The following is a 43,850-nucleotide window of genomic DNA, read 5'->3' on the forward strand; positions in this document are numbered from 1 at the left end:
GGTAGGCTGCTACAGCGGCACCTTTCGACGCGTTGCCACTTCGCTCCGCTCGTTGCTTCGCATGCGCGAAGCCTGTCTCCCTCCGGTCGGCTGTTGCCAAAGCAAACTCGGCGCGTGAATAATTCAGGATAGGCCAAACATTCGAGGGATCGAATAATTTTTCGGTGCGTCGGAGGGTTAAATGATTCTGCCGATATCCTCTGCCGCGAAGCCGCTTTAGGTTGAATGCCAATCCATCGGGTGGCCCCTTCGCCCGGCATTGCTCCAAACGGCGGGAAGTCCCGCTCCAAAAAAAAAACCGAATCCGGCATGTGCGGATTCGGTTTTTGTTTCGTTACGGGGCGTTATTTCTGCCAGGCGGAGATCACCGGGAGGCATTGGGTGGGCGTGACGGTGCTGGATGGCGGCGTGGGAATGTTTTGGCAATAGCCGGTAATGATATCCGAGTTTCCGGCTTTCTTAATGCTGCCGTTGATGATGACTTGCCCGACAATCTCGCCGTTGGCGGTGTGCCTTAGTCCGCCGGTTTTCGCATACATCAGGCCCGTGATCGTTCCGCTGGAGGTCACTTGGATGTCTCCGTCGCGGCTGGCCACGGAAAAGGCATAGGTGGTTGGGTTGATGTCGATTTGCCCGGACAGGTTGATGTCGCCGGTCGCGATGACCGATCCGTTGATCGTGGCATGGGCCGAGATGTGGAAGTCGCCCTCGACCCACATGATGCCGCCGACCGGGTTGAGGTCCGTCGTCCAGGTGCCCCCCCCGTGTACCTCGTTGTTTTTCAGTGCTTGCTGATAGTAGGGGGTGAGGTCGATGTCCGGGATTTCAACCGTGGGAACGGTCTTCGGCGTATAGATTCCCCCGGTAACTGTCGTTTTATTCTTGGTGGTGACCGAGGGGGCGGTGGCCGAGCCGCCGACGATGATGTTGTTGCTCAGGTCAATCGAGGTGGAAGAGCTTAGGTTGATGACGGGATCGGTGTTTCCTGTCACGTCCATGGCGCCGTTCGAGTGGAATTTGGCGAGGCCATCGGTGCTGGTGCTGGAGATCGAGCCGCAGCCGGAAAAGTCGAAGGTTCCGCCGCAGAGAATGGCATAGTTGAATCCTTCCATGTCGGAATAGTCGGTTTCTTCGCTGGTGCCGCTCCCGGCATAAAGGTCTTCCACGACGACCTCCGCCTCGGAGGATACGGAGCCGCATTTCCCGACCGAATTCACGATGACATAGCGGTTGCTGATCGAGGTGAGGGTCAACGCGAAGCTACCGTCGTCATAATCGTTTTCGACGCTGGATAGGGAAGAGGAAAGCGAGCTGCCTTCCGTGGACGACAAGGAAAACGCCGATTCATCGGAGCTTTTGCTGAAGTCGGAGGAGAGGATGGAGTAGGCATAATCGACTCCACCTTCGGCGTAGGCAAGCGCCTTGATCTTGTTGGTTTGGCGCCGTGCATCGAAGAGGCGCTGCTCGCCGATCTTCGTCAAGACGCCAACCAGCATGCCGAGTATGGCGATGATGAACATCACCGTGAGAAGAGCATAGCCTTTGCGGTTATTTTTCGTTTTCATGGGTTTCTCCTAGTTCCTACATGCCACTGTTTCTCGGGGTTATTTCCGTTTTGAGGGATGACGTTACCCGCCTTTGTTGTCCCTTGGTCAAGGTGACGTCCTTGTAGATTTCCAGATCGACGACGAGCGCCGAGCGCAACGGATCGCCGTCCACGCTGATTTCAAAAATTCCGTAATCGGGGCCCTTCGTGAAGATGCCGCCGATATTGACCAGCTGCATTGCGCCTTCCCAGTCGATCGTAACGTCCTTGAGCTTGGGGGTGGACTGCCCGTCCGAGCTCGATTCCATCAGGGCTTGGAACTGGATATAGCGCTTCCAGGTGCCCGGGACGATGCATTGCGAAGTGAAGGCGGAGAGGCTCTCCCAGTCGTCGGCATCCAGCATGTCCGGCTGGCTGCCGCAACGAACCTTGATGGCCAACGTCGAATCGCCGGGGACATCCGCGTTCCAGCTGATGTCTCCGTAGACCGGGGAGGTGATCCGCGTATCGAATATTTGGGAAACATAGGTGCCCTCGATCGGGTAGCTGGCCTCGATGGATGCAAGGCCAATGATCCCTTTCATTTCCATGATGTCGCTGGCCGGCAAATCGCTCCAGGTCATGTCCTTGGCGGTGGCGGTCGTTTCGTTGGTGACCACCATGCAGGTCGATGCGAGGCTGCCGAGGACGTCTTCCCAGATGGCCGGGTGGCAACGATCGGTGCTGTTGGCGATGCGGTAGGAGACCAGATAGTTTTTTTCCTTGTCGATCGCGAAATCGACCCAGTCCGATTCAAACGTTTCGCCCGGCCCGACGATCGGGCTTGAGACCTGGCCGTCGAATTTAACGGAGGATATGGTTGCTTCGTTAAAGTCGAGGCTGGCATTGGTGGTGGAGGCGGTTTCGCCGATATAGACGTTGGTGACGCGGAAGTTGCCCGTTTGCGCCGCTTGGAATTTGAGGCGGCACTGGCGGCCGTTATAGGCGAACCAGTTGCCGTTGTCGGTGAGCTCCGCGCCCTTCTGCATGACGCGCACCACCCAGTTTTTCATCAAGCCTGCCGTCGGCGAGCTGGGGACCAAGGTGCCTGTTTGGTCGGAAGCCTTCCACGTATCGTCCATTCCGGCCAGTTCAACCACGAAATCGGTCGGCGTGAGCGTTTCGTCGAAGACAACGCGGGTGTCCTCGCTTTGGTATCCTTCCGCTCCGAAGTTCGTCTCTTCCCAGCGGTCGTTTTCCATGGTCAACGTGAAGCTGTTGCCGATCGAGGTGGCCGGGAAGTACAACTGGTGGTTCCCCTTCCACGACCCGGTGGAAACATATTGGTCTACCGCTGAAACGCCGGTTTCGGCGGTGACCGGAAGCTGGGCTTCGGCCTCGCGGGCGCTCGCCGAGCTCGATATCGTCAACTGGTCGATGCCGATGTGATAGCCCGAGCTTTTGGCGTTCTTTCCGACCACCTCGAAGCAGATATCGTGTTCGCCCGGGTCGAGCAGCATGTAGCCGAGGCTCGCCTGGTCGCGTGTGATGGTGGACGAATAGGCGTCGAAACGACCTGCCGTGGGGGAGATCTCCCAGTCCAGCAGGTTCTCGAACAAAACCTTCGAGGTCGCGTTTTCCGCGTTGTAGGTGCCGGCCGCGCTGCCGTTGTCGACCACCGATTCGAGCTGGGCTTGGCGCTCGGCGTCGGTCAGGCTGTCGTCGCGGGGGCTGAAGGTGGTTTTCACCAGTTTATCCGGATCGCCGGGGCGAATATGGTAAATCACGGTCTTGGTCCATATGATCTTGCCGTCCTCGTCGCGGTCCAGGATCTGGCCGTCGGTTACATCTGCCATGGGGAAGCTGATGGCTTGGTAAGGGCCTCCGCTGTCGGGGTAGTAATGCATGTTGTCGAGCGAGGACAGGCGAAGGTCTTTCTTCAGTTGTTCCATTGCCAGCATGACATCGATATCCAGATCGTTTTGGACGTCGCCCTCGTTCACGTTTTTTAGGGCGAAGAGATAACCGGTCATGGCCATGCCCAAGGCCAGGATCAGCAACGTGATCGAGGCCATCATTTCAACGAGCGTATATCCGCTGGAGCGTGCGTTGTTCATTCTTTTACCACTCACGAGGCCGAGTCCGCCGTTACGCCGCTGCCCACCGAGGACTCCTCGGAGAGGTAGTCGGCCACATAGGTGCGTATGGTTTCGTTTCTTCCCTCAAATCCCAGGGTCTTGCGATCTCGGATCTCCACCATCACGACCAGTTCGGCCAGATTGTCTTTGCCCGTCGATAAAATTTCGGTCGATCTCCTGTAGTTGCCCGAGGTGTTCGGATAGCCGCTCGGATCCACCAAAACGTCTTCCTCCGAAAAATTGCTCAGTTCGGCGAATCCGTAGGTGCGGATCAACTCGATCCGGTTTTTGGCAATGTTGGCTGCCACATAGTGCGCCCGCGCCATGTCGGACATCTGCCGGTGCGCGACCATCAGCTGGGCGCCGCCGCCAATGAATAGCGCAAATACCGACAAAGCCATCAGCGTTTCGACAATCGATGAACCGGCGCAACGCTTGCGGTTCCGGCGACTGCGGCTGCCTGCCCATTGGCTTTTAAAATGTCCGTTTTTTGTCATGTCCTAGCTCGTACCTACTTTTTCCATCTTTTTACGCATGATAAAACAAAGCATGAAGCATGCCCTGCTTGCGATTATGTTCGATTTTTCCAATTTCGGCCGAAATCGGCCATTTCCCGGCGATGCAACGGGAACGCCGGCGTTCGGAGATTCGCATCGCTGAGACGGAATGGCGGGATTTCACAATGTTGAACACGATGCATCCTGTTTTCGCGCGGTGGTCGCCGCTGAAATTCGCTCCTGAAACCGCATGACCCCGGCTCGCGGGCCCTGCGCGTCGAATACTTCCCGCATTCGCCGTGCCGGCCGCGCGAAACCCGACAATAAGCATCATGATTTGCCGGAAGTCCGGCGGGGCGGGTTTGTGCGCGTTTGGTCTTGTGGGGGGCTTGCGCTTTCCATATCTTCTGTCTTTTGTTTATCAACTCGGGAAAGGGCTGTTCATGAACATCGTAGTATGCATTAAGCAGGTGCCCGATTCAGACAAAGTTACGATTGATCGCGAGACCAATCGGCTGAATCGCGCAGGGGTTCCATCCATTATTAATCCGTTCGACGAAAACGCGCTCGAAATGGCGTTGCAACTCAAGGAGCTGCACGGCGGAAAGGTCACCGTGATCTCCATGGGGCCGCCTCAGGCCGAGGAAGCGCTGCGTACGGCGCTTTCGCACGGGGCCGACGAAGCGGTGCTGATTTCCGACCGCAAGTTCGGCGGCGCCGACACGTGGGCGACGTCCTACACCATCAGCCTCGCCATCAAGAAGCTCGAGGGCGTCGATTTGGTGCTCTTCGGCAAGCAGGCCATCGACGGCGATACCGCCCAGGTCGGCCCGGGCGTGGCCCACTTCCTCGATATCCCGATGCTGACCTACGCCAAGGCGGTCGAGGTTACGGGAGAGACCTTCAAGGTCAACAAGGTGACCGAAGACGGCTATGAAATCTGGGATGTCGACAAACCCTGCGCCCTCACGGTCGTAAAGGAAGCAAACAATCTGCGCATGCCGTCGCTCAAGAAAAAGATGGCCGCCAAGAAGGCCGTGATTCCCTGCTGGGGCGTCGAAGAACTCCAGCCCGACGAAGACAAGATCGGCTTGGCGGGATCGCCCACCAAGGTGAGCAAGGTCTTTGCGCCGCCGGTCAAATTGAACAAGGAAATCCTCTCGGGGGAACCGTCCGAAATGATCACCGAACTCATCGGAAAACTGAAGGGACAGCACGTACTATGAGCACAACAAAAGAACTTTGGGTATTTGCAGAGCAACGCGAAGGCAAAATCGCCGGCGTGGTGCAGGAACTCCTCAGCCAAGGACAGCTCCTCTACGAAAAGTCCGGCTTCACCCTTTGCGCGGTGCTGCCTTCCGCCAACGGCGCGGACTTCTGCCAGGAACTCTACAACTTCGGCGCCAAGAAGGTTTACACCATCGACGACCCGAAACTGGCCGATTACCAGAACGACTACTATTCCCGCGCGATCGCCCAGCTGATCAACGAGAAGAAGCCGGAAATCGTCCTCTACGGCGCAACCACCATCGGCCGTAGCCTCGCCCCGACCGTCGCCGTCATGGTCGATGCCGGCCTTACGGCCGACTGCACCGAGCTGGATTTCGATGTCGAGGCCGGCAACCTGCTGCAGACCCGTCCGGCGTTCGGCGGCAACATCATGGCCACCATCATCTGCCCGAATCACCGTCCGCAGATGTCGACCGTCCGCTCCAATGTCTTCAAGAAAAACAAGATTTCGGATAGCGAAACGGGCGAGCAGGTTGCTTACAGCGTCGATCTCTCGGGGGTTCCGGAGCGCATGCGCCGGCTTGAAACGGTGCACGAAGCCGATTCCAACAGCATCGACCTCAACGCCGCGCAGTTCATCGTATCCGGCGGACGCGGGGTCGGGAAGCCCGAGAACTTCAAGATCATCTACGACCTCGCCGCCGAAATGGGCGCGGCCGTCGGCGCCTCGCGCGCTACGGTGGACGCAGGCTGGATCTCGCACCACCATCAGGTGGGCCAGACCGGAAAGACGGTCTGCCCGGTCGTTTACATCGCCTGCGGCATTTCCGGCGCCATTCAGCATCTTGCCGGCATGCAGAGTTCCGACATGATCATCGCGATCAATAAGGATCCCGATGCGCCGATCTTCGATGTTGCCGACTTTGGCCTCATCGGCGACCTGCACGAAATCGTGCCGGAATTCCAGAAACAGATCGCCGCCGCCAAGGCCTCGTAGAGAATCTGGTCTCTGGAATTGAATCAAGTACCCCCGCAACGCCCCTGATCCGGGACCCTTGCGGGGGTTCTTTTTTTTCTGCGGGCCGTTCGGGGCGTTCGTTCGAGCCAAGCCATCCTCCCCGGGCGATCGATCGGCGGCGGGTTCCGGATTCCGCAAGGCTGCTCGGAAGGCCGGATGCGGGCTTTTTGGGGCGACGCAGTCCGGGGAGCGAGGTCTTTTGTGGGAAAACAGCATTGTTTTTTTTGCGGAAATACCATCTAATGCGAATTTGTCGAGGTGCAATTTATTGCTTAAGGACCCGGCCCCGAGCGGCTGGCACATGAGAAGGGATCCAATGTCTAAGAAAGCTCCTAAACGTTTTTTTGCGAGTCATGCCAAATCGAGCGCCGCGCTGGTGAGTCTCGGTATTCACGCCGTACTGATTGTTGTTGCACTCTCCTTTGTTGCGGTAACCGTGTATCAAAAGGAGGACCAAACCTTTGAGCAGGTAAAGGTTAAGCGTCCCAACGTAAAGCTCAAGAAGCTGCAGGTGCCGGTCAAGATCCAGAAAAAGCAGACGCAGAAGCCCAAGCTGCGCCAGCGCATTGTGGTCAAGCAAGCCGTGAAAATGCCCGACATCAAGATGCCCGAGATTACCGGGGTCAAGGGCGGCATGGGCGCGGCGGGCGCCGGCGACGGCGGTGGAAGCGGCATCGGCTTCAGCATGCCCGAAATCGACTTTTTCGGAGCCAAGGGCAAAGGGGACAAGGTTGTCTTCATCGTCCACTTTGGCCCGGCCACCATTGGTAACAATCCCTATACCCGCATGACGGGCTACACGATCCGCAAACGTCTTGAGGATTTGATCAACGAGCTGCCCGGGGTGACCCTGTTCAATGTCGCCGCCTACTGGATGCGGGATACCATCGCTTTGTCGCCGGAAATGATGTTGGCGACGCCCGAAAACAAGCAAAAGGTCATGGACTGGATGGCGCCGGTCAATCCCTTGGAAGGGAACTATAGCCACTGCTTTGTTTGGGGCGGGGCCAATGGCAAGGTGGTCGCGGCGCGAAAGAAATATCCCCAACGGGTCGAAGGCCTGCCGTTCTATTCGCCCAAGTGGGCCTATCCCTACGAAGTCCCCGGTGCAATCAACAACAAGTATCTGGGCGCGGGAAAAACCTACGAGCACTGGAACCGCGGCGTGACCTGGGCGTTGCAGACCCAGAAGCCCGACACCATCTTCATCCTGACCACCAACTACATCGATGCCTGGGGCGGTGGTGCAAAGGGTAATCCTGCGAAGGTTGCCGCCTCCTACAAGAAAATGATCCAGGATGTCTATGGTCCGGATCGAAACCGTTGGCCCTCGCTCAACGTGGTGGTTCTGGAGTATGGCAACCAAGACCCCAACAATATCTTGAACAATCAGTATGGTCCCATCATCAAGGCCTTCAGAGGCGATGGCTCCATCATCCACGACATTTCCAAATACATGACGGACGAAGAGAAAGACAAGTACCGGGCTTACAAGAGCCAGTACAGTAAATAGTCGTTCGTTCCTGCCGTTGGCTGTTTGATCCCGAGTCTTGCGCCGACGGTTCTTCCGTCGGCGGCCAATCTCTCTTTTCGCGGTTGCTTTCGGAAGGTTGGGGGGCTTCATAAAAAACGGCAGAATCCGGATGCAATGAAGTGTCGCCGTGCGGGAGCGTTTCCCGGCTGAACGGTAATTGAGTCCCGCCTGCGTTCCGGCCTGCCCCTCCTCCCTGTGTCATCGTTGGCGGTTGGCCACGAAGCCATGAGATTTATCTTGAAACACCGATGGCCGATGCGCATATTCACCCGATCTTCAGGGCAGGGTGAAATTCCCGACCGGCGGTGATAGTCCGCGAGTTTTTCCGAGGTTCGGAACGACAGGATGCAGTGAAATTCTGCAACCGACAGTAAAGTCTGGATGAAAGAAGATTATGCGATGCTTTGTAATTGCGAATTGCCTTGGAGAATCACGGTCTTCAAGGCTTTTTTAGTGTTACAGGAGCAACTATGAGTGAAATGACTTTCGACCCAATCAAGGACGTCCTGGAGGCGTTGCGCAACGGTGAGATCATCCTGGTTACGGATGATGAGGAACGGGAGAATGAAGGCGATTTGATCTGTTCCGCCGAATTATGTACGCCGGAGCATGTTAATTTCATGATCACCCATGCCCGCGGGTTGGTTTGCATGCCGATCACCCGGGAACGTGCGGCCCATCTGGGACTGACCCGCATGAACGTCTCCCACGAGGGCGATGTGTTCCAGACGGCGTTCACCATCTCGGTCGATGCCGCCGGAAGTACGACGGGAATCAGCGCCCAGGAGCGTGCCGGAACCATCCGCACCATTGTGGATGAAAATACCCGCCCCGAAGACCTGCTCTGCCCCGGTCATGTGTTCCCGCTCATCGCGATGCCCGGCGGCGTGTTGGATCGGGCCGGCCACACGGAGGCGACGGTTGATCTGATGGCCGCGGCCGGGTTGCAGCCTGCGGGGGTGATTTGCGAAATCACAAACGATGATGGAACCATGGCCCGCATGCCGGAACTGGTCGAGTTCGCGCGAAAACACAAGCTGAAGATGACCTCCGTCGCCGAGGTCACCAAATACCGCTACACCCATGAAAAACTGGTCCGCATGGAGCGCGAGATCAACATGCCGACCGATGCCGGCGACTTCCGCCTGAAACTCTACAGCTCCAAGGTCGATAACAAGGACCACTTGGCGCTGGTCTGCGGCGATGCCTCGTCCGGAAAAATCCCGATGGTGCGCGTACATAGCGAATGCCTGACCGGCGATGTATTCCACTCCGCCCGCTGCGATTGCGGCGCCCAGCTGCATGCCGCCATGCACGACGTCCAGGAATATGGCTACGGTGCGATCGTCTACATGCGTCAAGAGGGCCGCGGCATTGGGCTGGCCAAAAAGCTGCACGCTTACGAGCTGCAGGAAAACGGCATGGATACCGTCGAGGCCAACGAACATCTCGGTTTCGATGCCGACCTCCGCGACTACGGCGTCGGTGCGCAAATCCTGGCCGACCTGGGGATGACCAAGATTCGCCTGCTCACCAACAACCCCTCCAAGATCAGCGGGTTGGACAAGTATGGCATCGAGGTGGTGGAGCGCATCCCGCTCGTGTTGAAGCCGGGGAAGCACAACGATTTTTATCTGGCCACCAAGCGCGACAAGATGGGGCACCTGATTTAGGGATAGCACGAGATTCCAATTCCGAAACAAATTCCAAATCGGATTTGTTTCGGATTTAGAGATTCGGATTTGGAATTTTCAACCGGAGTTTGACTATGGGAAAAGGTATTTCAAAATCTATTGATCCGATCGACGGCATCGGTGCGCGCCAGCTGCTCGGCCAGCTCGATGCGTCGGGCATGCGCTTCGGTATCGTCGTGGCACGATTCAACCACGAGTTGACCGACGAACTTGCGCGGAGTGCCTACCAATGCTTGGAAAAGCATGGCGCCAAGCCCCAAACCATCGATGTGGTGCGGGTGCCGGGGGCCTACGAAATTCCGGTCGTCGCGGAAAAGATGGCGGCCGGCAAGCGCTACGATGCGCTGATTGTTCTCGGGGTGGTGGTCGAAGGCGAAACCCAGCACGCGCAGATGATCATCGATACCACCGGACAGAGCATGCTCGACATCGCATGCCGGCACCAAATTCCCGTTATTAACGAAATCGTCGGCGTCCGCACTTGGGCGCAGGCCGAGGCGCGTTGCCTCGGCGGCGAAAACACCCGCGGCTGGTACGCCGCCGAGGCGGCCATCGAAACCGCCCGTGTATGCAAGCAACTTGGATAAATCAAATGCAGAATAAAAAACCGAATGGACGTCGCCAAACGCGCGAGTGGATCATGCAATTCCTGTTTCAGCTCGACTTCAATCCGGAGCCGATCGACATCGCCCTCGCGGATTTTTGGGAGGAGCGGGAGCCGAGCGCAAAGGAAAAGACCTATGCCGAGGAAATCATCAAGGGCGTGGTGCAGCGGAAGGACGAACTCGATGCGCGCCTTTCGGAATATGCCAACCGCTGGAATTCCGACCGCATGGGTGCCGTCGACCGCACGGTGATGCGCGTCGCCCTGTTCGAAATGCTTCACCGCGAAGACGTGCCGCCCGTGGTTTCGATCAACGAGGCCGTCCACTTTGCCAAGGATTTCAGCAGTTTCCAGTCGGGCCGTTTCGTCAACGGCGTGCTGGACCGGATCCGCAAGGATATCGACCGTCCGGCCCGCACCACCTACAAGCCGCGGGGGAATGAGTAATGGCCGGATGGCTCGGGGCCCTCAAGAAGACCCGGAACCTGCTTGGCAAGGTCTTCTCGGCCAAGACCAATCTCGAGGAGATGGAGGTCGACGAGATCGAGGAAATTCTGTTGCGTTCCGATGTCCCGGTGCGCCTGACGATGGCGATCGTCGATGAGCTCGAATCGCCTTCCCGCAAGGCGTCCCGCAAGGAGCGGCTTGGCGCCATGCTCCTCAAGGAGCTTGGCGAAGCCAAGACCTTCGAATGGGAAGCGGAACCCAAGCCGCATGTGATCCTGCTGCTCGGCGTCAATGGCTCGGGGAAAACCACGACCGCCGCCAAGCTGGCAACCCGCGCCCTGGGCCGGGGGCTCAAGCCGATGCTCTGCGGTTCCGATACCTTCCGCGCCGCTGGCTCCTCCCAGCTCAAGCTCTGGAGCGAACGGGTCGGCTGCGACTTCGTTGGCGGCGAGATGGGGCACGATGCCGCGGGAGTCGCCTTCAACGCCGTCGATTCCGCCCTCGAAAAATCGTGCGATGTCGTGCTGGTCGATACCGCCGGGCGCATGCACACCAAGACGCCGCTGATGGACGAGCTGCCCAAGATGTGCCGCGCCATGAACAAACGGCTGCCCGGCGCGCCGCACGAGGTCTGGATGGTGCTCGACGCCTCGCTGGGCCAAAACGCCATTATCCAGGCCAAGCAGTTCAACGAAGTCGTTGCGCTCACGGGCATCGTCGTCACCAAGCTCGATGGCTCCTCCAAGGCGGGCTTCCTCTTTTCCGTGCGCGCCGAACTCAACGTGCCGATCCTGTTCGCGGGCCTCGGCGAGGGCGAAGCCGACCTCGTCCCCTTCAACGCAAACGAATTCGTGGACGCCCTTTTCGATGACAATGGGGAATCCACAGATTCCACGGATTAGGGGATTCGGGTGACGGACGAGCAGACCAAAGCGATGATCGGTGCCGCCATTACCTATTTGATGGCCTCTTCAAGGTCGCGGGCATGGCTGATTAACTTCGGTGCAAGCGTCTCGAATTTAAAAGGGTTGTAAACCAATCCCCAAAATCGGTGAACTCTGTGGATGATATACAATACATGATGCGGGCGATCGAGCTGGCGAAGAGGGGCGAGGGGCTGACGCGCCCCAATCCGCCGGTCGGTGCGGTGCTGGTGCTCGAAGACTATATCGTGGCCGAAGGGTGGCACCGGATGGCGGGCGCCGACCACGCCGAACGCGACTGCCTGAACCAGTTGCCGCCGATCGCCACCAACCTCAAAACCGCAACGCTCTACGTTACGCTCGAGCCCTGCTCGACCCATGGCCGCACGCCGCCCTGCACCGACCTCATCCTGGCAAAAGGGATCGGGCGCGTGGTGGTTTCGGTCGTTGACCTGAATCCGGCGCATGCCGGGCGCGGGCTTAAGATTTTGGAAGACGCCGGGGTCGAGGTGGTTGCCGGGGTGTGCGAAGCCGAGGGGCGCGAGCTGATCGCCCCGTTCGAAAAATACATCGTTTCCGGCATGCCCTATGTGACGCTCAAGCTGGCTTCGACGCTCGACGGCAAGATCGCCGACCGGCAGGGCGATTCCAAATGGATCACGGGGGCCGAGGCCCGCGAGCGGGTGCAGGCGATGCGCCGCCGGTCCGACGCCATCATGGTCGGGGCCGGAACCGTCCGTGCCGACGACCCGTCGCTGCTGCCGCGCCCGGCCGAGGGCCGGAAGCCCTGGCGCGTGGTGATCGGCTCGGACATTCCGGCGGATGCCAAGGTGCTGACGGATGAAGCGGCGGAGCAAACCCTGGTGCGCGCGGGCCCGCTCAAGCAGGTTCTCGAAGAACTGGCGCAACGGCACGATGTGATGCATGTGCTCTGCGAAGGCGGCGGACAGCTCGCCGCCGCCCTGATTGAAGAGGGGCTCGTCGATGAATTCGCCTTTTTCATCGCCCCGAAGCTGATGGGGGCCGACGGCCTTCCCAACTTTGCCCAAACGGGCGGCCTGATCGACGGCGTGAAGAATTTGAAGTTTCTTTCGGTGGAACCGGTGGGGAACGATATACTGATTAAAGCGAAAATGGAGAAGTAGTTATGTTTACTGGCATTGTTCAACGACTCGGCAACATCATCGACATCAAAATGGATGGAACGGCGGGGCGCATCACGATGGTGCCGAACCGCCCCTTCGACCGCCCGATCCATCTGGGCGACAGCATCGCGGTGAACGGCACCTGCCTGACCGTGGCGGCAATCGAGGGCGACAAACTGATGTTCGATGTCCTGGGCGAAACCTTCGATAAAACGAACCTCGGCGACAAGACCCCGGGCGATCTGGTCAACCTCGAGCAGGCGTTGGCGCTGGGCGACACGCTGGGCGGCCACATCGTTACGGGCCACGTCGACAACACCGGCACCGTGGCAAAGATCGAGCAGGTCAGCCGCGACTGGAAGTTCACCATCGAAACCTCGCGCGACATGCTGATGCTGATGGTCTACAAGGGATCCATCGCCATCGACGGCATCTCGCTGACGGTCGCCGAGCTGACCGATAACGGTTTCATCGTCCACATCATCCCGCACACGATCCAGGAAACCGACATGTCGGAATTCAAGGTTGGCACCAAGGTGAACCTCGAAGCCGATATCCTCGGCAAGCACGTCCAGCGCATCCTCGAATTCGGCGGCGGGCAGGACTATCGCCTGAATCTGAACGGATAGTTTTTTATTGGCCGGAATGATGCTTCAGTAGGCCCTTTGGACTTGGTTGGGAACGTACCGTGAATCGTAGGCACTATATCTATGCAGGACTGGCGATGGCGTCGGCCCCCGTTTGGGCGGCGACGCCGCGCCGGAAGCAGATCTTTCTGGTGATCGACGACGCGGGGTTGGCGCTGGGCGAGACGAAGCAGTTTCTCGATATCCCCATTCCGATGGCGATCGCGGTGCTGCCGCACCAGAAGCAGACGCCGGAGGTTTGCAAGGCGATCAAGCAGGACCGGGAAAAGGAAATCCTTCTTCATCAACCGATGGAGGCCTACAACAAGGAGAAGAATCCCGGAAAGGGCGCGATCTATAATACGACGCGCTCCGTCGATGTGCGCCGGATTCTGGATGCCAACCTCAAGTCGGTCAACGGGGCGGTGGGCATGAACAACCACATGGGATCGCGCGTGACCGAAAATCCGGAGCTGATGCGCGAGGTGTTGCGCTATTGCAAGGGTAGCGGCCTTTTCTTTCTGGATAGCAAAACCGCCTACAATTCGCTGGTTCCGAGCCTGGCCCCCCGGGAGGGGATGCACGTCGAGTCCCGCCACGTCTTTCTGGACATCCAGCACGACCGCGCCTATGTCCGCCGGATGTGGGGCAACGCCGTTTCGCACGCCAAGGAACATGGCTACGTGGTCGTGATCGGCCATATCTGGAGCAAAGAAACCGCCGCCGCCATTCGCGATAGCTATGAGACGCTCCAGAACCAGGGCTACTCCTTTCACAAGCTCTCGGAATTGTATGAATAGGGGCGCCGCGTTCCACTGATCTCTTGGTTCCCCTGGCCCGTTGAATACAAACCGATCCGCCGGGGGCGCCCGAAACCCGAAATAAACAGAATGGAATGGATTTCATGATTTCCGACCAACAGATAATCGATTTGATAAAGCAGCAAGTGGTTCCATCCGTAGGGTGTACCGAGCCCGTCGCCTGCGCGCTGGCTTGCGCCAAGGCCGCCGAGATCCTGGGGGGGCAACCCGAATGGATCGAAGTTTTCGTGAGCGGCAACATCTACAAAAACGGGATGGGCGTTGGCATTCCGGGGACCGGGATGACCGGGTTGCCGGTTGCGGCCGCGCTCGGCGGCATTTGCGGTAAATCGGAATACGGGCTGGAAGTCCTCAAGGAGGTCAACGACCGGTCGCTCGCCCTGGCCAAAGCGATGCTGGGTGAACGCCGGGTTGCCATCAAGGTGAAGGAGGAGTGCCCCGACAACTTGTATGTCGAGGCGCTCTGCCGCAAGGGGACGGATGAAGTGCGCGTGGAAATCGTCCACCAACATTCCAACATCGTCTTGGTGGAGAAGAACGGGGCGGTGCTTTTCCGTAAAGAGATCCTTCCGGAAGAGAACGTCGAAGAAAAGCCGGTCCCCGATCTTTCCGTTGCGCGTATTCTGGAGTTTGCCACCACCGCACCCATGGAGCGTCTGGAGTTTGTCTTGGAAGGGGCCCAAATGAACTCCGCCATTTCCCAATTCGGGCTAAGCCAGGAGCATGGTCTGCAGATTGGCAAAAAAATGAAGGAGCAAATCGAAAGCGGACTTTTGTCGGACGATCTCCTTTCGTATTCGTTGATGCTGACCGCCGCCGCCTCGGATGCGCGAATGGCGGGCTGTACCCATCCGGTGATGACCAACTCCGGTAGCGGCAACCAAGGCATCACCGTCACCATGCCGGTGGTGGCGGCCGCCGAAAAACTCGGGTCGTCCCGCGAACAACTGGTGCGCGCCCTGGTCATTTCCAATTTGATCTCGATCCACATCCATTCCTTCCTTGGGCATCTTTCGGCGTTGTGCGGGATTTGCCTGGCCGGAACCGGGGCCGCCTGCGGCATCACCTATCTGATGGGCGGCGGGATCACGGAACTCGAATTCGCCATTAAGAACATGGCCGGGAATATTACCGGAATGGTGTGCGATGGCGCCAAGCTGGGGTGTTCGCTCAAGGTGTCCTCCGGGGTTACGGCCGCCATTCAGGCCGCGCTGCTCGCCGTTGGCGGAATCCACATCGGCAATGACGGCATCGTGGAGGAGGATATTGAAAAGACCATCCGCAACATCGGGGTGATCGGATGCGAGGGCATGCTCGAGACGGACCGCGTGATCCTCAAAACCATGCTTTGCAAGTGATCCGGGAAGGGCGGAGGTGCCGAATGAAAGTCCCATCCATCGAAAATAGATCCGTGTTGGTAACCGGCTGCTCATCGGGCATTGGGCGGGCGACGGCGGAGATGTTGCGCTCGGCCGGCTGGCGGGTTTTCCCGACGGCGCGCGCGGCGGCCGATCTGGACGCGCTGCGCCAAGCCGGGTTCGACGCCATTGAGCTGGATGTCGCCTCCAGCGAATCGATCGCCACCGCCGTGGAGCGGGTCTTGGCCGAAAACGGCGGAAAGCTGGGCGCGGTGGTCAACAACGCCGGATTTGGAATGCCGGGCGCGATCCAGGATTTGACGCGTGCGGCCATGCGCGATCAATTCGAGGTGAATGTCTTTGGCCTGCAGGAACTGACCAACACGCTGGTCCCGGTTTTCCGCAAACAGGGCTATGGCCGCATCGTGAACATCAGTTCGGTGGTCGGCCGCTTGGCGCTGCCGTTCATGGGGATCTATTCCGCCTCCAAGTTTGCGCTCGAGGCCATCAGCGATGCCCAGCGCGTGGAGTTGTCGCTCGATCCGATTTCGGTTTCGTTGATCGAGCCGGGCCCGATCCGCACGAAGTTTTCCTCCAATTGTGCCGGGCAGGGGGAGGAGAAGCTCGATACGGGCGCGTCGAAGTTCGGTTCCGCCTACCGCCGGTATTTCGAGCGGCGCCGCAACGGCGGCATGGCCGAGGATCGCTTTCGTCTGCCTCCCGAGGCCGTGGCGAAAAAGATCCGCCATGCGCTCGAATCGCCGCGCCCGAAGATCCGCTATCTGGTCACGATCCCCGCATACCTCGGCGCCTTCGCGGCCCGCTTCCTTCCGGCGGGGTGGATCGACCGCCTGATGGTCGGCCACGTGAAAAAGCGCTTTGGCTAGGCTTGGTTTCGCTGCGTTCCCATCTATAATTCTCCTGTCCAATGGAGGTGTTCCGATGAAACGCTCGATTTTCGTCTGTCTGGTTTGCTGTGCGGTTTTGTCGGGCTGTTCGTCGGTATCGGTTCGGCGGGATTACGATTCTTCCGTCGATTTTTCCGCGCTCAAGACCGTTGCCTGGCAGCATGCCGGGCAACCGCTAACGGGAAACCCGCGGATCGACAACGATTTGATCGATGACCGCATCCGGGCGGCCGTGGCCCGCGAGCTCGCCAAGAAGGGGTTCGTTTGGGTCGATCAGGCCGAGGCCGACTTTCTGGTTGCCTATTTCCTGGCGTACAAGCAACGCGGCGGATTTAGCTCCATCAGTTTCGGGGTCGGCGGGGGCAGCTACGGCCGCTATGGAGGCGCGGGCTACAACCCCCGCGTGTCCGATCCCGAAGAAGGGGTCTTGACCATCGACATCCTCAACCCCGCCACCAACAAGAACTATTGGCGCGGTGTGGGCCGTCGCAATTCCTTCGAAGGCAACACCCCCAAAAAGACCACCAAAATCGTTAATTCCGCCGTCGCCGATATCCTGGCGATATTCCCGCCGAAAGAGTAGAGCGCCGCCCCGATTACCGTTTGCGGTTGTCGGAAATGTGCTGGAGCATCTGTTCGCCGCGGGCTTTGTCGATCTGCGCCAGGGCGTTGGCCTCGCGCTCGGCATCGGACCACTTCCGGAGTTTGAAGTAGGAATAGCAGAGCATGTAGCGTGCGTCGGCATACTGCGGGTCGAGCTGGAGTGCGCCGCGGTAGGCATTGGCCGCCTCGTTGTATTGGCCGAGCTTGAAATAGGCGTAGCCCATGTTGTAGTGGGCATCCTTCTGGTTGGGCGCGGCCTGGATCGACTGCTCGAACGACCGGATGGCCGCATTGAAATTTTCGGCGGTCAGCAGTTTGATCCCGTCGGCATAATGGCGCCGGGCCGCCACCGGATCCGATCCGGAAGGCGTCGCTGCGCGCGGCGCGCTCAAGCGGGCAATGGCCTGGCTTGCCGCGTCGACATGGCTCCCGTTTTCGCCGGCCTGGCCGAGATAGTGGTTGTACCAGCGCACCGCCTCGTTCTTGTCGCCCAGCGTTTGCTCGTAGATGACCGCGAGGTTGAAGGCCGCCGGGGCATAGTCCGGGTAGGCCGACAACACGGACTCGAGCTGCTTGATCGCGTTGCCGGAGTTGCGTTGCAGTTCCGTCAATGCGAGCGCGGTCCGGCCTGCGGCGCTCTGCGGATTCACCTTGACCGAAGCCGTGATCGCACGCGAAGCGCCGGTCCAATCCTGCTTCTGGGCCGCAATCAGGCCCATCATGGCCAGCGCGGTATGGTTGAGCGGGTCTTTGCCGAGCACGTTGTTGAGGGCCATTTCGGCGTCGTCGAACCGCTGTGCGTGGAAGAGGGCGATGCCCAGGTTCAGGTTGGCGGACGTAATGGTGTCGGCCAAAACGCACGATTCGTTGAAGGCGTCGGCGGCATCCTCGACCTTGCCGAGATCCCAGAGGATCAGGCCCAGCTGGTTCCAGGCGGCCGACTTGTTCTCGTTGCCGGACGTTTTTTTGATCGCCTTTTCCAGCAGGGTCTGGGCCTTGACCAGTTCGCCCGATTTCCAGGCCGCCATTGCTTTGCCGTATTCCTTCTCGCCCGATTTTTCGCCACAGCCAATAAATACCAGCAGCAGGACTGCGAGGCCGCCTGCCGTTCCTAAAACGTTCTTGTTTTTCATTGTTCCGATAATCCCTTGACCCACACTTGTCGCGTGCGCGGTCCGTCAAATTCGCAAAAATAGATACTCTGCCATGTGCCGAGTTGCGGCCGGCCGCCGGAAACGATCACCTGCGCCGACGATCCCATCATGCTCGCCTTCACATGGGCCGCGGTATTGCCCTCGAAATGCCGGTAGCCACCGCTCCATGGAACGACCCGGTCGAGGACCAGCTCCATGTCGGCCGTAACGTCCGGGTCCGCATTCTCGTTAATCGTAATCCCCGCCGTCGTATGCGGGATGAAGATGGTTGCAACGCCCTCCGTAAGCCCCATCTCGGCAATGGCTTCCGCAATCTGGCGGTCCATCTTGATAAAATCCGTTCGGGAGCTCGTCTGTAGGCTGAATTTCTTCATGGGCCAGTACCATATCCGAACCCCGGATATTTTGAAGCGGAAAGTTCCCCCCCGGCGGGAAAAATCGGGGCGGAGGGTTGGATTGCTTGCATCCGGGCTTCCATTCGGAGCGCCGGGCGGGTTTAATCGCGGCTCCTAAATAAGGATTTACCGACTTGGATATTCTTTCAGACCATATTTTATCGTTGGCCATCATGGTTTTCCTGCTGTTCTCCTCGGCGTTTTTTTCCGGAACGGAAACGGCCCTTTTTTCATTGAGCCGCGAACAGGTGAAGGATCTGCGGGCGCACGGGCACCGGGTGGAGCGGCTGCTGGCTTTGCTGACCGAAAACCCGTCGGGCCTGTTGATTGCCATCCTCTTCGGCAATCTGGTGGTGAACATCCTTTTCTTTTGCATGAGCTCCGTTTTTGCGCTGGATGTCGCCGCGCGTTATGGCGACTGGTGGCAGGCCGTCGTGGGCTTCGTCGTGCTCGGCGTGGTGATTCTGGCCGGGGAAATCGTTCCCAAGGCGATCGGGATCACGTTTCCCCGCAAGGTCGTAAGGGTGGGGTCCGCCCCCTTGTTGGGCTGGTTCCATTTTCTGGGGCCGGTGCGGCTGGTCCTGGAGCTAATCACCAAGCAGATGGAGCCCGCCGAGGCGCACGACGAAAAGCTCGATGCCGACGAACTCAAAATGCTCATCGACGCCACCCGGCACGATCCGACGTTCGGCCTGCAGGAAAAGGCGATTGTCGAGGATATCGTCAATTTGCCCGAGATCCGGGTGCGGGAACTGATGGTGCCGCGCGTCCAGCAGATGTTCCGCCGGGCCGATGCCCCGGCGGGCGAGGCGCTGGCCGAAGCCGCGATGCAGGAAATCGAGTTGATCCCCATCTACGAGGGGGACGAGGACAACATTGTCGGGGTGGTCGATGTCCGGGATCTGTTCGTGAACGACGATCCCAATCGGGCGCTGGCCTTTTTTGCCAATCCGGTCTCTTTTGTGCCGGAGGCCAAGCGCGCCGACGAAATGTTGCGCGAGTTCCTGTCGGGCGGCCACCGCATGGTCTGCGTGGTCGATGAATACGGCGGGCTTGCCGGAACCGTGGTGCTCGAGGATCTGCTGGAAGAGGTCGTCGGCGAATTCCATGTCTTGGATGTTCCCGCCATCGAACAGCTCGGCGAATCGAAGTACCGGTTGCCCGGCAACCTTGGAATCCGCGAGTGGCGCAGTCTGTTCGTCGGGTTTTTGCCCGACGAAGCCACGCGCGACCTGGCGCTCGATACGCTGAGCGGACTGGTGGTTTCCCTGCTCAAGCGGATGCCTTCGCCGGGCGATGTCGCCAAGCTGGGCAACCTGCGCTTTACGGTCGAGCAGGTCCGCTCGCGCCGGATCGAATCCGTCGTGCTCGACCTTTCGACCAACGGAGAGGGAGGCGCCGCATGACCACCCTTTTCATCATTCTCGCCGGGTTCCTCTTTTCCGCCCTTTTTTCGGGGGTCGAAACCGGAAGCTACATGATCAACCGCATCCGCCTGCGCCAGCGCGAGCGCGAGCGCAACCCGTCGGCCCTGCTGCTCTCCAAGCTGCTGCGGAACCCCCATATCTTCATTTTCACGGTCTTGATCGGCAACAACATCGCGGTCTTCCTGCTTTCCAAGGAAGTGACCGATGCCTACCTCGCCGGGGGAATGGCGTCGGGCGGCCGCCTGTTCGGTTTCATTCCGTGGAACGCCGAAACCGCCGCGACCCTGACGCTGATGTTCCCGCTCTTCCTGTTTGCCGAGGTCGGTCCGAAAAACCTCTTCCGCAAAAAGGCCGATTCGCTGATGTATCGCCTTTCCGGGTTGCTTCGGGCCCTCGTTTGGCTCTTCTATCCCTTCACCTGGCCGCTGAAGGAACTCTTCCGCATCCTGACGCACGGGCTCGAAAAGGATCCCGGCCGCGATCTCCACCGCCTCTCCTCCGACGCATTGCGCGAATATTTTTCCACGAGCGAGAAAGAGGGGGTCATCTCGTCGGATCAAAGCCGTATGGTGGACAATGTGACCTCGATGCACGAAGTCCCCGTCAGCATGATGATGATCCCGTTCAAGAAAGTGCCGACGTTGCCCGGCCACGCCACGGTTGCGGACTTCAAGCAGCTCGTTTCGGGCCGCGATACCAGCCAAGCCATTCTGATGGACAAGCATTCCGCCATCGGTTTGGTTTCGCTGTTCACCGTGGTCAACCGCAAGCTCGGGGACGGGGATCGGCTGCGGCCCTTCGCCGAGGACGTGCTGAAATTGCAGGAAAACCGCAATCTGAAGTCGGTGTTCTACCGCTTGCGCCGCAACCACCACCACTGTGCCGTCGTCGTCGATGCGCACGGCCATCCCGTCGGCTTCGTCCAGCTCGAAGACATCGCCCGCTACATCGCCATGAAATAGCGCCGCCGATTCCGGCCGGTCGGAGCCGAGGGGCTCCGTGTCCGGGCGAAGCAGCCTTTTATGGTTGGGCAAGGTCTTCGAGCGGGAGCCATTCGAGGACGCGCTGGATGGAGCGGTCCCAGTAGTCCCATTTGTGGGCGGCCACGGCCTCTTCGTAGGTGAGGTGCAGTCCCTTTTCGGTGGCGAGGTCGCGGAAGGTGACGGAATCCCGATACAGGAAGTCTTCGGTGCCGCAACAGACGTAGAACGCGGTGTCGGGGACGGTGTCGAGCTTCCGCAACTGGCCGATGAGGTCGTTGGCTGACCCGGAAATGAGTTCCATCGAACCGAATGCGGCCCGGAAGGTGCGGAGCCGGCACTCGTCCCATTCGTCGTGAACGTGCGCGGCCAGGTCGAGCGCGCCGGAGAGCGAGGCGGCGGCGGCGTATTGTCCCGGGCGGCCCAGCGCCAGCTTGATCGCGCCGTATCCGCCCATCGAGATGCCCGCAATGAAGGTGCGCTTCGGATCCTCCGAGAACTTGAACCAACGCCGGACCAGCATCGGCAGCTCGTCGGCGAAGAAGGTCCAGTAGTCGGAGCCGTGCTTCATGTCGGAGTAAAAACTCTTGTAGGCGTCCGGCATGACGATGGCCAGGTTGTAGCGGTTGGCGTAGCGCTCGATCGCCGTGCGGCGGCACCAGATGGTGTTGTCGTCCGAAAGCCCATGCAGCAGATAGAGCACCGCGGGCGGTTCCTGCCAGGCGGCGGGATGCTCCGGCACAATGATGTTGGCGCCGAGCGAAAGCCCGAGCACCTGCGAGTCGAAATTCATTTCCAGCAAGGCCATGCGCGCTCCTATAGCAATTTTCCGCCCTCTTCGGTTTGTCGGATGGCCACGAGGGTGTCGCCGAGGTTGAGCCGGGTTTGCGGGCCGGGATCGAAGGCGGTGGTGCCGTCGCGGTGCTTCACGGCGATGACCATGGAACCGAGCGTCTGCCGGACGCGGGCCTCGGAAAGCGTTTTGCCGAGCATGTCGTTCCCTTCGTCGACGGTATGCTCGAAAACCTGCAGGGCGATGCTCTTGTCGTTCGTGACCAATTCGATGAGGTCGACCACCGACGGGCGCGTCAGCAGCTGGGCAATCTGGTTCGCGCCGGTCGAGATGGGCGAAACCACGCGGTGCGCCCCCGCCTTGCGGAACTTGCGGGAGTTGTCGGGGTCGTGTACGCGGGCAATGATGCGCAGCTTTTTGCTGAGCCCGCTCGCGGTCAGCGTCAGAAACAGGTTTTCCGCATCGGTGTCGAGCGCGGCGACCAGCGAGTCGGCCTGGCCGATCTGGGCGGCTTCGAGGGGCTCCTCTTCGGTGGCGTCGCCCAGGATGTGGGGGATTTCCAGCTCCGCCATGCGCTTGGCCTGTTCCGCGTTTTCCTCGATCACCACAAACGGCATGTGGGCGGCCTGCAGTTCGGCCACGACCTGCATCCCGGTACGGCCATAGCCGCAAATAATGGCGTGGTTTTTCATCTGGCTGATTTTTTTCATCATCGATCTTCTCCCAAAAACGTTGCCGATGCTGCGTTGGAACATGAATTCGGCGATGCGCGCCAGGCAGTAGACCATCACGGCAACCCCCCCGACGCACAGAAAGGTCGTGAAAATTTTTCCGGCGTCCGAGGGCGGATGGACTTCGTTTAGGCCGACCGTGGTGACGGTGATGACGGTCATGTAGAAACTGTCGATCCAGTTCCACCCCTCGATGAAACGGTAGCCGGCCGTGCCAATGAATAGCACGATCCCCACAGCCGTCAGTCCTCTGCGCAAACCCTCGACCAGCTGTCCGTTGATTCCTTTGTACGACATGCCCGCCATTAAAACGGATTGAATCGGCTCTTTCCAAACCTAAATCTTTTTTAGTAGCTTGATTTCGAGGTTTTATGCATCCGATTACCAGAAAGCTTTTTCTCTTCAACACGGTCCTACTTGCGGGGTGCGGAAGCACGAAGCCCGTTGAGGCAAAGTCGCCCACCGGGACGGTTTCGCTCAGCTATATCGCGCGGCTCTACACCATGAAGATGTCCATGTCGGGCAAGAATTGCGTGTTGAAAAACAAGTACAACACCATCGAAATCGAGACCAACAGCCGCCGCGCATGGATCAACGGCATCATGGTCTGGTTGCATCATCCCTGCCGCCTGTCCGGCAAGGAGTGGGCCATTCGCGAGGCGGATTTCAAGAAGGGCATCGACTGCATCATGCGCTCCTATGCCTATCTCGAGAAGCGCACGCCCAAGGTGGTGGTGCTCGATCCCGGCCACGGCGGCAGCGACCCCGGCGCAACCGGGCCCCGGACGAACATCCGCGAAAAGCAGGTGGTGCTCGACATTGCCCTGCGCGTCAAGGCCCAGCTCGAGGCCAAACGCATCCAGGTGCGCCTGACGCGTTCGACCGACATCATCCCCTCGCTCCAGCAGCGAACCGACTATGCCGCCAGCGTGGGCGCCGACCTTTTCGTGAGCATCCATGCCGATGGCGCCGGCGATTCCAGTGCCCACGGGGTGGAAACCTTCATCATGACGGTCGAGGGAGCCGATTCGAGCAACCACTACGGCCAGCCCGGCGACACGTTCGCCATGAAAAACAACTCCTTCGATGCCGCCAATGCGGTGCTGGGCTTCAATCTGCAGGGCAACCTCGTCAAGGCCACCAAGCGCAACGACCGCGGCCTGCGCCGGGCCCGCTATTCCGTTCTGAAGAATGCCCCGTGCCCGGCGGCGCTGGTGGAATGCGGCTTCCTGACCAATCCCGAAGAAGAGGCGTTGCTCAACACGGCCAATTACCGCGAGGCCTGCGCCCGCGGCATCGCCAGCGGCGTTCTGGCCTATTTCACCCTCGCCCGCCGCAGCCGGAAATAGGGATTTCTCCCGATTATGGCTTGCAACCCTACGCTGATTGAGTAGCGTGCTCCCTTGTTCGCTAGGGGAGACGGCGGTGCTGTCTGAGATTCCAACCCTTGGAACCTGTGCGGGTCATGCCGCGAAGGGAAGCGAAGCTGTTCCTTCGGCTTTCGCCTCGAAAGCAGTTATCTGTTTTGGTCAACGGTTAATTGGTTTTCCCTTCCGGGTTTTTGAACCAACAACGAATAACTGATAACGGATAACTGAATTATGAGTGGTTACGGCAAATATTTTCCCCGGTCTGAAAAAACGTACGTGGAAGGATCGCGCCCGGATATCCGGGTTCCCTTCCGCACGATCAAGCTGCACGGCGACAACGAGGATCTGCCCGTCTACGACGTCAGCGGTCCCTACACCGACTCCTCCTACGAGCCCGACCTGAAGCAGGGCCTGCCCGCCATTCGCGAAAACTGGATCGCCGAGCGCGGCGATGTCGAGGTGCATGCTTCCGGCGTCGATATTCTTTCCAACTCGGAAAAGGCCTTCAAAGGCCTGCGGCGCCAACCGCTCCGCGCCAAGCCGGGGCAGTCCGTTACCCAGATGTCCTATGCCCAAAAGGGCATCGTCACCCCCGAAATGGAATTCGTGGCCATCCGCGAAATGGTCGAGCCCGAATTCGTCCGCGCCGAAGTCGCCGCCGGGCGCGCCGTGATTCCGCTGAACATCAACCACCCCGAAGCCGAACCGATGATCATCGGCCGGAAGTTCCGCACCAAAATCAACGCCAACATCGGCAATTCCGCGCTGGGTTCCTCCATCGAAGAGGAAGTCGAAAAGATGCAGTGGGCCACGCTGTGGGGCGCCGATACCGTGATGGACCTCTCCACCGGGGCCGACATCCACGACACCCGCGAATGGATTGTCCGCAACGCGCCGACGCCCATCGGAACGGTGCCGCTCTACCAGGCCCTCAAGAAGATCGACGACAACGCCGACGGCCTCTGCTGGGAACTCTACCGCGACACGCTCATCGAACAGGCCGAGCAGGGGATCGACTATTTCACCATCCACGCCGGCGTCCTGAAGAAAGATATTCCCGCGGCCAAGGTGCGCAAGCTCGGCATCGTCAGCCGCGGCGGATCCATCATGGCCAAGTGGATGGTCGACAACGACCAGGAAAACTTCCTCTACACCCACTTCCGCGAAATCTGCGAAATCATGCGCGCCTACGACATCACCTTCTCGCTGGGCGACGGCATGCGCCCCGGCTGCATCGCCGATGCCAACGACGAAGCCCAGTTTTCCGAGCTCAAGACCCTCGGCGAGCTGACCAAGATTGCCTGGGAATACGGCTGCCAGGTCATGATCGAAGGCCCCGGACACGTGCCGCTCGACAAGATCAAGGCCAACATGGACAAGCAACTCGAAGATTGTTTCGAAGCGCCGTTCTACACCCTCGGACCGCTGGTCACCGACATTGCGGCGGGCTACGACCACATCACCTCCGCCATCGGCGGCGCGGTGATCGGCTGGCACGGCACGGCCATGCTCTGCTACGTGACGCCCAAGGAGCACCTCGGCCTGCCGAACCGCGACGATGTGAAGGAGGGCGTGATCGTCCACAAAATCGCCGCCCACGCCGCCGACCTCGCCAAGGGCGTTTCCGGCGCGATGGACCGCGACGAAGCGATGCGCAAGGCCCGCGGCGAATTCCGCTGGGTCGACCAGTTCAATCTCACCTTCGATCCGCTGCGGGCGAAGGAATACCGTTTGGCCTCGCTTCCGCCCGAAGAGCGCGACAAGACCGACCAGCACTACTGCTCCATGTGCGGCGAGCAATATTGCTCCATGCGCATCTCCGCCGAGATCAGAAACTCCTGATCCGGCCTTGGAAGGCGCTCCCCGCCGGAGCCGCGTGGCTCCGGATCTTATCCGTGGAAAGGAAGGCGTAGTGATGGTTTCCAAAATCGATATCGAGCAAGCGTACGAAAACGTCAAAGGCAATGTCATCGAGACGCCGTTGCGGCGGGCGCAGGTGTTTTCCGATCTGGCCGGGTGCGACATGTTGCTCAAAATGGAGACCCAGCAGATGAGCGGCGCGTTCAAGGAACGCGGCGCCCTCAACCGGCTGCTGCAGCTTTCGGAAGAGGAAAAGAAGCGCGGCATCATCGCCGCGAGCGCGGGGAACCACGCCCAGGGCGTGGCCTACCACGCGCACCGGATGGGGATTCGGGCGGTGATCGTCATGCCCGAGTCCACCCCGTTGGTCAAGGTGACCGGCGTCCAGTTCTGGGGGGCGGAAGTGATTCTGCACGGCACCTCCTACGACGACGCCTATGCCCTTTCCCGCGAGCTCGAACACCGGCAGGGCTTGGTCTACGTCCATCCCTTCGCCGATCCCTGGGTTATCGCCGGGCAGGGGACCATCGCCATCGAAGTGCTCGATCATGAGCTTGGCGCCGACCTCGATGCCATCGTTGTTCCCATCGGCGGCGGCGGACTGATTGCCGGCATCGGCGCCTATGTCAAGCGCGTCCGCCCCGACGTGAAGGTGATCGGGGTCGAGGTGGAAGGGTTCGCCTGCATGAAGGATTCCCTCGCCGCCGGCGCGGTGCAAACGCTCGTCGGAACCAATACGATTGCCGACGGAATTGCGGTCAAGCGGGTGAGCGAGAACACGTTTGCGCTGTGCCGCGGCTATGTCGATGAGATCGTGACGGTCACCGACGATGAGATTTCCAATGCCATCCTGATGCTGCTCGAATACGAAAAGGTCGTCGTCGAGGGCGCGGGCGCGGTGGCCGTTGCGGCGCTGCTGAACAAAAAAATCGGCGGCGTGGCGGGCAAGAAGGTCGTCTCCGTCGTTTCGGGCGGCAATATCGACATCACCATGCTTTCGCGCATCATCGATCGGGGCCTCGAGTTCGGCGGACGCATTGCGCAGTTTTCCACGCCGCTGAAAGATTCGCCCGGCGCGCTTGAAAAGGTGCTCGGCATCATTCGGAAAGCCGGGGCAAACATTCTCGAGGTTTATCAGCACCGCTACTCGAAAGACGTCCCCGTCGGCGAGGTCAACGTTTCCTTCACCATCGAAACCAGAAACCGGCAGCACATCGCCGAGATCGAGTCGCAGCTGCGGGTTGCCGGCTACGAAGTCTTCCGGTCCCACTGGAAGCCTTCCGAGGATTGAGCCGCGCGGCGGCCCTGCCGTCGGTTGCATGTTCCCCCAGCCAGCTTCCGGGGCCTCCTTCTTTCCAAAACCGCCGCGGCCATCGGCTTGCAGGCCCACACTTGCGCAAGTGTGGGCGGCGGCCCCGGAGCCGGAACGGGCGGGATGGATTGGGGCGGGGTCTCTTTTTTGTTCGCCGGCGTTGACAATCCGGGGGGAAATAGCCTTTTATCCGCAAATTCGGATATATGGATAATGGGTGAGATTCTTGACATTTTCAAAGCGCTGGCCGATGAGGGCCGCTTGCGGATTCTGCGGTCGGTCGACCAAGCGGAACTTTCGGTGGCGGAGCTGGTGCAGGCGCTGGAAATGCCGCAGTCGACCGTTAGCCGCCACCTGAAGCCGATGCGCGAGGCGGGGCTGGTCTCGTCGCGACGCGACGGCACATCGGTTTTCTACAACCGCGGCGAGCTGTTCCGCGATGCGGCGTTTGCGCAGATCCTCAATGAACGGCTGAAGGATATTCCGGTGGCCAACCGCGATGAGGCGGCCGTTGAGCGGGTGTTGGATATCCGGCGCAAGAAGAGCCGCGAGTTTTTCGATCAAATTGCCGGGCGCTATGGTTCGCTCACCGAGCCGGGCGGGGGCTGGCAGGCGCTGGCCGCCGGGCTGGCCGCCGGGTTCGAGGGGCAGATGGTTGCCGATCTCGGTTGCGGCGAAGGGGCCTTGGCGCTTTTGCTCGCGCGCTTTGCGGCCAAGGTCGTCGCGGTCGACCAATCGGGCAAAATGCTCAAGCTGGTGGCCGAAAAGGCGGCCGAGAGCGGCCTGTCGGATCGGTTGGAGCTGCGGGTCGGAATCCTGGAGGAACTGCGGTTCGCCGAACCGGAGTTCGATGCGGTTTTTTTGAGCCAGGCGCTGCACCACACCTCGAGTCCGGAGCAGGTGGTTCGATCCGCCGCCGGCGGCTTGAAGACCGGCGGCAAGCTGGTGATTCTCGATCTCGTCCGGCACGAACACGAGTGGGCGCGCGAGGAGTGGGCCGACCAGTGGCTCGGTTTCGATCCGATCGAGATTCGCGAGTGGCTGCACGGTGCGGGCATTGACCCCAGCGTGATCGATTCGCTTCCCGGGGCCACGCCCGACCTTTCCGTATTGATCGTTGTCGGGAGCAAAATTTAAAAAAGAAGTTCGCGAGGCCGGCGGGATGAACCATCGCTTCCTTTGCGACCAACGTGCTGAAAATTAACCACACAGGAGTACTTGCCATGGCGGGTAAAAAGAAGACGGCGAAAAAAGCCGCGAAGAAACGGGAATTGGATTGCGTTATTGCGGATATCAAGCTGGCGGAATTCGGCCGCAAGGAGATGGGGCTGGCGGAATATGAAATGCCGGGGCTGATGGCGCTGCGCGAAAAGTACGGCAAGGAGAAGCCGCTCAAGGGCGCGCGCATTACCGGATCGCTCCACATGACGATCCAGACCGCCATGCTGATCGAAACCCTGCAGGAACTCGGCGCGAAAGTGCGCTGGGCAAGCTGCAACATCTTTTCCACCCAGGACCACGCCGCCGCGGCGATTGCCAAAACGGGCACGCCGGTCTTTGCCGTCAAGGGCGAGACGCTGGAGGAATATTGGGAATACACCGACCGTATTCTCGACTGGGGCGATGGCCTCGGCCCGAACGTGATCCTCGACGACGGCGGCGACGCCACCATGTTCGTGCAGGTGGGCTTCAAGGCCGAGCAGGATCCGTCCATTCTCGACAAGAAACCCGGCAGCGCGGAAGAAGCCGTTTTCTACGCGCAGCTGAAAAAGGCGCTGAAGAAGGATCCGAACCGTTTCTCGCGCATCGCCAAGGATATCCTCGGCGTTTCCGAAGAAACCACCACGGGCGTGCATCGTCTCTATCAGCTGGCCGCAAAGGGCGAGCTCCTTTTCCCGGCCTTCAACGTCAACGATTCGGTCACCAAGTCGAAGTTCGACAACCTCTACGGCTGCCGCCACTCGCTGGTCGACTCCATCATGCGCGCCACCGACGTAATGCTTTCCGGCAAGGTGGCGGTCGTTGCGGGCTACGGCGATGTCGGCAAGGGCTGCGCCCAGTCGCTGGTTGGGCAGGGCGCCCGCGTTGTCGTGACCGAAATCGACCCGATCTGCGCGCTTCAGGCCGCGATGGAAGGGTATGAAGTCATGACCATGGACCGGGCCGTACAGATCGGCGATCTCTTCGTGACCACCACGGGCAACTGCGACGTGATCACCGAAAAACACATGAAGCAGATGAAGGACATGGCGATCGTCTGCAACATCGGCCACTTCGATTCCGAGATCCAGGTCGAGAAAATGAAGAAATACCAGTGGACCAACATCAAGCCGCAGGTCGACAAGATCACCATGCCGAAGGGCAACAGCATCATCCTGCTGGCCGAAGGCCGTCTGGTGAACCTCGGTTGCGCAACGGGTCATCCGAGCTTCGTGATGTCCAACAGCTTCACCAACCAGGTGCTGGCCCAGATGGAGCTCTACTGCAACCCCGGCAAGTATCCGATCGGCGTCTACACGCTGCCGAAGATCCTCGACGAGGAGGTCGCCCGCCTGCATCTCGAAAAGATCGGCGTCAAGCTCGATACGCTGACCGCCAAGCAGGCGAACTATCTCGGCATCCCGAAGACCGGTCCGTTCAAGCCCGATCACTACCGCTACTAGGTTGGGCGCGGGAGTAGACGCTCCCCAATAAAGCGAAAGGCAGGCCTGTTTGCCTGCCTTTCGTCGGGGCGGGGGCGGCGTCGCCCGCGGCGCCGTTTTGCGGAGTCATTTTGGTTTTGTTGGGCATGGATTTCCGTATGATGCCCCGATGCTTTGGATTGTATATAATTTGTTGTTCCCGGTGGTGTTTCTATTCATGCTGCCGAAGTTCCTGACGCGGATGGTTCGCCGCGGGGGCTATTGGGAGCATTTCGAGCAACGCGTCGGCCATTTCGGTACGCAGACCAAGGCGCGACTGCGCGAAAAAAGGCGGATCTGGGTGCATGCGGTCAGCGTCGGCGAAATCTACGTGGCGCTCCGTTTCATCAAGGCCTATCGCGCACGCCATCCGGACGCGTATTTTGCGCTGAGTACGACCACGTCGACGGCGCATGCCATCGGGCGCAAGGAGATCGACGAACGCGACGTTCTGTTTTATTTCCCGGTCGATCTGCCGGCCGTCATAAAAAAGGTGCTAGGCATCGTGAATCCCGAACGGATCGTGTTGGTCGAGGGCGAGTTTTGGCCCAACCTGATCCGGTTGGCCGACAACCGGGGTATTCCGGTTTCGCTGGTGAACGGGCGGATGTCGGAGCGGTCCTACAAGGGCTACCGCAAGCTCAAATCGCTCACGGCCGATGTGCTTCGCCGGATCGATCCGATCTGCGTGCAGGGCGATCTCGATGCGGAGCGCATGATCGGGATCGGTGCGCCGAAAGAGCATGTCCACCGCATGGGAACGGTCAAGTTCGACGTTGCCCAGCGCGACCCCGCAGGCGAACAAGTGGCGCAGGGCGTGATGCAAAAGATCCGGGTTCCGGCCGATGCGGTGGTGCTGCTGGGCGGTTCGACCTGGCCCGGCGAAGAGCAGACGCTTTGCGAAATCTACAAGCGGTTGCGCGCGGCCAATCCCAACCTGTTCCTTATCGTCGTGCCGCGCCATGTCGAGCGCCGCGACGAGGTGGAGGCTTGTTTCGAGGAGCAGGGACTTTCCTTCGTGCGCAGGAGCGAGGCGGCGGCGTTTGACGGTGCCAAAGCCCCCGATCTCCTTTTCGTCGATACCACGGGCGAGCTGCGGAACTTCTACTCCGTTGCCGACCTCATTTTCGTGGGCAAGAGCCTGCACGAGCACGGCGGGCAGAACCCGATCGAGCCCGCCCTCTACGGCAAGGCGGTCGTGGTGGGCCCCAATATGGAAAACTTCCCGGCGGTCATGCCCGAGTTCCTCCAGGCCGGCGCAATCCGGCAGGTTCCGGACGCGGCGGCCCTGGAGGAGGCGATCGGGCAACTGCTGGAACATCCGGCGGAACGGGCCGAGCTCGGCCGCCGCGCCGGCGGCGTGGTTGCCGGCAATCTGGGCGTCATCGAGCGAACCGTCGAGCTTTTGGGTGGGGAATAGTTGGACGCGCCGGGGGGATTGAGTTAATTTTTGCGATCTTTTAACAAAGCAGGAAGTTATGCCAAATACCGACATCTACAAACAGCGCGAACCGTTGCCTTTTGGCAACAAGCCTCCCGAAAAAAAACGCCGGCGCCGCAGCGCTTCGAAGCGGGCGTTCGACGACCATTCCCGCAAGCGCCGCAGCAAGAACTCCGGTCTGCGCCGCCTCCTGCACCTTTGGCGGAAATCGAGCAATGAAAAAGCGATCTGGATCAGCATTGGCATTGTCTTTGTTGCAATGCTGATCATCGTCGCCATATGGCAGTTCGTCATTCTCGAGCATATGGTCCGCATCGAAGAACAGAAGATCGAGGGGGCGGGCGCACGCGCGGGCATCCCGGCCCAGACCGATGCTGCCGCCCCCGCGCAATAGGTTCGCACCACGCTTTGCCCCGTTTTTCGGGGCTTTTTGTTTTTAATCTTTGGGCTCGCGGCACGGCGGATGAATTAGTACAAAAACAGTCGGAGATCGGGATGGAAACGAAAACGAAGACGATCGGGATTTTGACCTCGGGCGGAGACTGCCCGGGGCTGAATGCGGCGATACGCGGCGTGGCCAAGGCCGCGCAGGGGCAGGGTACCAAGGTGATCGGTATTTTGGACGGGTTTCGCGGGTTGGTGGAAAACCGGATGATGATGCTCGAAGACAAGCATGTTTCCGGCATCCTGACCACCGGCGGCACCTTTCTGGGGTCGAGCCGCGACAAGCCGCACAAGATGCCGATGGGGGGAACCGAGATGGATATGACCGAGGTCGCCATCGCCAACGCCCGCAAAAACCACATCGACTGTCTCGTCTGCCTTGGGGGCAACGGAACGCAGAAGAACGCCATGCGCCTGCACGAAGCGGGGCTGGATGTGCTCACGCTGCCCAAGACCATCGATAACGACGTGGCCGGCACCGATATCACCTTCGGGTTCGACTCCTCGATGGCGATTGCAACCGAGGCGATCGACCGCCTGCATACGACGGCCAGCAGCCACCACCGGGCGATCGTCTGCGAAATCATGGGCCACAAGGCCGGCTGGCTGGCGCTGGGCGCGGGCATTGCGGGCGGGGCGGACGTGATCCTGCTGCCTGAAATCCCGTACGATCTCGAACATGTGGTGGCGCATCTGGTGGAGCGGCGCCATCACAACAAACGGTTTTCCATCATTGCCGTAGCCGAGGGCGCGGTCCCTAAAAACGACAAGAATCGGGCGGAGCGAGCGCAACCGCAGGAGGAAGTCGAAGGGTTGATCCAGGAACCGGTGGCCAGCCGCGTTGCGCGGGAAATCCAGCAGGCGGCGGGGATCGAAGTCCGCTACACCTCGTTGGGGCATGTCCAGCGCGGCGGATCGCCGACGGCGACCGATCGTCTGCTTTCTACCCGGCTTGGAACCAAGGCGGGCGAGCTGCTGCACGACGGCGTTTACAATGTGATGGTGGGGATCAACGGGAACGACTGCGTGGCCGTCCCGCTCGCGGAGGTGGCCGGGCATACCAAGGTGGTGCCGCCGAACCATCCTTGGCTCAAAACCGCCGCCTTGGTGGATACCTGCCTCGGCGATAAGATCGAATTCAAGGAATGATGGGTTGCGGCGGGGTGGGATGCTTGCCGCCTCCGGGCCGCAACTCGGATCCAGCCACCGCGATTCCGGAATTCCCTTACTTGGAGGACAAATCCATGGGATGCAAAAAAGACAAACCGAAGAAGAGCAATGCCGACGGCAAGTTCGAATGTTCAAAGTGCGGAGCCGTGGTCAAGAAAAAGGACAAGGTCTGCAAACCCAAAAAAATTAAAAGCTGATTTCACCTATCGGATCATCGGCCTTTTTTTCGACGAAAATTACCGACGGAAGCCGATTCGCTACAACCGTGTAGCGATTGGGCCGGGCCAATAGGACCGATCCATTATCCTTTTGTTTTGTTTTTGAAGCGGTCTTGGTTTTATATACGCCGCTTTTCAAGGAGTTCCCATGCAAACGATCGAAGAGAAAATCCAAGAATTGAAGCGCAAGCGCGGGGCGATCATTATCGCCCACAACTACCAGCCGGACGAGGTTCAGGCCATTGCCGACTTTACCGGCGACTCGCTGGAGCTGAGCCGCAAGGCCGCCGAGCTCGAAGAGGACGTGATCGTCTTCTGCGGCGTCCACTTCATGGCCGAGACCGCCGCCATCCTGAGCCCTGAAAAGACCATCCTGCTGCCCGATCAATTCGCCGGGTGCCCGATGGCGGATATGATTACCGCCGAACAACTTCGCGCCAAGAAGGCCGAGCATCCCGGTGCCGTGGTGATCTGCTATGTCAACAGCTCCGCCGCCGTGAAGGCCGAGTGCGATCTCTGCTGCACGTCGTCCAATGCCATGGCGATCGTGGCGTCGGTTCCGGCGGACAAAGAGATCATTTTCGTGCCGGATACGCACCTGGGGCACTATGTCCAGAAGGAGCTCGGTCGCGAGATGATTATCTGGGACGGCTACTGCCCGACCCACTCGCGCATCCGCGATGTCGATATCATGCGGGAAAAGCAAGACCACCCGAACGCCAAGGTGATGGCGCACCCCGAGTGCCCGCTGCCGATCCGCGACTTGGCAGACTACCTGCTATCCACCGGCCAGATGTGTACGCACGCCAGAGAATCGGACGAAAAGGAGTTTATCGTCGCAACGGAGATGGGAATCCTCTACCGCCTGCGGAACGAGAACCCCGACAAGAAATTCTATGCCGTCAGCGAGCGCGCCCTCTGCCCGAATATGAAAAAGATCGATTTGGAAAAAATACTCTGGGCGCTCGAAGACCTGCAGTACCGGATCACCGTTCCCGAGGAAACGGCCAACAAGGCGCGCCGATCCATCGAGGCGATGTTGGAGTTAAGCTAAATTTGTGAACAGAAGGCCGCAACGGCCATTAAAATCGACCCGCTTGGCGAACTTTGCGTTCTTGAGCGAAGCGGGTGTTAAAAGGATTAGGCAGGAAAACGTATGTGGGAATACACGGATAAGGTTAACGATCACTTCAGGAATCCGCGCAATGTCGGTGCGGTGGAAAACCCCGACGGCGACGGACTGGCCGGATCGCTCGCCTGCGGCGACGCCCTGCGGTTGACGTTCAAGCTCGACGGCGAAAAGAAGATTTGCGAAGCCAAGTTCCAGACCTTCGGTTGCGCCAGCGCCATTGCTTCGTCTTCGGCCCTCACCGAAATGCTGATCGGCAAGACGATCGAAGAGGCCGAGGAAATCACGAACAAGGAGATCATCGAATATCTCGGCGATCTGCCGAAGCAGAAGGTCCACTGTTCCGTGATGGGCCGCGAGGCGCTCGAGGCCGCCATCTACAACTACCGCACGGGCAAGACGCTCGACCGCAAGCTCGACGGCGAGGTGATCTGCCACTGTTTCGGCGCCACCGACAAGGAGATCGAGAAAGCGGTCCGTGAACACCAGCTTACGAGCGCCGAGGAAGTCACCGATGCCATCAAGGCCGGCGGCGGGTGCGGCCAGTGCATCCCCGAGATCGAGGCGATCATCGGCAAGGTGATCGGCGAGGAAAAAACGAAGACCGAAAGCAAGCCGAAGCTGACCCAGCTCCAGAAGATCAAGCTGATCGAAGAAACCATCGATCGCCAGGTGCGCCCGATTCTGCGGCGCGATGGCGGCGACCTCGAACTGCACGACGTGGACGGCGACCACGTCCTCGTTAAGTTTGTCGGAGCCTGCGTCAGCTGCCCGGTCTCGTCCGTCACCCTCAAGGACGTCGTCGAAAGCCAACTGCGCGAAGCCATCTCGGAAGACATCGTGGTGGAAGCGGTTTAGACTCTTTTCGACAAAATGATGATGGACAAAATGATTTTCCTCCGTCCGCATAGAATCATTTTGTCCTAAATCATTTTGTCAATTGATCTGCAAAGGATAGGAAATGAATAAATCGGTTTACGTAGATAACAATGCCACCACCGCCGTTGCGCCTGAAGTGACGGAGGCGATGCTTCCGTATTTTACCGAGCACTGGGGCAATCCCTCCAGCATGCACGCGTTCGGCGGCAATGTGAAAAAGGCGCTCGACGAAGCGCGCGAGAAGGTCGCGGCCTTGATCGGGGCCGAGCATCCCAACGAAATCATTTTTACCAGCTGCGGCTCGGAGTCCGACAACATGGCGATCCGCGGCGCGGTCGATGCCATGGGCGGCCATCCGCATATCATCACCACCCGCGTCGAGCACGCCGCCGTCCTCGGCCCGTGCCACTATCTGGAAGACAAGGGCTTCCGCCTTTCGACCTTGGAGGTTGACGCCAAGGGCAGCCTCGACCTGAACCAGGTGCTGGAGCTGTCGATGTCCGGCAAGAAAACGGTTGCCTCGATCATGTGGGCCAACAACGAGACGGGCGTTATCTTCCCGATCCCGGCCATTGGCAGCATCGTCAAGCAGGGCGGGGGCGTGTTCCATACCGACGCCGTGCAGATTGCCGGCAAGCTGCCGATTTCGGTCAAGGATGCGCCAGTCGATCTGCTCTCCATTTCCGGCCACAAACTGCATGCGCCCAAGGGCATCGGCGCGCTCTACGCCCGCCGCGGCACGAAGGTCACGCCCCATATCATGGGCGGGCACCAGGAACGTGGACGTCGCGCCGGAACCGAAAACGTGCCCTACATCGTCGGCCTCGGAAAGGCCTGCGAAATGGCGATGGAAAACATGCAAAAAGATGCGCTGCACGAGCGCAAGCTGCGCGACCGCCTCGAAGCCGGGATCCTGGCCTCCTGCAAGGGCGCGCACGTCAACGGCGGCGGGGCGGAGCGCCTGCCGAACACGACCAACATCAGTTTCGAATATGTCGAAGGCGAAGCCATTCTGCTGATGCTCGACGACGTCGGCATCTGCGCCTCCACCGGCTCGGCTTGCGCGTCCGGCTCGCTGGAGCCTTCGCACGTGTTGCGCGCAATGGATGTGCCGCGTTCGATGTTGCACGGTTCGATCCGCTTCAGTTTCAGCCGCTACAACACCGATGAGGACGTCGACTACGTCCTCGAAAAGCTCCCGCCGATCATCAAGCGCCTGCGCGAGCTTTCGCCCTTCGCGAACGACTAACCGCTGCTGAGGGATTTAGCAGAAGAGCGCAACGCGCGCGAAGGATGGTTGATCGGGCCACCTTTGCGCGCTTCTGTTTAAGACCTACCCCTTTTTCCGGTGATCGATCACGCGCTGGGCCTTGCCGACGAATCGTTCGAGCGAGTTGGGCGAGACCAGTTCGATGTTCATCCGCAGGCCCGTGATGCCTTGGATGGCGCGGTCGATCTTGTCCTTGAGCTCCTGCATCTCCTTGACGCTGGGGCTGAAGCGGTCCTCGGTCATCTCGACCTTGACGGTTGCAACGTCCTTGCGGTCGGGGCGGTCGACTTCGATCCGGTAGTGCGGGGCGGTGCCCTCGACGCGCAGGAGCGCCTGCTCGATCTGCGAGGGATAGACGTTGACGCCCTTGATGATCAGCATGTCGTCCGAGCGCCCGGTAACGCGGCTCATGCGCACCGAGGTGCGGCCGCAGGCGCAGGGCTCGGGATTGAGCGAGGCGATGTCGCGCGTGCGGTAGCGGATGATCGGCATGGCTTCCTTGCACAACGAGGTGAAGACCAGTTCGCCCTCTTCGCCGGGCGCAACCGGCTCGAGCGTTTCGGGGTTGATGCACTCGACCATAAAGGCGTCCTCGGAAATATGCATGCCGTCGCGCACGGCGCACTCGCCGCTGACGCCCGGGCCGATGACTTCGCTGAGGCCATAGTTGTTGAAGCAGAGGATGCCGAGTTCGTCTTCGATGCGCGTGCGCATATCCTCGGTCCACGGCTCGCCGCCGAAGTGGGCGTATTTCAGGTTGAGCGCGTTGCGCGGAATGTCGTTCTGGATGATGAACTCGGAAATGTTCAGCGCATAGCTCGGCGTGCAGACGAGGGCGTCCACCTGCATGTCCAACATCAGCATGATCTGTTTCGGCGTGTTGCCCGCCGCCGCCGGAATGACGGAAGCTCCGACGCGCTCGACGCCGTAGTGCAACCCGAAGCCGCCCGTGAAAAGGCCGTAGCCGAAGGCGATCTGCACGCTGTGTTCCGGCAGCAGTCCGCCGCCCGTCAGGAAGCGTGCGCACAGATTCGCCCAGGTGTTCAGGTCGTTTCGGGTGTAGGCCACCATCGTCGGCTTGCCCGTGGTGCCGGACGAGCCGTGGTAGCGCGCCACGTCCGCGCGATCGACCGCCAGCATGCCCAGTGGATATTCCTCGCGCAGGTCGGCCTTGGTCGTGAAGGGCAGGCGCTGGAGGTCGTCCACCGATTTGATCTGGCCCGGCGAAATGCCCGCTTCGGCAAACTTTCGCTGATAGAACGGTATACGTTGTACCCGCTCCACCGTCTCCGCCAGCTTCGCGCCTTGCAGCGCCGCCAGCTCGCCGCGCGGCAATGTCTCGGCCTGGTCCCAGATCCGGTTTTCGACAACAAACGTGCTCATGTTAAACTTCCGATTTTTTCAACAGAAGACCGCAAAGGCCGCAAAGGAAGTCTTCCGCTGGATGGCTTCGCGTTCTTTGCGGACTTCTGTTTTAGCTAACTAGGCTTCGGCGCGCTGGTAGAGCTCGACGCTGTCGAGGATGGGCAGATGGGCTTGCCGAAGGGCGGCCACGGCTTTGTCCATGTCGTCGAAGCGGAAGAGGAGCACGGCCTTTTCGCCGCTTTTGATCACGAAGGCATACATGTATTCCACGCTGATGCCCGAGGCCTCTTCAATGGCCAGAATCTCGCTGAGTCCGCCGGGCTGGTCGTTGACTTCGACCGCGATCACGTCGGTGAGCTTGGCGACGAAGCCCTTTGCTTCCAGCAGTTTCTTGGCCTGCTCGTAGTCTTTCACGATCAGGCGCAGGATGCCGAACTGCTCGGTGTCGGCCAGCGACAAGGTAATGATGTTGATGCCGTTTTCGGCCAACAGCCCGCAAAGCTCGCGCAGACGCCCCGGCTTGTTTTCCAGAAAAACGGAAAGCTGTTTCAATTTCATGATGACTCCCTTCGGTAGTGAATATCTAAATCCTAAGCTCTAAATCCCAAACAAATTCTAAAACCCAATTCAAAACTCCAAAACTCAAGCACCCGACTTCGTGATGATCGCGCCAAAGATGCACGTCAGCTCGTGCGCTTCCTGTTCCAGCTTCGCTCGGTCATCTTCGAGGTCGTCCGCTTTGATCAACCGTAGCCAAAGTTTGGATTCCTTGGCCTCCTTGCGGCAAATCTTCACCCGCATCAGGAAATCCTTTTTGCTCAGTGCTTCGTTCGCTTCGATATAATTTGCTGCGACCGACCCGGAAGACCGAACCACCTGTTTCCCCGTCTTCAATGTTGGCAATATCTTTTTGCACAGTCCGCACAAACGACCTCACATCCTTGGCAAACAAATAGGTCCGCTCCTCGAGGTCGTAGCTTTTGTCCATTTAACTTTTTCCTTTTTTGGATTTGTTTAGGATTTAGATATTGGACTTTAGGATTTCCTGTTATCGATGACGCGTTTGGCTTTGCCCATCGAACGTTCGATGGTGTTGGGCTGGACGAGGGTGAGCTTGACGCGGATGCCGAGGATGTGGGCGATGGCATCGGACAACTGCTTGTGGACGGCTTCGACGCCGCGGACGGTATCGCTGAACGTTTCCGCAGTAACCTCGACCTGCACCTCCATCTGGTCCATGCCGCCGTGGCGGGAGAGGACGATCTGGTAGTGGGGCAGCGTTTCTTCCACCTTCAGCAGGGCGGCTTCCACCTGCGACGGGAAGACGTTGACGCCGCGGATGATGAACATGTCGTCGGAGCGGCGCGCGATTCGGTTGATGCGGCGGATGGTTCGGCCGCAGCCGCACGGCTCGGCGATGATGCTGGTGATGTCGTGCGTGCGGTAGCGCATGACCGGCATGGCCTTCTTGCTCAGCGTGGTGATGATCAGTTCGCCTTCTTCGCCGTCGGGCATCGGTTCGTCGGTGACCGGATCGACGATTTCGATCATGAAGTGGTCCTCGAAGATATGCAGGCCTTCTTGCTTTTCGCAGGCCATGCCGACGCCTGGGCCGATGATTTCGGAGAGGCCGTAGATGTCGTAGGCCTTGATGCCGGTCTTGCCTTCGATGTATTCGCGCATCTCGTCGCTCCACGGCTCCGCGCCGAAGACGCCGACGCGCAGCGGCAACTCGTTCCAGTCGATCCCCATCTTTTCGGCAAATTCGATCAGATGCAGGAAATAGCTCGGTGTGGCGCAGATGGCGGTGGTGCCGAAGTCGCGCATCACCATGATCTGCCGCTCGGAGTTTCCGCCGGAGATCGGAATGACGGTCGCGCCGAGGGCTTCCGCGCCGTAGTGCGCGCCCAGGCCGCCCGTGAAGAGGCCGTAGCCGTAGGCGTTCTGGATAATATCGCCGCTATGCAACCCGGCGCAGGCAAAGGTGCGGACCATCGCCTCTTTCCACACCTCGATGTCCTCGGCGGTGTAGGCCACCACGATCGGCTTGCCCGTGGTGCCCGACGACGCGTGCAGGCGGACCACCTCGTTCATTGGAACGGCGAAAAGCCCGTAGGGGTAGGTGTCGCGCAGGTCGGTCTTCTGGGTGAAGGGGAGTTTGCGGATGTCGTCGAGCGTCCGGACATCTTCCGGCTTCACGCCGCGCGCGTCCATGCGCTCGCGGAAGAGGGCCTGGTTTTCGTAGGCGTGCCGGGTGATGGCGCGGAGTCGCTGGAGCTGCAAGGCGTGGAGCTGTTCCTCCCGCATGTAGTCGGGGGCCGAGGCCGGGTGGACCAGACTCTCCCGGTCATTCCATTGTGCGTGCATGGGTTTGCCTTTCTCTAGAGTTTAAAACGAACTGAATACATCTACAGAAGTTAAGCAATTGAAGCAAGGCTGAGCCGAACATGAAATCAAGGGTGCACCGCGAATCATGGACGTGCACAACCTGCGGAGGAATCGTTCGTCGGCGCGAGTTTTCCCCGTGTCCGGAGCTTTTCGTAAAGGCGGGGAGGGCATTCAGAGGGGGGAGCATGTGGTGCATTGTCGATCTGCACTCATAGAACGGCTCGGCGTTGCCCCGATTTTAGGTAAAACGGCCAAGCGGTTCCCACACGTTTAAACGTGTGATAGTGCGGCTCGCGTCCTGCATTCATAAGGGATTGAAACCTTTCCTGAAAACAGGTTAGATGTGCCTTTTATTTTCTGTGGGGAAAACGATGTTCAGGCATACACACCAACTAAGGGTACGCTATAGCGAGTCGGACCGGATGGGGACATTCTATAACTCGCGCCTGTTGGAGTGGATGGAAGTCGGGCGCTCCGAGCTGCTGCGCGCGGCGGGCAAGCCCTATGCGCAGTGGGAGGCCGAAGGCGTCATGGCGCCGATTGTCGAGTCCGGGCTGAAGTTCCGCGGCCGCGCCGGCTATGACGATCTGCTGAACCTGGATACGCAAATGGAGCGGGAAGGGCGCGCGCGCCTTAAATTCACCACGGTCGTCACAAGGGCCGATTGCGGGAAGCCCGTGGCGGAAGGATTCACCATCCATGCGCTGACCACGCCCGCCGGTAAACCGATCCGGATTCCGGACTGGTTTGAAGATTTACTTAACGGAGAGAGCAATGAGCAATGAACGCAGATTGATGAGCGGCAACGAGGCCGTGGCGCTGGGCGCCATGCACGCCGGGTGCGCTCTGGGCGTGGGATATCCCGGAACGCCTTCGACCGAAATACTGGAAAACTATTCGAAGCTCGACGGCTGCAGAGCGCAGTGGTCGCCCAACGAAAAAGTGGCGCTGGAAGTCGGGATCGGCGTGGCCTTTTCGGGCACCCGCACGCTGGTTACCATGAAGCACGTTGGCCTGAACGTCGCGGCCGATCCGCTCTTTACGGTGGCCTATACGGGTGTGACGGGCGGCATGGTGCTGGCCGTGGCCGACGATCCCGGCATGGCCTCTTCGCAAAACGAACAGGATTCGCGAAACTATGCCCGCGCCGCCGGGGTTCCGATGCTCGAACCCGCCGACTCGCAGGAAGCCTACGACATGGTCAAGCTCGCCTTCGAGATCTCCGAGCGATGGAACCAACCGGTCATCCTGCGCCTCTGCACCCGCGTTTGCCACTCCAAGACCATTGTGGTCCCCGGCGATTCGATCGACGTTCCGAAGGCCAACTATGTGCGCGACATCCAAGCGCGCGTGATGATTCCGGCCTATGCCCGCCGTGCGCACACAAGGCTGCGCTCCAAGCTGGCCGAGATGGAAACCTGGAACTGTGCCGAAGGCCCGAACCCGGTGCTCGGCGAAGGCGCCAAGCTGGGCATCATCGCCAACGGCGTTTCCGCGCTGCACGCGCAGGAAGCCGCCCCCGGTGCCAAGGTGCTCAAGCTCGGCATGGTCTATCCGCTGCCGATGAAGACCATTCACGAATTCATCGATTCCGTCGAAGACTGCCTGATCGTTGAAGAGGGCGACCCCTTCATCCAGACCGAAGTGCAGGCCGCCGGCGGCAAGGTGCGCCCGCGCATGGAGCGCTACCGCTATGGCGAGCTGGACGTCGTTCGCGTCAAGCGGATCATCGACGGCGACGATTCCGAAGAACCCGCACCGCCGAAGGGCAAACCCCCGCAACTGTGCGACGGCTGTCCGCACCGCGCCAGCTTCCAGATGCTTAAGAACCTGGGCTGCACCATCACGGGCGACATCGGTTGCTACACGCTCAGCGTGCTGCCGCCGTTCGAAACCATGGATACCTGCATCTGCATGGGCGGCTCCATCGGCATCGGCCTCGGCATGCGCCACGTGCTGCCCGAAGAGCAGGCGCGCAAGATCGTCAGTGTGATCGGCGACTCCACCTTCATGCATTCCGGTCTGACGGGCGTGGCCGAAATGGTTTACAACCGCCCCGCAACCGGGCACATCGTCGTGATCCTCGACAACGGCACCACCGCCATGACCGGATTGCAGGAACATCCGGGAACGGGCAAAACGCTCGACCATCAGCCGACCGGAAAAGCGGTGTCGCTCGAAGCGACCTGCGAGGCCATGGGCGTCGATCGCGTGGTCATCCTCGATCCATCGCGCGAGATGGAAAAATTCGAGCAGACCATGACGGACGCGATGGCTTCGGACGACCTCACCGTCGTTATTGCTCGCCGCCCCTGCATTCTCGCCGTCGTGCGCGATGCCAAGTTCGAACGCGGCGAAAAGGTTCGCTAAAGGAGAGTTGAAAATGAGCAAAGTAACGAATGTAAAATTCGCCGGGTTGGGCGGGCAGGGGATCCTGACCTGCACCGATATTCTCGGAAGTGTGGTGTTCGACCTCGGCTACGATGTGAAAAAGGCCGAAGTGCACGGCATGAGCCAGCGCGGCGGGGCCATCACCTCCGACCTCCGCTACGGCGACCAGGTCCTCAGCCCCATGATTCCCGTCGGCCAGGCCGACTATTTGATCGTGCTCGGCGACGATCAGGTCGATGCCAATAAGCACCACCTGAAAGCGGGCGGCGTCCTGGTGAAGCCGTCGGACTTCGATGTCGACCAGCTTGGCAACAAGCGGGCGCTGAACGTCGCGTTGCTCGGAGCGCTCAGCAAGCACATGGACTTCACCGTGGAGCAGTGGATGGCGGCCATCCGCCGGCAGTTCCCGGAGCGTCTCGTCGACGTAAATGAAAAAGCGTTTCTTTTAGGCCGGGGCGAATCGGCGGAATAGCCGCACGCCCCTCAACCGTTCGAAGGTCGAAAGTTCAAGGTCTGCTTGACTTTCGACCTTTGACATTGAGACCTTCGCCCCCATTACACCGGAGGTTTTGCATGAGTGTTGAAAAAATCAAGAAGCTGATTCGCGAGAACGATCAGCTAGGCAACTTGCTGGGCGTGAAGCTGACCGAGGTCAGCGAGGGCCGGGCCTTGGCGGAACTGAAGATCGATCAGCAGCATCTCAACGCGGCGGGCGTCGCCCACGGCGGCTCCATCTTTGCGTTGGCCGACATTGCGCTGGCGGCCGCCTCCAATTCCTATGGCAACGTGGCGCTGCTGACCAACGGCAACATCCAGGTTTTCCACGCCACGAAGCTCGGCGACACGCTCTTTGCCAAAGCCAAGGAAGTTTCCGCCAGCCGCCGCCTGGCACACTACCGCATCAAGGTCACCAATCGCGCAGGCGATCAGATCGCCGTCTACAACGCGACCGTCTACAAAACCTCCACGCCACTGCCCGATAGCGACTAAGCGGCGCCAGGCCGCCAACGGCCTTGCCTGGGCGGGCGATCGCCCGCGCGGCAAATCGGCGATTCTTTTCGCATAAATGCAACGCAACGGTTGGCGGTCCACTCGGGCCGCTGTCGGTTCGGCGTATGATTTTGGTTGGTGCATTCCGTCCGTCGGGATCTTCTTGGACCAAATCGTTCTTTTTTGCGGGTAGTATATTTTACTAAAAAAAGAAGTATGATTAAGATTGGCGCGTCCGGTGCGCTCCTGTGTGCGCCTTCGAGTCCATTGGGCTTACTGGCGAAAGTCCAGTCCGGCTGAAGTTGCTAAGCCGGTAGTTGAGAGTAACTGCGTCGCAGTAATGCGGGGTGGAGAGCAACAGGAAACAAACAGACAGTCCGCAGGATAACGA

The 43,850-nt window shown here is 59.8% G+C and carries 43 protein-coding genes and 2 riboswitches; of the genes, 31 read left to right on the forward strand and 12 right to left on the reverse strand.

The features are described from left to right. Positions 1 to 344 precede the first annotated feature (344 nt). The 4 genes from ABYO54_RS00005 to ABYO54_RS00020 are packed head-to-tail and all read right to left on the reverse strand — an operon-like array spanning position 345 to position 4,494. Entirely contained in the window at positions 345 to 1,565 is a 1,221-nt protein-coding gene (locus ABYO54_RS00005; RefSeq protein WP_372805660.1) for a hypothetical protein, read from the reverse strand. Positions 1,566 to 1,581: 16 nt separating this feature from the next. Next, a complete protein-coding gene (locus ABYO54_RS00010) occupies positions 1,582 to 3,657 on the reverse strand; it encodes a type II secretion system protein J (RefSeq protein WP_372805662.1) in 2,076 nt (691 codons plus the stop codon). Next, on the reverse strand, positions 3,654 to 4,160 hold the full coding sequence (locus ABYO54_RS00015) for a hypothetical protein (protein ID WP_372805663.1): 507 nt from the start codon (positions 4,158 to 4,160) through the stop codon (positions 3,654 to 3,656). The genes ABYO54_RS00010 and ABYO54_RS00015 overlap by 4 nt, the downstream gene beginning before the upstream one ends. Before the next feature lie 31 nt (positions 4,161 to 4,191). Then, a complete protein-coding gene (locus tag ABYO54_RS00020) occupies positions 4,192 to 4,494 on the reverse strand; it encodes a hypothetical protein (protein WP_372805665.1) in 303 nt (100 codons plus the stop codon). A gap of 109 nt (positions 4,495 to 4,603) precedes the next feature. On the opposite strand from ABYO54_RS00020, the gene ABYO54_RS00025 reads away from it, so the two are divergent. The 13 genes from ABYO54_RS00025 (at position 4,604) to ABYO54_RS00085 (ending at position 17,051) form a co-directional block, all read left to right on the forward strand. Then, the gene (locus ABYO54_RS00025; protein ID WP_372805667.1) at positions 4,604 to 5,386 is read left to right on the forward strand and encodes an electron transfer flavoprotein subunit beta; all 783 of its coding nucleotides are present in this window, start codon (positions 4,604 to 4,606) and stop codon (positions 5,384 to 5,386) included. Continuing rightward, a complete protein-coding gene (locus ABYO54_RS00030; RefSeq protein WP_372805669.1) occupies positions 5,383 to 6,387 on the forward strand; it encodes an electron transfer flavoprotein subunit alpha/FixB family protein in 1,005 nt (334 codons plus the stop codon). The genes ABYO54_RS00025 and ABYO54_RS00030 overlap by 4 nt, the downstream gene beginning before the upstream one ends. Before the next feature lie 397 nt (positions 6,388 to 6,784). Then, entirely contained in the window at positions 6,785 to 7,921 is a 1,137-nt protein-coding gene (locus tag ABYO54_RS00035) for a hypothetical protein (protein WP_372805670.1), read from the forward strand. A 289-nt stretch (positions 7,922 to 8,210) separates the two neighbouring features. Continuing rightward, positions 8,211 to 8,339, forward strand: a riboswitch (FMN riboswitch). Positions 8,340 to 8,421: 82 nt separating this feature from the next. Further along, positions 8,422 to 9,615 carry a bifunctional 3,4-dihydroxy-2-butanone-4-phosphate synthase/GTP cyclohydrolase II gene (locus tag ABYO54_RS00040; protein ID WP_372805733.1) on the forward strand — a complete coding sequence of 398 codons (1,194 nt, stop codon included), beginning with the start codon at positions 8,422 to 8,424 and terminating at the stop codon, positions 9,613 to 9,615. A 95-nt stretch (positions 9,616 to 9,710) separates the two neighbouring features. Then, entirely contained in the window at positions 9,711 to 10,223 is a 513-nt protein-coding gene (ribH, locus tag ABYO54_RS00045) for a 6,7-dimethyl-8-ribityllumazine synthase (protein ID WP_372805672.1), read from the forward strand. 5 nt (positions 10,224 to 10,228) lie between these two features. Then, a complete protein-coding gene (gene nusB / locus ABYO54_RS00050) occupies positions 10,229 to 10,687 on the forward strand; it encodes a transcription antitermination factor NusB (protein WP_372805674.1) in 459 nt (152 codons plus the stop codon). Then, positions 10,687 to 11,589: a signal recognition particle-docking protein FtsY gene (gene ftsY / locus ABYO54_RS00055; protein WP_372805676.1), complete on the forward strand. Its 903-nt coding sequence runs from the start codon at positions 10,687 to 10,689 to the stop codon at positions 11,587 to 11,589. Before nusB ends, ftsY begins: the two co-directional genes overlap by 1 nt. A 158-nt stretch (positions 11,590 to 11,747) precedes the next feature. Beyond that, positions 11,748 to 12,755: a bifunctional diaminohydroxyphosphoribosylaminopyrimidine deaminase/5-amino-6-(5-phosphoribosylamino)uracil reductase RibD gene (gene ribD / locus ABYO54_RS00060; RefSeq protein ID WP_372805678.1), complete on the forward strand. Its 1,008-nt coding sequence runs from the start codon at positions 11,748 to 11,750 to the stop codon at positions 12,753 to 12,755. A 2-nt stretch (positions 12,756 to 12,757) separates the two neighbouring features. Continuing rightward, the gene (locus ABYO54_RS00065; protein WP_372805680.1) at positions 12,758 to 13,384 is read left to right on the forward strand and encodes a riboflavin synthase; all 627 of its coding nucleotides are present in this window, start codon (positions 12,758 to 12,760) and stop codon (positions 13,382 to 13,384) included. A gap of 59 nt (positions 13,385 to 13,443) precedes the next feature. Continuing rightward, positions 13,444 to 14,181 carry a divergent polysaccharide deacetylase family protein gene (locus ABYO54_RS00070; RefSeq protein ID WP_372805681.1) on the forward strand — a complete coding sequence of 246 codons (738 nt, stop codon included), beginning with the start codon at positions 13,444 to 13,446 and terminating at the stop codon, positions 14,179 to 14,181. Between the two features lie 104 nt (positions 14,182 to 14,285). Next, on the forward strand, positions 14,286 to 15,560 hold the full coding sequence (locus ABYO54_RS00075) for a serine dehydratase subunit alpha family protein (protein WP_372805683.1): 1,275 nt from the start codon (positions 14,286 to 14,288) through the stop codon (positions 15,558 to 15,560). Positions 15,561 to 15,583: 23 nt separating this feature from the next. Beyond that, a complete protein-coding gene (locus tag ABYO54_RS00080; RefSeq protein WP_372805685.1) occupies positions 15,584 to 16,447 on the forward strand; it encodes an SDR family NAD(P)-dependent oxidoreductase in 864 nt (287 codons plus the stop codon). A 55-nt stretch (positions 16,448 to 16,502) separates the two neighbouring features. Further along, on the forward strand, positions 16,503 to 17,051 hold the full coding sequence (locus ABYO54_RS00085) for a DUF4136 domain-containing protein (protein ID WP_372805687.1): 549 nt from the start codon (positions 16,503 to 16,505) through the stop codon (positions 17,049 to 17,051). A 13-nt stretch (positions 17,052 to 17,064) separates the two neighbouring features. Here the strand turns inward: ABYO54_RS00085 and ABYO54_RS00090 are convergent, their stop codons facing one another. Together ABYO54_RS00090 and ABYO54_RS00095 are read right to left on the reverse strand one after the other, a co-directional pair. Next, positions 17,065 to 18,204: a tetratricopeptide repeat protein gene (locus ABYO54_RS00090; protein ID WP_372805689.1), complete on the reverse strand. Its 1,140-nt coding sequence runs from the start codon at positions 18,202 to 18,204 to the stop codon at positions 17,065 to 17,067. Further along, on the reverse strand, positions 18,201 to 18,599 hold the full coding sequence (locus tag ABYO54_RS00095) for a secondary thiamine-phosphate synthase enzyme YjbQ (RefSeq protein WP_372805690.1): 399 nt from the start codon (positions 18,597 to 18,599) through the stop codon (positions 18,201 to 18,203). Before ABYO54_RS00095 ends, ABYO54_RS00090 begins: the two co-directional genes overlap by 4 nt. Before the next feature lie 155 nt (positions 18,600 to 18,754). Here ABYO54_RS00095 and ABYO54_RS00100 point away from each other — a divergent pair, with 155 nt between their 5' ends. Both ABYO54_RS00100 and ABYO54_RS00105 read left to right on the forward strand, forming a co-directional pair. After that, positions 18,755 to 20,026, forward strand: coding sequence for a hemolysin family protein (locus tag ABYO54_RS00100; protein ID WP_372805692.1), 1,272 nt, complete (start codon positions 18,755 to 18,757; stop codon positions 20,024 to 20,026). Next, on the forward strand, positions 20,023 to 21,009 hold the full coding sequence (locus tag ABYO54_RS00105) for a CNNM domain-containing protein (RefSeq protein ID WP_372805694.1): 987 nt from the start codon (positions 20,023 to 20,025) through the stop codon (positions 21,007 to 21,009). Before ABYO54_RS00100 ends, ABYO54_RS00105 begins: the two co-directional genes overlap by 4 nt. Before the next feature lie 58 nt (positions 21,010 to 21,067). Here the strand turns inward: ABYO54_RS00105 and ABYO54_RS00110 are convergent, their stop codons facing one another. Together ABYO54_RS00110 and ABYO54_RS00115 are read right to left on the reverse strand one after the other, a co-directional pair. Then, positions 21,068 to 21,835 carry an alpha/beta hydrolase gene (locus ABYO54_RS00110; protein ID WP_372805696.1) on the reverse strand — a complete coding sequence of 256 codons (768 nt, stop codon included), beginning with the start codon at positions 21,833 to 21,835 and terminating at the stop codon, positions 21,068 to 21,070. An 8-nt stretch (positions 21,836 to 21,843) separates the two neighbouring features. Next, complete coding sequence (locus ABYO54_RS00115; protein WP_372805698.1) at positions 21,844 to 22,848, reverse strand: TrkA family potassium uptake protein; 1,005 nt, start codon at positions 22,846 to 22,848, stop codon at positions 21,844 to 21,846. 74 nt (positions 22,849 to 22,922) lie between these two features. Between ABYO54_RS00115 and ABYO54_RS00120 the strand changes: the two genes are divergently transcribed. From ABYO54_RS00120 to nifS, 12 genes are all read left to right on the forward strand, one after another. Continuing rightward, positions 22,923 to 23,900: an N-acetylmuramoyl-L-alanine amidase gene (locus tag ABYO54_RS00120; RefSeq protein WP_372805700.1), complete on the forward strand. Its 978-nt coding sequence runs from the start codon at positions 22,923 to 22,925 to the stop codon at positions 23,898 to 23,900. A 53-nt stretch (positions 23,901 to 23,953) separates the two neighbouring features. Beyond that, positions 23,954 to 24,047, forward strand: a riboswitch (TPP riboswitch). 105 nt (positions 24,048 to 24,152) lie between these two features. After that, on the forward strand, positions 24,153 to 25,763 hold the full coding sequence (gene thiC / locus ABYO54_RS00125) for a phosphomethylpyrimidine synthase ThiC (RefSeq protein ID WP_372805701.1): 1,611 nt from the start codon (positions 24,153 to 24,155) through the stop codon (positions 25,761 to 25,763). Between the two features lie 73 nt (positions 25,764 to 25,836). After that, on the forward strand, positions 25,837 to 27,072 hold the full coding sequence (ilvA, locus tag ABYO54_RS00130) for a threonine ammonia-lyase (RefSeq protein ID WP_372805735.1): 1,236 nt from the start codon (positions 25,837 to 25,839) through the stop codon (positions 27,070 to 27,072). A gap of 234 nt (positions 27,073 to 27,306) precedes the next feature. Beyond that, positions 27,307 to 28,230 (forward strand): ArsR/SmtB family transcription factor, encoded by a 924-nt coding sequence (locus ABYO54_RS00135; protein WP_372805703.1) that lies wholly within the window; start codon positions 27,307 to 27,309, stop codon positions 28,228 to 28,230. A gap of 86 nt (positions 28,231 to 28,316) precedes the next feature. After that, complete coding sequence (gene ahcY / locus ABYO54_RS00140) at positions 28,317 to 29,756, forward strand: adenosylhomocysteinase (protein WP_372805705.1); 1,440 nt, start codon at positions 28,317 to 28,319, stop codon at positions 29,754 to 29,756. A 148-nt stretch (positions 29,757 to 29,904) separates the two neighbouring features. Next, on the forward strand, positions 29,905 to 31,194 hold the full coding sequence (locus tag ABYO54_RS00145; protein ID WP_372805707.1) for a 3-deoxy-D-manno-octulosonic acid transferase: 1,290 nt from the start codon (positions 29,905 to 29,907) through the stop codon (positions 31,192 to 31,194). A 58-nt stretch (positions 31,195 to 31,252) separates the two neighbouring features. After that, on the forward strand, positions 31,253 to 31,609 hold the full coding sequence (locus ABYO54_RS00150) for a hypothetical protein (protein WP_372805708.1): 357 nt from the start codon (positions 31,253 to 31,255) through the stop codon (positions 31,607 to 31,609). A gap of 101 nt (positions 31,610 to 31,710) precedes the next feature. After that, positions 31,711 to 32,808, forward strand: coding sequence for a 6-phosphofructokinase (locus ABYO54_RS00155; protein ID WP_372805710.1), 1,098 nt, complete (start codon positions 31,711 to 31,713; stop codon positions 32,806 to 32,808). A 95-nt stretch (positions 32,809 to 32,903) separates the two neighbouring features. After that, positions 32,904 to 33,026, forward strand: coding sequence for a hypothetical protein (locus ABYO54_RS00160; RefSeq protein ID WP_372805712.1), 123 nt, complete (start codon positions 32,904 to 32,906; stop codon positions 33,024 to 33,026). Between the two features lie 169 nt (positions 33,027 to 33,195). Then, positions 33,196 to 34,101: a quinolinate synthase NadA gene (gene nadA, locus ABYO54_RS00165; RefSeq protein WP_372805714.1), complete on the forward strand. Its 906-nt coding sequence runs from the start codon at positions 33,196 to 33,198 to the stop codon at positions 34,099 to 34,101. Between the two features lie 102 nt (positions 34,102 to 34,203). Then, positions 34,204 to 35,034 (forward strand): Fe-S cluster assembly protein NifU, encoded by an 831-nt coding sequence (nifU, locus tag ABYO54_RS00170; protein ID WP_372805716.1) that lies wholly within the window; start codon positions 34,204 to 34,206, stop codon positions 35,032 to 35,034. Between the two features lie 103 nt (positions 35,035 to 35,137). Beyond that, positions 35,138 to 36,304, forward strand: a complete 1,167-nt coding sequence (gene nifS, locus ABYO54_RS00175) for a cysteine desulfurase NifS (protein WP_372805718.1) — start codon at positions 35,138 to 35,140, stop codon at positions 36,302 to 36,304. A gap of 84 nt (positions 36,305 to 36,388) precedes the next feature. Here nifS and ABYO54_RS00180 read toward each other — a convergent pair whose 3' ends face one another. The 4 genes from ABYO54_RS00180 to ABYO54_RS00195 all read right to left on the reverse strand — a co-directional run bounded on the left by ABYO54_RS00180 (position 36,389) and on the right by ABYO54_RS00195 (position 40,057). After that, positions 36,389 to 37,708 carry a phenylacetate--CoA ligase family protein gene (locus ABYO54_RS00180; RefSeq protein ID WP_372805720.1) on the reverse strand — a complete coding sequence of 440 codons (1,320 nt, stop codon included), beginning with the start codon at positions 37,706 to 37,708 and terminating at the stop codon, positions 36,389 to 36,391. Between the two features lie 99 nt (positions 37,709 to 37,807). Next, positions 37,808 to 38,248 (reverse strand): ACT domain-containing protein, encoded by a 441-nt coding sequence (locus ABYO54_RS00185; protein WP_372805722.1) that lies wholly within the window; start codon positions 38,246 to 38,248, stop codon positions 37,808 to 37,810. A gap of 84 nt (positions 38,249 to 38,332) precedes the next feature. Then, positions 38,333 to 38,566, reverse strand: coding sequence for a four helix bundle protein (locus ABYO54_RS00190; protein ID WP_372805737.1), 234 nt, complete (start codon positions 38,564 to 38,566; stop codon positions 38,333 to 38,335). Between the two features lie 159 nt (positions 38,567 to 38,725). Further along, positions 38,726 to 40,057: a phenylacetate--CoA ligase family protein gene (locus ABYO54_RS00195; protein ID WP_372805724.1), complete on the reverse strand. Its 1,332-nt coding sequence runs from the start codon at positions 40,055 to 40,057 to the stop codon at positions 38,726 to 38,728. Positions 40,058 to 40,449: 392 nt separating this feature from the next. Here ABYO54_RS00195 and ABYO54_RS00200 point away from each other — a divergent pair, with 392 nt between their 5' ends. The 4 genes from ABYO54_RS00200 to ABYO54_RS00215 all read left to right on the forward strand — a co-directional run bounded on the left by ABYO54_RS00200 (position 40,450) and on the right by ABYO54_RS00215 (position 43,459). Further along, positions 40,450 to 40,863 (forward strand): acyl-CoA thioesterase, encoded by a 414-nt coding sequence (locus tag ABYO54_RS00200; protein ID WP_372805726.1) that lies wholly within the window; start codon positions 40,450 to 40,452, stop codon positions 40,861 to 40,863. Continuing rightward, positions 40,853 to 42,448: a thiamine pyrophosphate-dependent enzyme gene (locus tag ABYO54_RS00205; RefSeq protein ID WP_372805728.1), complete on the forward strand. Its 1,596-nt coding sequence runs from the start codon at positions 40,853 to 40,855 to the stop codon at positions 42,446 to 42,448. Before ABYO54_RS00200 ends, ABYO54_RS00205 begins: the two co-directional genes overlap by 11 nt. Before the next feature lie 13 nt (positions 42,449 to 42,461). Then, entirely contained in the window at positions 42,462 to 42,941 is a 480-nt protein-coding gene (locus tag ABYO54_RS00210) for a 2-oxoacid:acceptor oxidoreductase family protein (RefSeq protein ID WP_372805730.1), read from the forward strand. Between the two features lie 101 nt (positions 42,942 to 43,042). After that, positions 43,043 to 43,459, forward strand: coding sequence for a hotdog fold thioesterase (locus ABYO54_RS00215; protein WP_372805731.1), 417 nt, complete (start codon positions 43,043 to 43,045; stop codon positions 43,457 to 43,459). The last annotated feature ends 391 nt before the right edge of the window (positions 43,460 to 43,850 follow it).

It is taken from the genome of Pontiella sp., assembly GCF_041622395.1.
Taxonomy (GTDB): Bacteria; Verrucomicrobiota; Kiritimatiellia; order Kiritimatiellales; family Pontiellaceae; genus Pontiella.

Coding starts and splice junctions, on each gene's coding strand:
- ABYO54_RS00120 (WP_372805700.1), top strand. CDS start 22,923: ATGCATCCGATTACCAGAAAGCTTTTTCTCTTCAACACGGTCCTACTT.
- ABYO54_RS00030 (WP_372805669.1), top strand. CDS start 5,383: ATGAGCACAACAAAAGAACTTTGGGTATTTGCAGAGCAACGCGAAGGC.
- ABYO54_RS00145 (WP_372805707.1), top strand. CDS start 29,905: ATGCTTTGGATTGTATATAATTTGTTGTTCCCGGTGGTGTTTCTATTC.
- ABYO54_RS00105 (WP_372805694.1), top strand. CDS start 20,023: ATGACCACCCTTTTCATCATTCTCGCCGGGTTCCTCTTTTCCGCCCTT.
- ahcY (WP_372805705.1), top strand. CDS start 28,317: ATGGCGGGTAAAAAGAAGACGGCGAAAAAAGCCGCGAAGAAACGGGAA.
- ABYO54_RS00200 (WP_372805726.1), top strand. CDS start 40,450: ATGTTCAGGCATACACACCAACTAAGGGTACGCTATAGCGAGTCGGAC.
- ftsY (WP_372805676.1), top strand. CDS start 10,687: ATGGCCGGATGGCTCGGGGCCCTCAAGAAGACCCGGAACCTGCTTGGC.
- ABYO54_RS00080 (WP_372805685.1), top strand. CDS start 15,584: ATGAAAGTCCCATCCATCGAAAATAGATCCGTGTTGGTAACCGGCTGC.
- ABYO54_RS00015 (WP_372805663.1), bottom strand. CDS start 4,160: ATGACAAAAAACGGACATTTTAAAAGCCAATGGGCAGGCAGCCGCAGT.
- ABYO54_RS00095 (WP_372805690.1), bottom strand. CDS start 18,599: ATGAAGAAATTCAGCCTACAGACGAGCTCCCGAACGGATTTTATCAAG.
- ABYO54_RS00155 (WP_372805710.1), top strand. CDS start 31,711: ATGGAAACGAAAACGAAGACGATCGGGATTTTGACCTCGGGCGGAGAC.
- ABYO54_RS00090 (WP_372805689.1), bottom strand. CDS start 18,204: ATGAAAAACAAGAACGTTTTAGGAACGGCAGGCGGCCTCGCAGTCCTG.
- ABYO54_RS00005 (WP_372805660.1), bottom strand. CDS start 1,565: ATGAAAACGAAAAATAACCGCAAAGGCTATGCTCTTCTCACGGTGATG.
- nadA (WP_372805714.1), top strand. CDS start 33,196: ATGCAAACGATCGAAGAGAAAATCCAAGAATTGAAGCGCAAGCGCGGG.
- ABYO54_RS00215 (WP_372805731.1), top strand. CDS start 43,043: ATGAGTGTTGAAAAAATCAAGAAGCTGATTCGCGAGAACGATCAGCTA.
- thiC (WP_372805701.1), top strand. CDS start 24,153: ATGAGTGGTTACGGCAAATATTTTCCCCGGTCTGAAAAAACGTACGTG.
- ABYO54_RS00085 (WP_372805687.1), top strand. CDS start 16,503: ATGAAACGCTCGATTTTCGTCTGTCTGGTTTGCTGTGCGGTTTTGTCG.
- ABYO54_RS00025 (WP_372805667.1), top strand. CDS start 4,604: ATGAACATCGTAGTATGCATTAAGCAGGTGCCCGATTCAGACAAAGTT.
- ABYO54_RS00210 (WP_372805730.1), top strand. CDS start 42,462: ATGAGCAAAGTAACGAATGTAAAATTCGCCGGGTTGGGCGGGCAGGGG.
- ribH (WP_372805672.1), top strand. CDS start 9,711: ATGGGAAAAGGTATTTCAAAATCTATTGATCCGATCGACGGCATCGGT.
- ABYO54_RS00065 (WP_372805680.1), top strand. CDS start 12,758: ATGTTTACTGGCATTGTTCAACGACTCGGCAACATCATCGACATCAAA.
- ABYO54_RS00075 (WP_372805683.1), top strand. CDS start 14,286: ATGATTTCCGACCAACAGATAATCGATTTGATAAAGCAGCAAGTGGTT.
- ABYO54_RS00195 (WP_372805724.1), bottom strand. CDS start 40,057: ATGCACGCACAATGGAATGACCGGGAGAGTCTGGTCCACCCGGCCTCG.
- nusB (WP_372805674.1), top strand. CDS start 10,229: ATGCAGAATAAAAAACCGAATGGACGTCGCCAAACGCGCGAGTGGATC.
- ABYO54_RS00135 (WP_372805703.1), top strand. CDS start 27,307: ATGGGTGAGATTCTTGACATTTTCAAAGCGCTGGCCGATGAGGGCCGC.
- ABYO54_RS00040 (WP_372805733.1), top strand. CDS start 8,422: ATGACTTTCGACCCAATCAAGGACGTCCTGGAGGCGTTGCGCAACGGT.
- ABYO54_RS00150 (WP_372805708.1), top strand. CDS start 31,253: ATGCCAAATACCGACATCTACAAACAGCGCGAACCGTTGCCTTTTGGC.
- nifU (WP_372805716.1), top strand. CDS start 34,204: ATGTGGGAATACACGGATAAGGTTAACGATCACTTCAGGAATCCGCGC.
- ABYO54_RS00180 (WP_372805720.1), bottom strand. CDS start 37,708: ATGAGCACGTTTGTTGTCGAAAACCGGATCTGGGACCAGGCCGAGACA.
- ABYO54_RS00205 (WP_372805728.1), top strand. CDS start 40,853: ATGAGCAATGAACGCAGATTGATGAGCGGCAACGAGGCCGTGGCGCTG.
- ABYO54_RS00110 (WP_372805696.1), bottom strand. CDS start 21,835: ATGGCCTTGCTGGAAATGAATTTCGACTCGCAGGTGCTCGGGCTTTCG.
- ABYO54_RS00020 (WP_372805665.1), bottom strand. CDS start 4,494: ATGATGCTTATTGTCGGGTTTCGCGCGGCCGGCACGGCGAATGCGGGA.
- ilvA (WP_372805735.1), top strand. CDS start 25,837: ATGGTTTCCAAAATCGATATCGAGCAAGCGTACGAAAACGTCAAAGGC.
- ABYO54_RS00185 (WP_372805722.1), bottom strand. CDS start 38,248: ATGAAATTGAAACAGCTTTCCGTTTTTCTGGAAAACAAGCCGGGGCGT.
- nifS (WP_372805718.1), top strand. CDS start 35,138: ATGAATAAATCGGTTTACGTAGATAACAATGCCACCACCGCCGTTGCG.
- ABYO54_RS00160 (WP_372805712.1), top strand. CDS start 32,904: ATGGGATGCAAAAAAGACAAACCGAAGAAGAGCAATGCCGACGGCAAG.
- ABYO54_RS00115 (WP_372805698.1), bottom strand. CDS start 22,848: ATGTCGTACAAAGGAATCAACGGACAGCTGGTCGAGGGTTTGCGCAGA.